This window comes from Lentimicrobium sp. S6, assembly GCF_013166635.1.
In the GTDB taxonomy this organism is placed as follows: domain Bacteria; phylum Bacteroidota; class Bacteroidia; order Bacteroidales; family UBA12170; genus UBA12170.
The window spans coordinates 1-57671 of the sequence record NZ_JABKBZ010000017.1 but is presented as its reverse complement, the minus strand read 5'-3'; the positions used below and the strand labels follow the sequence as shown (position 1 = coordinate 57671).

Sequence of the window (57671 nt, the reverse complement as noted above, 5' to 3'; positions counted from 1 at the left end):
GCCTGAAATGAATGGCCACGAAGCCACACAGGAAATCAGAAAATTCAATAAAGAGGTCATCATTATTGCTCAAACGGCTTATGGTTTGGCTGGTGATAAGGAAAAAGCATTGGAGGCGGGTTGCAACGAATATCTTGCCAAACCTATTGATAATATTGAGCTGTATTCTCTTATTAAAAAGTATTTTGGAGCTAGTTAGCTTCCGCTTTGATGTTTATTGAGTTTAGCTGGAATAAGCCTAATAACTCTTTCCTATAAAACGGAATTTAGAAAATAAGAAAAAGCAGAGCAAATACATCATAATTACTTGGTAGTTCTTTGTGAATTCCTTTGTACCTCTCAGTGTTACAGCTATTACACAAAGTTCCTCAAAGAAAACTCAAAGATTCACAAAGAAATGTTTCATTGTTTAATTACATATCCATATTTAGAAGTTCTTTTTAAATACTAAAAACCAAAAGTTTCCATTCTAAGATCTAAATAATAATTCCAAGGATGGCAATGAATCTCTTTTTTTATTACTCTTTGCCCATCAAATATGGCTATTTTAAAAGGAGCATTTGTCATCCAGTGACAACGAGCCTTATAATTTATAACTTCAGAAATTAATATATTATAATCTTCCTTTGAAACTCTTTGTGATTTTCCTTCATACTTTTGATAATCTGGCAATTCCGAAGATATCTTTATATTTACCCAGCATTTAACTTCCCCTGCAGAATAGGTAGCCATGTATCCGCTATCGCCTTTCATTATTCTTATTTCTTCTTTATGGCCACCAAATTCACCACAATCTCTTATAAAAGCTACAAATATTATGGTATCTGAATCTTTATTAAACGATTTCAAAAATGGCAGCTCTAACTCTTCTCTTAAATCTTGCGCTCTTGCTAATTCAAAATATGAATATCTAAAACCTAAATCAATGGCTTTCCATAAGTTATATTCTCCGTATTTTATTATTCTTTCCTTGTCAGAAGCAGTTAAAGAACTTAACCCAATAGAATCATTATCATCAATATAATCTAGATAATTTATACCAATACCCGCATATGATTGCCCAAGCTCATATTGTGCCTTAATACATTTTCTAAGATAGTAACTTTGACTTGTATCAGCACCATTCCATCTCAAACAATTTAAAGCATAGAACCAATTTATTTCAGGGTTTGAAGGAAACTTTCCCAACAAACATTCTGTATATTTAAATAATGCATCACGATCAATATCAAGTTCATATATACTATCTAAAGATTGTAGAATATTCGAATTACTGCCAATCTTAAATGATACCCCATCATATTTGCAATCTGAATTATGTTCTTGGCCAAATAGACTTAAAACGAATAATATATTTAGAATTATAAAGTTGAATTTCTTCATCGAGTTTGGGATTTTGTCAGTTAATTATTTTACAATCAAGTATAATTAAATTACTCCAAAATCAACTCATCCACAAATAACCAACAATCATTGCCTGCATTAGGATGAGAGGAGGGTAATTTTTTATAATTCTCTATATGGACTTTCAAAGCCACTAATTGTATTCCTTCGAAATCAACTATCACATTCGAACTGTTATGGTCAGAAATGTTTAATAAATTCTTCAAATCGCCATCATAAAGGAGCTTATAGCTCTCCCCTTCTTGTCTACCATAAACTTGTACAGCCTTTGGAGGCATAATCCATGCTCTTTGGCTCTGGATATAGCCAAAGGAGAGTTTTTTCAAATCAGTCGGTGTCTTGAATTCCAATTCAGCCACTAAATCTTTGCCTTGAAATCCGCACCATTTTCCATCACCATGATTATCGCTCCCTAATATACCATCTACTAGGCTTGCATTGGTTTCTCCACCATATCGCCAATTGGGCTTTCTTAAAAGTTTAATATCACATCCTAAACCTAAATGTTTTGCATAATGAATTTCTGTAGTTGTTCTTACTAATTTACCATCCTCAAAAATTCCTGCTATAATCACTCCTGATCCTTTAGGAGAAAAGGCTTTCTTAAACACTTCTCCAGAATCTAGAATCATATTTACATCCTGTGTATATCTGATTTCGGGCTCGTATTGCTCTGAGATGAAGCTCAGCATATTCTCATTAGTAGATGTATCAAACTTTGTTTCTACTGAGATTTTATAAGAACCATTTGAGAAATTGTATCCAAGTTTGGTGAGCAGCTTCTTATGAGTTTGTAAGCGCTCCTTAAAATCGTCAAAGTCTTTATTTCTTTCTCTAGACCATAATGCTTCTGATAAAGCCAGCATTCTTGGCAATAACATATATTCCACATATTCTTCTGTTTCCATATACTCCGTCCAAACATTGCCTTGTCCACCTAAGATAAAAGCTTGCTGCTCCTCGTTTAATTCTTTTGGAAGTGGATTAAAGGCATATACTTTAGATAATGGAAGATAACCTCCAATAGCTTTGGGTTCAAAATCACGATCTGCCTGATAATAATCAAAATAGCAATAATCCGTTGGGGTCATGATTACATCGTGTTCTTGCTTAGCCGCATCTATTCCACCTTGCATTCCACGCCATGACATCACGGTGGCATCTGGTGCTAAACCACCTTCTAAAATCTCGTCCCAGCCAATTAACTTTTTGCCATTTTTATTCAGATATTTTTCCATTCGGCGGATGAAATAACTTTGCAACTCATGCTCATTATTTAAACCCTCCTCTTTTATTCTCTTTTGACATTTTGGACATTCCTCCCAACGTGTTTTCGGGCATTCGTCGGCTCCCACGTGAATATATTCGGCAGGAAATATTTCCATCACTTCATCCAATACTTTTTCATAGAAAACGAAAGTTTCTTCATTACCAGCACAGAAGACATCCTCAAAAACACCCCAAGTTATTGGCACTTCGAGTTTCTCACCAGTACAAGAAAGCTCTGGATACGCTGCTAAAGCAGCCCTACTGTGTCCTGGCATTTCTATTTCTGGAATCACTGTAATATTGAGGTTTTTAGCATATTCCACAATTTCTTTAGCTTGTTCTTGAGTATAAAACCCTCCATATCTTTCTCCATTGGCTTCGGTTCTCCAAGCTCCAATTTCTGTTAATGCTGGATAGGCTTTTATTTCTATTCTCCATCCTTGGTCTTCAGTTAAATGCCAATGGAAATAATTCATTTTATAAAGCGCCATCACATCTAAATACTTCTTAATAAAAGATACTGAGAAGTGATGACGCCCCACATCTAAATGCATTCCACGATATTCGAAACGAGGCTCATCCCATACTTGGATATTTGGCACCTCCACAAGCCCATCTTCTTCATTTATTTGATCCAATAAAATGATTTGAGAAAGTGTCATCACCCCATTAAAAACGCCATTAAAGTCTTTGCCTTGAATAACAACTTTATCTTTATCCACTTCTAAATGATAGCCACTATTTCCAGTTCTAGTCATGTCATTTTTAAAAGAGAGGAGGATGACATTTCTCAGGCCTTCTGCTTCAGCAACATCTTGAACATTGATGTCAAATCCACAAGTAGAGTCTATTTGGCTTTTAAGTTTTTGGGCCAAACGAGTCATCTGAGCATCATTAGAGCCTAGTAAAATAATGGTTTTTTCGGTAATATTAAAGGAGGAAGGCATAGGATACATTCCATTAGCCCTAGGTATTACTGGACTTTCTAAATGACTATTATTCTCAAATTTACATGCAGAGAATAATAATGCTAGAATGATAAATAGACTCCAATTTTTCATAATGTTGATGTTTTATTATTTGTTGACTGATGCCGGATGACCGATGACCGATGACGGATGACGGATGACCTATGTCCAGTATTTATCCTTTGCATAATCAATTCTCCATTAAATAAGGGGCATCTAATAAATCTGTTTTCCCATTTGTTGTTAATGCATATTGATAACCAGGAAGGATTGAATATCCAGCATAATCACCATTAATTCCAATGACCACTAAACCAACTTGAAATTTCAATTCTGGGTTTGGATCCAAGAACTTCGTCTTGATTCTTTCCAAGGCTATTTTACAGGCTTGTTCTGCTGTTTTACCCTGTCGCATTAATTCTAAAACCAAAAAACTGGTTTGAGACTTCAATACATATTCACCTAATCCAGTTGCTGAGCAGGCGCCCACTTCTTCATCAGCAAATAATCCAGCTCCCAAAATAGGACTATCTCCCACTCTTCCTCGCATTTTAAAAGCCAATCCACTCGTTGTACAAGCTGCAGCGACTTCTCCTTTGTGCAAGCCCACGAGCCCAATGGTATCATGATTCTCCACATTCACCTCAGGACTATATTTCGCTTCTTTTCTCCATTCCTCCCAAGCTTTCTTAGTTTCGGGAGTCAATAATTCTATTTCTTTAAACCCCTGAGAACGGGCGAACTGTGCTGCACCTTCACCCGCAAGAAGCACATGAGGAGTCTCCTCCATCACTTTTCGTGCAATATTAATCGGATTTTCAAATCCTTCGAGGAAGCAGACACACCCAGCATTCCCTTTTCCATCCATCATAGCTGCATCCAAAGTTACATGACCATCTCTATCAGGCATTCCACCTAAACCAACTGAGGTATTCTTTGGATTTGATTCACTGATATTGGCCCCTTTTTCCAAAGCATCGATTAATGAACCTCCAGCCTCAATGACTTCCGTAGCCTTCTTATTGGCAGGAACACCATGATTCCAAGTACTCAAGAAAATAGTCTCTTTGCTTTTTGAAGGTAAATTAGGGATTATCATTTCCGATTTTACTAATGGACTGATTAATAAACCTCCTCCAAAAAGAGCTGATTTCTTCAGAAAATTTCTTCTATTACTCATGGCTATTGATTATAGGTTTGGTTTGTCATTCTTTGATATTCGTTGGACGAGATTTCGTCGCCATGATTACAGATGGGACATAAATAGTAGTATTTTGTTTTCACCGGAAAGAGGGGCAGAAAAAACAAAGAGAAAGAAGTTTGATGTTTGGCATAATGCCATTTAGTAGTATTATTACAATGATGGCAATGATTGGTAAAAGTACTCACCGTAATTTCTGGCTTGGCATCATCTAGACCGAATATAACGAACATTTATTTTTTTGCTGCTAAGCTATAAAAAAATGAAGCTAATCTGAAGTTTCGATTGTAGTTTTTACGATGATGGCTTATTCCTCTTTTATTTCTTGACAATAGCCTTTCAGCCATTCTGAACAATCTTCTATAGTGTCAAAAAGGTATTTCTCAGGAAGTATATTGGGAATCAATCTGTTTTTCTTCAACAAATAAAGAGGCTGAGCTTGTATCATGGTCAAAACCACTACAATACCCATCTTCTGCATCTCCTTAATCACCTCCTCCAAAGCATATAAACCTGACTGATCGATAAAAGGTACTTTCTTCATCCTGAATATCACCACTTTGGCATTAGTGGGAATTTTATTGATGCGTTCCATCATTTTTGCTGCCACACCAAAAAACATAGGCCCATCAAAGCGCTTGATATAAACAGTATCTCGACTTAATGAGAGATTTACTTCATCGCTCCAAGCCATTTCTCTATCATACTGGTCCACTTGAGTTAAAGAAGTATTATCTTCCACCATTTCGCTGGCTTTTCGCATAAATATAATGGATGAAATCACCATTCCGATTCCTACAGCTTGCAATAAATCCACAAAAACAGTCAAAATTAAAACTACGATCAACACAAAAGCATCGGCTTTTGGGATATTCAATAAATTCTTTAATCCTCTAATATCGATAATGCTAATTCCCACAGTGATTAACACCCCAGCCAAAGATGCTAGTGGAATAAAGGCCACATACTTACCTAATCCTAATATGATAAATAACAATAATAAAGCATGAACCACACCCGAAATACGGCTATGGCCTCCCGATTTGATATTCACAACAGTTCGCATGGTCGCACCTGCTCCTGGGATTCCTCCAATTAGTGAAGCAGCCATATTACCAATTCCTTGTCCGATAAGCTCTTTATTGCTATTATGTTTGGTTCGAGTTACATTATCCGCAACCACGGAAGTTAATAAGGAATCTATAGTGCCCAATCCCGCCAATGTAATAGCAGGTATTAAAGCCATATTAATGTCACTAATGTGTATATCAAGTAAAGATGAAATCTGTAGCTCTGGCAACCCCTGAGGCATTTCACCTATTAATGGCAAGTCGAGCTTGAAAAAATAGGCCGCAAACGAACTGGCTAATAGAGCTACCAATGTGCTAGGAATAGCTTTGGTTACTTTAGGAAATAAATAAATAATTAAAATTGTTGAAATAGCTATTGATACAGAGATGAAATTGCTTAGGGGAATGGCACTAGGAATTTGCAATATTACTTGTATCATTTTATTGGGAGAATTTAAACCCAGAACTGGAAAAAATTGATAAAAAATAATGATAACACCAATTCCACTCATAAAACCTGATAAAACAGGATAAGGAATAAACTTCACATATTTACCTATTTTTAAAAGCCCAAAAACAATTTGAAACAAGCCCGCCATTAAAAAAGTAAGGATAATGACTCCTAAAGCATTATCTAAATTTCCATAGGATGCTATTCCCATGGCTATAATGGTTGCAGAAACAACAGTCATAGGACCAGTTGGGCCAGAAATCTGAGTGGGAGTTCCGCCAAATATAGCGGCTAAAAAACCTAAAACCATGGCCCCATATAATCCAGCACTAGCTCCCATTCCCGATTGTACTCCAAACGCCAAAGCTAAAGGAAGTGCAACAATTCCAGCAGTTAATCCTCCGAAAATATCTCCTTTTAAATTTTTCACTTTCATACTATCGGTGTTTTTTCAATGCCCTAAATCGTGTTTCCGCGAAATTAGAAATTGTAAATGGATATACTTCAGGATATTCATAATTTATAGCCTGTAAAAATAACCCCATTTATAATCTGGGCTTAGATAAACATCACTATACAAACTACGTATAACACTGATTAATAAGCCATTTCAATTAAACAACCTCATTAGTATTATTAATGGAGAGTGAAGCCACAAATTAGAACTGTTATAAATTTCACAATAGCTTATTTTTCGGGAAGGAATCAGCGCTTTTTCTCCATAATAAATAATACTTTTGCAGCCATTTTTAATACAAAAACCATTTAATATGTTGAAGAATATCAATATTGTTTCTGCCGAAGAAGCAGTGAAAGTAATTAAGTCAAACGACAGAATCCATATGCACAGTGTTTCTTGTGCTCCTCAAAAGCTCATTCAAGCCATGTGCGAAAGAGGAAGAAGAAAAGAGTTTTATAATGTCAGAATTCAGCATCTTCACATTGAAGGTCCTGCTCCCTATTCAAATCCAGAATTTGAAGGTATTTTTCAATTGGAATCATTTTTTGTAGGACATAATGTTCGTAAGGATACACAAGCTGGTTATGCCGATTATATTCCTGTTTTCTTACAAGAAACTCAGCGTTTAATTCGTGAAGGATACACACCTGTTGACGTGGTTATGATTCAAGTTTCTCCTATCGACAAGCATGGATATGTATCATTAGGAACTTCTGTGGATGCTACTCTTGCAGCTGTTCAGACTGCAAAAACCGTAATTGCTGTTATCAATAAGAATATGCCTAGAGCCTTTGGCGATGCCATGATAAGTGCCAATATGATTGATATCTTCTGCGAAGATGATACTCCGCTTATCGAAGCTGCTTTTGGTGCTCCAAATGATGTAGAAATTGCTATTGGTAAAAATGTAGCTGAATTAATTGAGGATGGTGCAACATTACAAATGGGTATTGGGGCCATTCCTAATGCGGTTTTAGCTCAATTGGGAAATCACAAAAACTTAGGGGTTCATACTGAAATGTTTGCCGATGGTATTCTTCCTTTGGTAGAAAGCGGAGTAGTAAATGGTGCTAAAAAAGGAATTGATGTTGGGAAAATGGTTTCTACTTTCCTAATGGGTAGTAAAACACTATACGATTTCGTAGATGATAACCCAGGTGTAGTCATGAAAGATGTAAGCTATACTAATGATATCAACATGATTTGCCGTAACCCTAAAGTTACTGCCATCAATTCTGCTATTCAGGTTGACATTACTGGTCAGGTTTGTTCTGATAGTATTGGAACTAAATTCTACTCTGGTGTAGGTGGACAAATAGACTTTATTCGTGGAGCTAGTATGAGCCCAGGTGGAAAGCCAATCATCGCTATGCCGTCAGTAACTGGAAGAGGGGTGAGTAAAATTGCTCCCGTTTTAAATCTTGGTGCTGGCGTAGTAACAACACGTTCGAATATGCATTGGATGGTGACTGAATATGGTGCTGTTAATCTTTATGGTAGAACTTTACAAGATAGAGCAAAACTATTGATTAGTATTGCACACCCAGAGCATAGAGAAGAACTAGACAGAGCTGCTTTTGAACGCTTTGGTCCTCACTTCCATTTTGTTCCTGATTCACAAAAATAGGATACAAGCATTTTATATATTGAAGCCCCTTTCCTTTTTGGATTGGGGTTTTGTTTTTTTTTAGTCATATTCTAAAATGTTATCATTTTATTAATTAGCACTTTCACTTCCAATTAATTAAGTAATTTCTTTAGCTTTACCTTTCAAAATCATCGGATCACATCTTATGATTTGAAATTAACAATTAAAAGCTAATGAAAAGAAAAACATTATTCCTATTATTACTGCTAATAGCTTTTAATATAAAAGGCCAACATCATTTAGATTCATTATGGGCGGTTTGGAAAAACCCAAGTATTGAAGATACAATGCGAGCCCTGGCTTTAATGGATTATATATGGAAAGGACCTTTAAATAATCAACCTGACTCTGCAATTCTCTTAAACCAGGAATTATATGAATTTAGTCATCAAATTGGCTTTCTAAGAGGCAAAGTAGATGCTATGGAACAAAATGGCTATATGTATTTCAGATTGGGGAAATATCCTCAAGCCTTAGAATCTTATAATCATGCATTAAGGCTATCAGATAGCATCGATTACCAACTCAGATCTGCTGATATCCTATTAAAAACAGGTTATCTTTATCATGAAAATGAAGACATTATTAAAGCATTATACTTTTATGAAAAGTGCTTAAAGATTTACCAAGAACTAGATGACAACTTCGGAATCAGTGCTGTTTATAATGAATACGGAAGTATTTATAAAGCTAAAGGTGAATATCAAAAGTCTTTGGAATACTATTTTAAAAGCATTGCTGTCAATAATGAATACAATGACGAATCAGGTAATGCCTCCATGTATAACAATATTGGCGACCTTTATTTCATTCAGGAAAAACATACCCAATCCATAACCTACTTTCAAAAGGCACTGGCTTTATCCGAGCAAGCAAATGATTTAATGGGGGTTTCTGCTGCACTAACTGGCATTGCTAATGTTTATGCACAGAGAGGTGAATATGATTATGCTTTAGAACAATTGAAGAAATGTCAATTGATTAATGAGCAAATAGGATATACTCTTGGCATCTCAAATATCCTTATCGATATGGGAGATATTTATATGGAACAAAAAAGATTTACGAAAGCAATTTCCAGTTATGAAGAAGGATTTAGATTGGCAAAAGATTTGGGTGATATCGGCAATCAAGAATCCTCAAGTGATGGTTTATTTAAAGCTTACAGAGCCATTGGAAACCAGAAAGAAGCATTAAACTATTTAGAGAATAAAATATATTTTAATGACAGTCTAAAATCAGAAGAAACAGCCATTCGATTGCAACAACTAGAGTTTAAGCGACAAGTTCAGGCGGATAGTTTAATACAGATAGAAAAAGACCTAAAGGTAGAAATGTATCATCAAGCTGTGATGAGGACAAAAGACCGAAATAGGAATTTGGCTATAGGCTTTGGTATCTTCTTTTTGTTTGTTTCTGGGGGACTTTATAGCCGATGGTCTTATATTAAAAAGTCAAAAGCCATTTTACAAAAAGAAAAAGACCGATCGGAAAACTTATTATTGAATATCCTACCCGAAGAAATTGCAGAAGAACTTAAAGAAAAAGGAGAAGCAGAAGCTCGAGATTTTGAGTTGGTTTCTATTCTCTTTACCGATTTTAAAGGATTTACCCAGAAATCGGAGCATTTAACGGCCAAAGAGCTGATAGAAGAAATAAACGAATGCTTTATAGCCTTTGACCATATCTGTGGAAAATATGGCATAGAAAAGATTAAAACCATAGGTGATGCCTATATGGCAGCCGGAGGAGTCCCCGTTTATTCAAAATCGTCTACTAAAAATACTATCCTCGCTGCAATTGAAATGCAGGATTTTGTAAGTGAGAGAATAAAAGTAAAACAAGCTCAAAATAAGTTGGCCTTCGAAATGCGTTTGGGAATCCATACCGGTCCAGTGGTAGCAGGAATTGTGGGAGTGAAAAAATTCCAATACGATATTTGGGGAGATACTGTAAACACAGCAGCCCGAATGGAAAGCAGCGGTGAAATTGGAATGGTAAATATCTCACAGTATACCTATGAGCTCATCAAAGATGATCCACAATTCCAATTCACTTCAAGAGGTAAAATACAAGCCAAAGGAAAAGGTGAAATGGAAATGTGGTTTGTGAAAAAAGCTTAAATCCTCATCATTTTAGTGTAAGATTTTCTAAAGCTTATCGACCAAAAGAGAAAACACCTTATGAAAACACAAAAAATAACTCAAATTACTCTGTTACTATTTTTACTCCTAGCCACTAATCCTATATTTTCTCAAGGTTGCTCGGATGCTGGAGTTTGCTCTGCTACTCAACAATTTGACGCCCCAAGCTCTAAGAAATTAGCTCATCACTTTAGCTTAACCCCTTCAATAGGCCTAGGTGATCAACAATCTTGGATATTGGGTTCTGTAATAAGCTATCAAATTCAAAACCAAAAAGGTTGGTCTTTTGGACTTGCGCTTCCCTACTCCACTACTTTTGGTAATATTGCAACCACTTCTGGAATTGGGGATATTATATTAAGCTTAAATGCGCCCTTATTTAAGAATGCAGATCATCAAGTTTCTTGGCTTATAGCAGGTAAAATTGCCACAGGGGATGCCAATAAATTAGACCAAGGCTTGGCTTTACCCATGATTTACCAACAAAGCTCCGGAACCAATGACCTTATTACTTCGCTACAATGGAATTTTAAAACTTGGCTTTTTGCAGCAGGTTATCAACATGCTTTTAACACAACCGAGAATACCTTTTTATCCAGTGACTTCCTTTTAGATAGTGATGCAGCCAAATATCATTCTTCAGCCTATTTAAAAAGAGGCGATGATGTGATGGTTCGATTTGAAAAAAGATTTCAGGGGAAGAAAAAGTCAAGCTTTAAAGCTGGAGTATTACCTATTTTCAGAATTCAAGCAGATGAAATTAAAGTAGATGACGAATACCAGGAAATAGCCAATAGCACTGGACTTACTTTGAATCTCTATACCGCATGGCGATATCAGTTTTCGGAGCAGTTCTATACTGAATTACAACTAGCTGCACCTCCAATCACAAGAGAAGTACGTGCAGATGGAACTACTCGATCTTTTTTGCTTAATCTTCGTATGGCCTTTAGTTTGTAATATTGATGGTTGTTGGTTGATTTAGCAGTAGCACAGTTCTCCCGAGCTGCAAGTTTTGGATAAATGTGTTTTTCTTGGGATGTACAATCTAGTCATACTGTATTCTTGATAGTTTATGGAGCGATTAACAATATTGCTCAAATTGTTCAGCTAAACTGAAACATCGTAAAATGTATTTACTTCAACACTTTTTCAAAAAAGTATTACAAAAACCTCCGCTATATATCAAAGTCTACTCCACAAATGCCTTTCCGGAAAAACAATAAACTCCTCCTTTTAGTGACATCCTAGGGATTGTCACTAACGAGCGTCAAACAGTATTGTTTTTTATTCCTTCAAGCCATTTGCTCCGTTTAACGCCTTTGCAATAAGGCGGCTTAGACATTCCTACGGAAGTCTTTATAAACTTTGCAGAGCTTCAGGTGTGTTTGTGTTAGATTTGCTCTTTTGTGTAGTATAAATTTCTACATTAACTATTTGTAATATTTCGGAGACCGTGGGAAGGCCTCTCCCAAACAGAACGCGGCTCTAGAAGTGAATTTCAGAATATTAGATTTAACAGCAAAGGGCTTTAGCTTTTAAATAATGACATAATAAAAGCAAGGAATAAAAAACAAGGCTTTTAAACCTGGTAAACATCCGTAATTCATAGGTTATTATTTTCTACTTTGCTAGTTAAATCAATAATCTGGAAGAGGAGGGCTGGCTATTGTTTGGGATGGCTTTTTGCTTACTTTTTTCCACAAAAAAGTATAAAGACATATTAAATAGTGTCTTTCAAAACATCATGATACTTACTGCACAAACAGTCTGAACGGTGATAATTATTGATGAATGTAAAATCAATTCACCAAGAATTCAGAATAGAACCTATTTTTGCTTTACCCCCCCAGAAATAAAACTTGCCCCCAAGTTTTTTTCATTCCATTGAATTTTCAACCACTGTTAAAGAGAATCATCTCACTCCTATAAACAAAAAAACCACAAATACACTGAATGCATTTGTGGTTTCAAATATGGTTTAGAAGATTATTTACACATTAAATCTAATATTAATAATATCACCATCCTCTACTATATAATTCTTTCCTTCAATGAGAAGTTTTCCTTTATCACGGCATGCTGCTTCAGAACCCAATTCAGCGAAATCTTCATAGTGCATCACTTCAGCGCGGATAAAACCACGTTCTAAATCACTATGAATAACACCTGCTGCTTGCGGTGCTTTAGTACCTTTTCTGATGGTCCAAGCATGAATTTCTTTAGGTCCGGCAGTAAAGAAAGATTGAAGGTTTAATAAATGATAGGCTCCTCTTACAAATTTACCAACTCCAGGCTCAGTTAAACCAGCATCACTTAAAAATTCTTTTTGATCTTCTTCGTCTAACTCCGCAATCTCTGCTTCTAAGGATCCCGCGATAATCAAAACCTCACCATCATTACCAACTGCTTCTTTTACACTATTTACATAGTCATTACCATCAACAGCGGAAGCATCATCCACATTACAAACATAAAGAGTAGGCTTGTCGGTCAATAGATACATATCTAAGATAAAATCTTTATGATCTTGTTCATTAACATCAAAATCTCTCACATTACCAAAATCCTCTAAAAAGGCTTTGAGGTTGGTCAAAATTTCAACTCCGCGTTTGGCGACCTTGTCACCTACTTTTACCAATTTACCTAAACGCTCTATTTTACGCTCCACTAAATCTAAATCGCGAACTTGAAGCTCAAAATCCACAATTTCTTTATCTCGAACAGGGTCTATTCCACCTTCAATATGAGGAAGGTTTTCATCGTCGAAACATCTTAAAACGTGAATCAAAGCATTGGTTTGCTGAATATCGGCAAGAAATTTATTACCAACACCTTCCCCTTCGCTAGAACCTTTTGTTAAACCAGGAATATCAACCAACTCCACAGTAGCAGGAATAATTTTGCCAGAGTTCATAATATCATAAAGAACCTTTAAACGAGGGTCTATCACGTTTACCATTCCAATATTTGACTTATTTGTGGAGAAAGCAAAATTGCTAGTCTCCGCTTTTGTATTCGATACACAATTAAAAATAGTTGTCTTACCAATGTTTGACAAACCAATAATACCGCATTTTAATGCCATAATGCTATTTCTTTGAATTTTCTAAAATGATTCTTTATTAAACTTTTCTGGATGAGCGGCAGAAACCTCAAGGTATACTTGCCTGATGGTTTCAAAATCTGCTTTTTCATCTCCTGTTAAATGAATGGTAGTCTTGGTTCCTAGGGTTTTCTTTTCATAATCGATAAAACCTAAGACAACAGGAACCTGAGCATCTTTAGCGATAAAGTAAAATCCTCGCATCCACTTTCGTACTCTCTTACGTGTTCCTTCGGGCGTAATGGTCAATAAAAACTCATCACGTTTGTGAAACTCATCCACCATCATCTTTACTAAACCCACTCTACGTCCAGCTTTCACCGGAATAGCTCCTAAGGATTTCAACCATATTCCTAAAGGAAAAAAGAAGAACTTTTCGTTTATTATAAACTTCACCGACTTGCTGATAGTATTATAATAAAGTCTTCCTAAAACAAAATCCCAGCCACTGGTATGAGGAGCTGCAATAATCACAAACTTTTTACCTTCAGGGAAATCGCCTTCGACTTTCCAGCCAAAAAGTTTTAATGCTGCTTTACTTAGAAATCTTACCATTTTCATTTATTAACGGGCGCAAAGATAATTGAATTGATTGATTTATTTAAAATATTGAGAATAGATTTATTAGCTATAAATAAATGAAGGAAAAAGGAGTTTCATTTGAGGCTATTCATGGGGAATTAAATGCATCTCCCAGCTTTAAAGCACTTAAACCTAATCAAAGCGAATAGACTTAGCAGGCTCAATTCGGGAAGTGACCATTGCAGGGAGCACCATAAAAAGCAGAACCAATAGCAAAGTAGCTGCATTGAGGATAAGGATAGACAGCCCATCGATATTAATAGGAACAACAGACATATAATAGGTTTCTGCATCGAGTTTTACTAAACCATAAGTCTTTTGTAGCCAGCCTAAGCCAATTCCGAATAGATTACCAAAGAATAAGCCTATGATGATGATATAGGCTGCTTGACTTAGAAACACCCGCCTAATTAAAGAATTACGTGCTCCCATGGATTTTAATACACCTATCATTTGAGTTCGTTCTAAAATCAGGACCAATAGCGTAGAGATCATACTCACCGTGGCCACTAATATGATTAATACCAAAATCACAATCACATTAATATCTTGTAGTTCCAGCCAATCGAAAATTTGAGGATATCTATTTTTTACATTTTCTGTGGTTAAATCGTAGGGGATTTCTTCATATACCTGTTCCTCCACTTTTTGTAGTTCATCAAAATTATCCACATATAGCTCTATCCCACTTACCATATCATCGCCCCAATTATTAAGCTTCTGAAGGTGTCGAATATCCGCCAGCACAAATCGCTCATCAAACTCTTCCACTCCGGTATGATAAATCCCAATCACATCTAATCTTCTTCCTCTAAGTTGTCCGGTCTCATTATTTACAAAATAGACGCGGAGTTTATCATGAAGTTGAATATTTAGCAGTTGGGATAATTTTTGGGAAATCAGTATCTCATTCGTTTTCTGTTCACCGAAAAAATCAGGTACTTTTCCTAGGGTGAGATTATTGGAGAAGAATGTGGTATCAAAATCATTACCCACCCCTTTGACCATAATCCCTTGCATTTCCGCATCGGTACGAATAATAGCAGCTTTAGAAATAAATACTTGAGCATGCTTAACACCTTCTATATTTTCTAGATTGGAAAAATTGAGGCTGTCAATATCTAAAGGAGGAAGTTCTAAAGAATTATTAGAATTATATTTTACAATATGAATATGACCGGTGAAACCACTGAGCTTTTCGCCTATTTCCTTTTTAAATCCTGTTAACACCATTAAAGAAATCAACATGACCGACAAGCCTAAAACCAAGCTAATGATAGAAATCAATATGATAGGCCCAGAAAAACTTCCTTTAGCAGGTTTAATGACTCTTGCTGCTAAAAAAAATTCTAATATTTTCGGATTTTTCCAGATTTGCATACTTCTTGTTGAGGTTTCTAATGATAAAATGGACTCTTAATGAAAGATTCCTATTTTTGTGTAAAAATAGAAAAAACAAGTTGTGAAAAATCATATCGTCATAATCATTTTTATTGCCCTCTTCCAAACGGCTTGTGGGCAGGTCCTACCTGGAGCTTATCAAACTCAAGAATATCTAAGTCTTTTAGATGGAAAAAGAGCAGGCATAGTGGCTAATCCGAGTAGTCTCATTAACAATACACACCTGGTTGACAGTCTTTTAAAACACAACATTAATATCAGAAAAGTATTCGCCCCGGAACATGGTTTTAGAGGAAAAGCAGAAGCTGGTGCCCATGTAAAAGATGGAAAGGATCCCTTAACCGGTCTCTCAGTTTTGAGCCTATATGGAAAGAACAAGAAACCGAATAGCCAGCAATTGGCTGGTATCGACATCATGATATTTGATTTACAAGGCGTGGGCGCTCGATTTTATACCTATATTTCTACCTTAAAATATATGATGGAAGCCTGTGCAGAGAATGATATTCCGCTCATTGTACTCGACCGACCCAATCCCAACTCCCATTATGTGGATGGGCCTATTATGGAAAAAGAGAATGAGAGCTTTGTGGGTTTAATGCCGATTCCTATAGTTTACGGTATGACCGATGGAGAATTGGCTCTCATGATTAATGGTGAAAATTGGAATAGCAAAAAATGCGACTTGACCATTATTGAATTAAAAAACTATGATCACCAAAAAAGCTATAATCTTCAAGTGAAGCCCTCCCCTAATCTTCCTAATTTTGCTTCTATTTATTTGTATCCTTCGCTTTGCTTATTCGAAGGAACAAAGATGAGCATCGGTCGTGGAACTGATTTTCCTTTTCAAGTCATTGGCTTTCCTGATTATCCTGAGAAAAGTTTTCAATTCACCCCCAAAAGCATAGCCGGCGTCAGCGCAAATCCAAAGTTTAAAGATCAAGTTTGCTATGGTTTAGATTTAAGAAAGCTCTATCCCAATATTGAAGAAAAACCCAATCAATTGAATTTAAAATGGTTGATTGATTTCTACAACAGCTATACCGATAAAGATGCGTTTTTCATCCCATTCTTTGAAAAACTATCCGGGACATCAAAACTACGCCAACAAATAATAGCAGGCGAATCGGAGGAGTCTATTAGAGAGAGCTGGCAAGCAGATTTGGATGAATTCAAATTAAAACGGGAGAATTATTTGTTGTATTAGTGAAAGAGAAACTGAGTTAGCCATATAAAAAAACAAACTCTATTTTTTTGGTTCAGGTTGCTCTTCCTTAATTTCCTAAACTCTTGTTGAAAACAGAAAAATTGGACAACGCGTTTTTCTGGGTTTATTCGATCCTTCAGTTAGACCATGTGTGGAAGCCCATATCTTAAGCCTAGCCATACCTTTGTCACGCTTTAAAAAGATGTATTACAGCTTTGAAAAATCATGTTTGATGGACTCTCATGCCTGGAAAAAAGTAAGAGAAAGAATTATTGAAAACCAAGCCCCCTGTTAATCAATCTATCGCCAATAGCGTTCTAAGAATTATTAAAGCTCCCTCACTACACATAGGGATGACCAGTATTCTGGAAACAGAACAGGAATTTAGGATTTTGATTGCTCAAGTATTTCTTCAAAAACAATACCTCCTTTATACATGGCTTTGAGGACAGGATGAATTTCAAACCCTAGTTCAGTCAAACTATATTCTACCTTAGGAGGAACTTCGGGGAAAACCGTTCTTGTAATCAATCCATCCTCCTCTAATTCTTTTAGCTGCTTTGTCAGCATTCTTTCACTAATATCGGTTAAAAGTTTTACCAATTCTCCATACCTTTTATTTCCTTGATAAAGGTGTAAAACAATAGTAGCTTTTCGCTTTCCCTTCACTACATTTATAAATGTATCAATCGGACAGTAACTTTTTTTCATTTTTTTATTTCCTAAAACTTTGAAAATGAACAATTCAGAAATAAATGTTCGTTAGCCTACCTTTTGTTTGTTATTGCTAAGTCACTTTTTCATCTAGATATTTGCTAAAATTACACAAAATAAATCGACTAAAGATGAATAATGACCCTATAAAATTTAAAGCCTTTCGAGTAGAAAGTGATGAAAATGGAATCTACAATGGCTCCATAAAGGACACGCAATTTAGCCTTATTGAGAATAACGAAATTTTAGTTAGAGTTCATTATAGCTCTCTGAATTATAAAGATGCTTTGTCTGCATCTGGAAACAAAGGTGTGACCAAAAACTATCCTCACACTCCTGGGATTGATGCCGTTGGTATCATCGAAAAATCAGGCACTGATTCTTTTAAAATTGGAGACAAAGTGATAGTGACCAGTTATGATTTAGGTATGAATACCGATGGTGGATTTGCCGAATATATAAAAGTCCCTAGTGATTGGGCCATTAAACTGCCCGAAAACATGACCATGAAAGAAGCCATGATATATGGTACTGCAGGCTTAACTGCAGGAATGTCTGTTTTACGTCTAACGGAATTAACAAAACCAGAGGATGGAAATATTGTAGTCTCAGGTGCTACAGGAGGCGTTGGTGCTTTAAGTATCTCTATCTTAAGTAAACTAGGATATTCGGTAGTTGCTATTACAGGTAAGGAAGCAGAAAGAGATTACTTAATAAATCTAGGAGCAAAAGAAGTATTATTGCGCAGCGAAATCGAAAATCTTGATAAAAAGCCATTATTAAAGCCCTTATTTGCTGGGGGAATCGACACCGTTGGTGGTGTAATTTTAGAAAATATCATCAAGGCTACCAAAGCCATGGGAACCGTGACTTGTTGTGGTAATGTAGCTTCTCCAAAACTCGATTTAACCGTTTTTCCTTTTATCCTACGTGGCATTTCTCTAATCGGAATTGACTCTCAGAACTATCCTATGAAATATAGAACTAAAGTTTGGAAGCAATTAGCCCAGGCATGGAAACCAGCTCAAATAGCAGATACTTGTACGGAAATAACAATAGATGAAGTACAGGAAAAAATTAAATTAATGCTTCAAGGTAAATTAAAAGGCCGAACTATTATTAAAATGCTAGATTAAACTCGTATAATTCTGTTTCCATAAAACTTCCATTCTGGGTTTTTATTAGCAAATGTGTATGATGAGGGATATAAAGGATAAAACAAGCCATATTCCTTAGGTATTTTTCCCAATTAATTACAAAATCAAGAAGTCGATGGATAGTTTTTTTATCTTTGTTTCTTATTAAAAAGCAAATACTATGGCACGCACAGCAACCGATATTTTAAAAGAAGCTATCTTATTAGAAAGAAGAGGAAAAGCTTTTTACAGCAATGTAGCAGAGAAGTCTGATTCAGAGTCTGCAAAGAAGATTTTCCAGATGATGGCTGAAGAAGAAGACGAGCATATCAAGTTTTTATCTGAGCAATTTAAAAGTTACGAGAAAACGAAAGCATTTATTTCTGTTGAAGGTTTTGAAGAACCAGCTGAAGATGAAGTAGCTCTTAAGGTTTTAACAGACCAAATGAAAAAAGAAATCGACGCTGCAAGTTTTGAAGCTGCTGCTATTTCTGCTGCTATCGATTTTGAAGATCGTGCAGTGAAAATTTACTCAAGCAGAGCTGAAGAAGCAGTTGATGTTAATGAAAAAGCGCTTTATACGATGTTGGCAAAATGGGAAATGGGTCATCAAAAGATGCTTCATGAACTCAATGAAGAATTAAAAGCTGATGTTTGGAATGACAATAATTTCTGGCCTTTCTAAACCTGATGAAAAAATATTAAAAACCCTTTCTATATCCTATGGAAAGGGTTTTTCATTTTTATGGGATTAATTTCCACCAAAATTCTGTACCCAATAAACTCCATATTCAGAATCTTCATTTTCATAGAAACCTACTCCTAGCAAAGTCATATCCTTGTTTAAGATATTCTTTTTATGACCAGGGCTTTTCATCCATGCTTTTAAAACCTCCTCGGGAGTTAATTGTCCAGCAGATATATTCTCAGCCAAATAATTATAATTGGCAAAGGCTCCTATCCTTTCAAATATATCACAGGATTTCCTAAGCCTATTTTTCTCTCTATCATAAGAATCATGTTCAAAATAGTTTTCCATAGCCATATCTTTGGCATGATACCTTGCCGCAAGAGCTAATTTCTCGTCATACTTCACAGGACTCAAGCTTCTCTTCTTCCTTTCTTTATTAGTCAATCTGAGGACCTCTTTTTCAAATGAAGAGTTAACGCTTTCGATGCGCTCCTCTCCTGTTGGGCAGTTTTGTGAAAAAATGATGGATGAAGAAAATAGTATGGTGAGTATGATTTGAATGCTTTTCATTTTATTGCTTTCATATAAAACGAAAAAACACTCTGGATATTCTTTTTATGTTTTTTTTAACGAGCTTTCCACTAATTACAGTTGTAATAATAATTGACTAACGAAATTAGCTTTAAGAACATTTCACATTACAATAGTTAATGCCGATAGGAAATGATGCATTTTTATTGATTTAAGACCAAAGCCATTTTATCATCGGTATAAAACTCATCTATCAAATACTTAAAAAAACCAACCGCTGTCTTTTTGGCAGACAGAAATGTTTTTACCTGCCATTATTACCGTTCATATAGTTGCTTTTAGCTTGGCTCAATAATTGACTAGGGAATAAAAACAAATAATAACAAAATAGGAGGAAAAATGAACTTAGATCAATTCACCATAAAATCACAAGAAGCCATACAAAAAGCTCAGGAATTAGCTATTCAAAATAATAATACTCAAATCGAAAACAGTCATTTATTAAAAGGAATACTTGAAACCGAGGAGAACTTAATTCCTGTAGTACTGGAGAAATTAAACGTCAATAAAAACATACTATCTAGTGCCTTAGATGCTATCAATACCAGACTACCTAAAACCAATGGTGGACAAGTATATCTTTCACAAGCAGGTAGCAAAACCTTATTACAAGCACAAGAAATACTAAAAGAATTTGGAGATAGTTTTGTTTCTGTTGAACACCTTTTACTTAGTCTTATTCAGCAAAAAGATCAAACTGCTGATTTATTAAAGGATAGCGGCATTAAATTAAAAGAATTAAAGAAAACCATATTGGAATTAAGGAAAGGCAATAAGGTTGAGTCTTCTTCCCAAGAATCCAACTTCAATGCCTTAAATCGTTATGCCCTTCATTTAAACGCTTTGGCTGCCAAAGGGAAATTAGACCCCGTAATAGGTAGAAACGATGAAATTAGAAGAGTATTACAAATTTTAAGCAGAAGAACCAAGAACAATCCTATTCTTATTGGAGAGCCAGGTGTTGGTAAAACGGCTATTGCTGAAGGTATTGCACACAGGATTGTAGATGGAGACGTTCCCGAAAACCTAAAGAATAAACAAATTTTCAGCCTAGATATGGGCGCTTTGGTTGCTGGTGCAAAATACAAAGGAGAATTTGAGGAAAGATTAAAAAGCGTGGTTAAAGAAGTGGTGGAATCAGATGGAGATATCGTACTCTTTATTGATGAGATACATACCCTGGTTGGTGCTGGAAAAGGTGAAGGCGCTATGGATGCCGCCAATATTTTAAAACCAGCATTAGCCCGAGGCGATTTAAGAGCTGTTGGAGCCACCACATTAAGTGAGTATCAGAAATATTTTGAAAAGGACAAAGCCCTGGAAAGAAGGTTTCAAAAAGTAATGGTTCAAGAACCCAATACGGCTGATGCTATTTCCATTCTAAGAGGCTTAAAAGAAAAGTACGAAACCCATCACCATGTAAGGATACTCGATGACGCGATTGTTTCTGCTGTTGAGCTTTCTCAAAGATATATCTCTGACAGGTTCTTACCAGATAAAGCGATTGATTTAATTGATGAAGCAGCAGCAAAACTTCGATTAGAAATCAATTCTGTTCCGGAAGAACTGGAGCAGTTGGAAAGAAGAATCATGCAATTGGAGATTGAAAAAGTCGCCATTAAACGAGAGAAGAATAAATTCAAACTTCACGAGATAGATAGCGAAATGGCCGATTTAAATGAAAAAGCTACTGCATTAAGAGCCCGCTGGAAATCGGAAAAAGAAAAGGTGGAATCCATACAAAAAGAAAAGGCTCATATTGAAGATTTAAAGCAAGAAGCTTTGCAAGCGGAACGAGCTGGAAACTTTGGTATTGTCGCAGAAATTAGATATGGAAAAATGGAACAAGCCCAACAAGATTTGGAAAAATATCGCACAGCCTTAAAAGAAATGCAAAGCGACAATCCAATGATTAATGAAGAGGTTGGCCACGAAGAAATTGCAGATATCGTTTCTCGTTGGACAGGTATTCCAGTTTCAAAAATGCTTCAAAGCGAAAAAGCCAAGCTGCTTCATTTAGAAGAGGAATTGCATAAGAGAGTAGTTGGACAAGAAGAAGGAATTACTGCCGTAGCGGATGCTATTAGAAGAAGTAGAGCTGGGTTACAGGACGAGAAGCGACCCATAGGATCATTTATATTCCTAGGAACTACTGGAGTTGGGAAAACCGAATTAGCAAAAGCTTTAGCTGAGTTTCTCTTCGATGATGAAAACAATATGGTAAGAATAGATATGTCAGAATATCAGGAAAGACATGCCGTTTCAAGGCTTATTGGAGCGCCTCCTGGCTATGTAGGCTATGATGAAAGTGGTCAGTTAACAGAAGCTGTACGCCGCAAACCCTATTCGGTTGTCTTGTTAGACGAGATTGAAAAAGCACATCCCGATGTGTTCAATATCCTCCTCCAAGTTCTTGACGATGGAAGACTAACAGACAACAAAGGACGTGTGGTAGATTTTAAGAACACCATCATCATTATGACTTCCAATATGGGCTCCTCTATTATTCAGGATCAATTGACTGAACTAAATAGTGAAAACAGGGTTGAGAAATTGGAGCAAATCAGTAAAGAGGTCATGGTGGCATTAAAGAAAAGCATCAGACCCGAATTTCTAAATCGCATTGATGAAGTAGTAATGTTTACCCCTCTTCAAGAAAATGAGATATTAGATATCATTAGAATTCAATTTGAGGATTTAAAAAAGACCTTGAGCAAAAATCAAGTTCAACTAGAAATCACAGAGGATGCCATCAGCTATATTGGAAAGATGAGCTACGATCCACAATTTGGTGCCAGACCCATCAAAAGGTTTATGCAAAGAAACATTCTTAATGAATTGAGCAAGTTAATTCTTGCTGGTAATATTCAAAAAGAAATACCCATAAATATTGACTATGATGGTCATTTACTGCAATTTAAAAATGAATAATTATTGTTTTCAATGATTGACATTCATAAAAAAAACCAAACTTGATAAGTTTGGTTTTTTCTATAATTATATAAGTGCATCTTGCTGGGCTTTGCAAACCTAAAACTCCTTCTTAGCAATAACAACACCTTCCTCATCATACACCAACCAGACTCCTATTTTTTTTCCCTCCTCATATGAGCCTTTCATATAGAGTTTTCCACTGGGATGATAAACCCATGATTTTCCACTGCGTTTTCCTTTGCTGAAATAGCCTTTTGACCATATGGTTCCGTCTGGATACCAACTCAACCACTCTCCTTCTCTCAAACCATCCTCATAAACTCCTTCTAACAAAACGGAACCATCGTCATGATACTGAACCTCATGCAAAGCAATACTATCAGCACCTTTTACCAAATAGTCGAAAACTATTTTTGGGCTGCCATCCTCATGAATCTGTTCTACTACCTGAATCTCTTTGGTTTGACAGGATGACATCACCAATAATATCCCGAATAAATAAAAAATTTTTCTTATCATTACCTATCAAAACTTAAGCGTTTACCTTTAACTGTATCGTTAAAATCTCCTTCATTATAAACCAAATGTCCACTTACAAAGGTTTTGCATACTTGTGAATTAAATACCTGTCCTTCCATAGGACTCCAACCACATAAGTATAGGATATTGTCTTTATTGACTTCCCATTGTTTAACAGGATCTATAATGGCTAAATCTGCAAAGAATCCCTCACGTATAAACCCTCTTTTCTCTATCTGATAAAGCTTTGCAGGATGATGACACATTTTCTCAACCACTTGCTCTACACTAAGCTTTCCTTGTTGGGCCATTTCTAACATCGCTACCAAAGAATGTTGAACCATAGGTGCACCGGAAGGAGCTTTAAGATATGGATTATCTTTTTCAACCAACTGATGAGGTGCATGATCTGTAGCAATTACATCTATCTTTCCTTCTAATAAGGCTTTCAGCAAACCATCGGCATCTGCTCTATCTTTTACTGCAGGATTCCATTTGATGAGTGTTCCTTTTTCATCATAGTCTCTTCTATCGAACCATAAATGATGAACACAGACCTCGGCAGTAATCTTCTTTTCTTCTAGAGGAAGTTCATTAGTGAATAATTCAGTCTCTTTGGCGGTTGAAAGGTGAAGAACGTGTAAACGAGTCCCGTATTTCTTAGCCATTTCCACAGCATAAGAGCTCGATTTATAACAAGCCTCATGAGAACGGATATCAGGGTGGACATTTATTGGAATATCGTTACCATATTTCCCAATAGCCGCATTCTGATTGGCCTGAATTGTTGGCTCGTCCTCACAATGTACTGCTATCAACATGGGAGCTTCAGCAAAAAGCTTTTCTAAAGTCGCTTGATTGTCAACCAACATATTACCCGTACTTGCTCCTAAAAATATCTTAATTCCACAAACAGACTTTGGGTCTGTCTTTAAAACCTCCTCAGCATTATCATTACTCACACCCATATAAAAGGAATAGTTAGCCAAGGAACGTGTAGAGGCATACTGATACTTTTCTTCTAGTATTTCTTGAGTTAGCACATTTGGAATAGTATTGGGCATGTCCATAAATGAGGTTACTCCTCCGGATACCGCTGCTCTTGATTCAGAAATCATATTGGCTTTCTTGGTTAAACCAGGATCCCGAAAATGCACCTGATCATCAATCACCCCGGGAAGTATCCATTTTCCTGTTAAATCCATCACCTCACAATTTTCTGGAAGCTCAGGTTGCTCATCAGCATTATAAATTTTTGAAATATATTGATCCTGGATCAGGATATTTACATATTGCTTTTGGTTCTCATTAATCACCAAAGCATTCTTTAAGAAAAAATTGCTCATCATTCAGATTTTTAGACCCATTGCCTATTCGCCTGAATCAGACAAATTTTAGGCCCTCTTGGGTTTGATTTTTTTAAAGCGCAACTGCATCACACCAAATATAGCTTCTGTAAAGATACTCTTATTCATCTTTGATGTACCTAGAGTTCTATCAGTAAAAATAATAGGAACTTCTTTCACATCAAATCCCAGTTTTACAGAAGTAAATTTCATTTCAATCTGGAAAGCATAACCAGTAAACCTCACCTTATCCAAATCTATTGTTTCTAATACTTTTCTACTATAACAAACAAAGCCTGCAGTGGTATCTCTAATGCTCAAACCTGTTGCCAAACGCACATAGGCAGAGGCATAATAAGACATCAAAACTCTTCCCATAGGCCAATTAACCACATTTACTCCTGTGATATAACGGCTTCCAATGGACATATCTGCTTTGTCCACATGGCAAGCATGATACAATTTTAATAAGTCATCAGGATTATGACTAAAATCGGCATCCATTTCAAATATATATTCATAGGAGCGGTTTAATGCCCATTTAAATCCATGAATATAGGCGGTACCCAATCCTAATTTACCTTTTCTTTCCTCAATAAATAACTGACCTGGAAATTCTTTCATTAAGGATTTCACTATGGCTGCAGTTCCGTCGGGGGAATTGTCTTCAATAACCAAAACATGAAATGGCTTTGATAAACTAAATACATAACGAATAATATTCTCGATATTCTCTTTCTCGTTATATGTAGGTATGATCACTATACTATCTGACACTTGCTTTATTTTGTGGCGAAAATAATAATTATTTGAAGAGCATAAGAGTTAAATTCTATTAATTTGCCTTTGGATTGTTCTTTTCTCTGATTTTTAGCAAAATTAGCTTGAATATTAATTTATCTTAGGATATAGCAAACTGTTGTAAAATTGATTTGCCACTATTGACATTCCAAATCAGTTCTGCCCTGGCCCTAAAGGGAGCCTGATTTGAAAGATTCTGGTAACATTGAAAATTGAGCTTTTAAAACGTAAATACTATTATGAGAGGAAAGTTACGATTTTTGGCTCCCCTCAGGGTTTGGGGCAAACAAAAAATCGATTAATAACACTCAAAGCATTGCAAAACTGACAACCTACTGCCTGTTTTGAACGATTTGACAGCATTTCTACTGACAGACTGACAAAATACTTTAAATCGCTTTAGTATCACCAATTGGCATTATTTATGTATATTTGCATTCTAGAAATTAAACAATAAAAAATATAATAAAATGACGTTACCAACAAATTTAAAGCACGTAGCTACAGGTTCTGAATTAACAGAATTAATTAACCAAGAAGAAAATGTAATGGTATGCTGTGGCCGTATGGGTCCAATGTGTATTCCAGTATACGGATCAATGAAAACATTAGAAGAAAGTGGAGATTATGATCACGTTGCATTCCGCGATATGATGTTCGACAGCCCGGAAGCTGCAATCATTAGAAACCTTCCTGAGTGTAGGAACTTTATGGGATTACCATTTGTGGTTTATTATAAAGGTGGAAAAGTGGCTAAAGCAGTGAGTAGTATTCAGAGTATGGATATGATTAAGTCTGTGATTGATGTAGAATTCGCTAAATAGAGTTTGTTTATAAAGTGTTACTTTTATGTTTCGCTTTACTGATAGAATAAAGAAATTTTCATGTTCGAAGCCCTTTGGGTTATATCATAACCCTTGGGCTTCATTTTTAAGATTAAAGAAATGCAAACAGATTTTGATGCTATTATTTTAGGAGGAGGACCTGCAGGATTAACTGCAGGTATATATATGGCACGCTCCAAAGCCAAAGTATTGATTATTGATAGCAGTATTCCCGGTGGGCAAACCATTTTAACACATGAAATAGCCAACTATCCTGGAATTGAAAGTACAAGTGGATATATGTTAGCCAGTACCATGCAAATGCAAGCCGAAAAATTTGGCTGCACCATCAAAAGCAATATACAAGTTAATGAATTAGAGTTAGATACTAAAATTAAAAGCTTAAGCTTGAGCAGTGGAGAGAAGTTCACAGCAAAAGCTATTATTTTAGCTACCGGAGGCCGTTCCAGAATGATTGGCGCTAAAGGAGAAGATGTATATAAAGGTCGTGGAATCAGCTATTGTGCAACCTGCGATGGTGATTTCTTTCAAGACAAAAATATAATTGTTGTAGGAGGTGGAAACTCGGCTTTAGAAGAAGCAGTTTCACTAACCAAATATGCTTCTAAAGTAACTATCGTTCATATTCTAGATCAGTGGCAAGCCTTTGATTATGCGGTGAGTGAAATGGAAGCCAATGAGAAAATAGATTACATATTGAGTTCTAAAGTATTAGAATTCAAGGGAGAGGATGCCCTCCAAGAAGCCATTATCGAAAATGTAAAAGATGGCAGCACGCATACCAAAAAGATAGATGGGGCCTTTGTTTTTATTGGTTATGAAGCCAATACCGATTTTCTCCATAATGGTCCTGTAAAATTAAACGAGAGAAAAGAAATCTTAGTAAACGAGGACATGCAAACCAACCTAGAAGGCGTTTATGCCGCAGGCGATGCCTTACAAAAAAAATACCGTCAGGTAACCACAGCTGTTTCTGATGGAACCATTGCTGCCTTGGCTGCTCTTGAATACATTCATAAGAATTAAATACAAACAATATCTATTTACTGCAGAGGCCATTATGATTTTCATTTTGGCCTCTTTTGTTGTTAAGAGTTAAGGGTAGATATTATTTACACGTAAAAAACCATTCTTTCACACTAAATCACCCCTAAACCAATCATCTCTCAATTGTTAAAGAAACTTAATATTCATGGGCTTTTGCAATGCTTTTAAATAGTAAACGTTATGACATTACTGGTTTTCTAGCAGGTGAGTGAATTCACTCAAATAAAGGAAGGACAAATAAGCAATTTTAGAGTGTCAATCACATAGCGATTTTCACTATTTTTGCAGTTAATTTTGGATTTAAACAAATAAATTGAAATATAATATTAAGCAAATGAAAGAGGGTAAATCAATGACTAGAATCATCAGCTTTCCTCAAGTGATGATCATTCTATTGGCTTTATTTATTGCCATAGGAGGAACTTCTTGTAAAAGTAAGAAAAAGATAGCCGAAGAAAAAGCAGCCATAGAACTGGCCAACCAGATAGCGCAAGCCAAAGCAAGCTTAAAGGATCTATTGCGCGATGACAATCCTAAAACATGGCAAGAAAAGAAAAACGAGTTCGACCGAATAGTAGCCATGCAATTACGCGATCCTGAAGTTGAGGATTTAATCAATCAGGTGGAAGCTAAACTGGAGAAAGAACGCCAAGAAATGCTAAAACGCCAAGAGGAAGAAGCTCGTTTACGGGCCGAACAAGAAGCCAAAAATCAGAAGCAAGGTCAATTAGATAATATCAACTCCCATTTCTATGCCGTCGCTTCTGCACCATCAGTTAACGAAGCTAACTCTCGCATTGAAAGAGCTTTATCACTATATGCGTCAAAAGATGTACCAGTACTGATTATTTTAAGTGTTTATGGTGATAATCAAAAAGACTACGATAGACCAACTTATATTGAGAAATATTTGAATTATTTGAAAGATGTCAAAAAATATGACAAAGAAATTGACAATTTGAAATATGATGATATGGGAAAAATTATTGAAATTGAACTCATTAAAAAATAATTAGCAAGATGAAGCAAGTAACGAAAATATTTATCCTGGCTCTTCTCTTTTTAGGAACAGCGCAGGTATGGGCTCAAGATGAAATTTCTCCTGAAAGAAAAGAAGCCATCGATAGCCTAGCAATGGAAAAGGTAAAAGATTTAAGCAGGTATATCAGCATCATTGGAAGTAAAGAAACTAGCTTTTCTGAAGCCAATCGTGTGATTGACAGAACATTAGAACTTTTTGCACCAAATAGTCAAATTGGTGTTTCTTCGTTATATAGAAAAGACATTAAATACTACACTGTACGTAAATATTTAAATAGATTAATGGCCTTAAATTATGACCAAGTAACTATCAGTTGGTATAACATACAATACATTAGCGATTTAGAGCCTCAACCTGATGGCACTTATGTGGGAGTAATTACCATTTACCAAAGGTTTGAAGGTAAAAAAGGCGATGACCTAACTTATGTGGATACAACTAAGAAAGACATCACCGTTTATGTAAAACGTAAAGAAACTCAAATTGGTGGTAGAACTATCGGTTTCTGGGACGTTTTATTAGGCGACATTAGAGTTGCTGAGACTTCAAAATAGATTAAATTTGAGCAGTCGGTTCTTAGGATCAGGCTGCTCTTTTTTTATTAACTCCATTGCCATTGAAAAATCTTCAAATCATTTTATTAGCATTTATAATGCTTTGCCTGAGTTCTCCTATCAAGACTCAAGTCGTGGGCAAATTCATGAATGATGAATCGAAACTGTATGCTGAGACCAAACAGGTGAATCAGTTTTTTCGTCGTTTTAATAATGAAGAAGGCCCCGATGGTATCCGATATAGTGTGAGAAGTAAAGAATATCGTAATCCAGATACTCGTGACACTTATTTAAACATTTTATTCGATCTGGAAAACCCAAGTCTCGATGAGCAACTCAGAAAACAATTTATCTCTATTGTGAATAACGATAGTGCTCCTCAGTTTTTAGATTTCCATGCCGATGGTTGGTTTGCTGAAGTAAAAACAAAATTTCTTTATAGAGGAAAACCTAGTTATGTGACTTTTTATTTAGAACTAGAGCAAGAGAATTTGGGTTATAAATGGGTTTTAACTAATGTATTTTTTGAAGAATACGCACAAATTTTAGAAGAAGATGGTTTAAACCAAAATAAATTTCTTCACCCTATGAGTCATGAACTCGATTTCATGAACTTCATCAAAGTATTCGATGACAAGTCTTCTATTGAAGAATACACCAGCCATGGATTTTCTGCCGATTATCTTAGTGTATTTATCTATGAATTTAAACAAGGACTGTTCGAATATCAAACAGTCATGAACTTAAAATTTCATTTCTTCCAAATTCCAGGTTGGTATTTTGAACTGGAAAAATTCAATCGATCCGGTTATAATACAGGATGGTTAATTTCTCGGCTCACACCTATCACCGAAGATGAAAAAGCAGTACTCATGAAATACATTTACCATGATTAGAAAAATATACATACTGTTATTGAGCTTCCTTTTCATAAGCACTTTATCAGCCCAAAAATTAAATCCTGAGGAGGTTAAACAATTTAGTGAGGAGTGTAAAGATTTAGTAAACTATCTTCAATTTACGCTTAATGCAATTGGTGATAACGAGCTTAGCCCCAAAGAAAAAGACATTATCATCAGCGAATCTTTTGCCAAGCTTTTTAGAGATGGGAAAGTACAGATTGAAGATGATTTGGTTCCTGATAGAGAAGCTGTAACCAACAAAGAAGTACAAGCTTATTTAAAAGATGTAGATTTCTTTTTTGAGCAAGCCATCTTCTCCTATAAAGTACTTTCTGTAAATCTATTGCAAGATGAAAACGACAAAGCATATTTCAAGATACATGCACTTAGAACCATAAGCGGAACAAATTTAAATCATGATAGCATCTATAATGAACAAGCCCGATTTGTTGAAGTTGCTGTAAATCCAGATTTACGTGAACTTAAAATTGTGAGTATTTATACTACAAAAATTAATGAGCTAGAGGAAAATATTAAATGGTGGAACGACCTGCCTATTAGCTGGAAAGAAATATTAGGCAACCAACAAAAGTTTATTAAGGATATTGAGTTTTCAAGAGTTTTAAATATACAAAAAGATTTTGTAATTCTCGATCCTCCAAAAGATACCCTAACTTGGGACGAAATAGAACTTGAACCAAGTGATAGCTTAAGAATGGAGTTCCCCATGGCAACTATAGACACCTTCTATTTCGCCACAGATAGTGCAAAAGCCATCTACAAGAAAAGACTCTCCCATTCTTTAAACAAGATTTTAGCCATTAAAGAACTAGATGTTTCAGGCAGGTTAGACATCACTCATTTGGAGCCTGTGAGCAAACTATCAGACATCAGAAGTTTAAACATAAGTGGAACTCTGGTAAACGATCTCTACCCTATTCGTAATTTGATTGATTTGGAGGATTTAAATATTTCAAATACACAGGTAAATAACTTAGATGCTCTGGTTTATAGTATGGCTATTCACAATTTGAATATATCCAACACTAAAGTTTATTCATTGAAACCTCTGGTTAATTTAGGCAATGTGAATATCCTTGATATTTCCAGCACTGGAATTGATGATTTAGAGCCCATTAGTGAATATAGAAACCTTAAAGATTTGCAAATGGAAAAAACCATGGTAGGTGAATTAGACGCCATTTCCAAATTGAAATCCTTGATATATCTAAACATCGATAGCAGTCCTATTTCAAATTTATCTAGCCTTGAAGAATTACTAGAACTTCGTATTTTATCATGTAATAATACACTTATTCAAAGCATTGATCCTCTAAAGAATATGGATCAGCTTAATATTTTATATGTAGACAATACTGAAATTACAAGTATAAAAGCCCTTGATGGAAAAGAAAAGCTAACTAAGATATACTGTGACAATACATTGCTCGGTAAACAAAAAGCACTATTATTTATGAGTGAGAACCCTCAGGTTTTAGTGGTTTATGAAAGTAGAAAACTTCAAAAATGGTTTAAAAACTTGCCTGAATTTTGGGTAGAGATATTCGATTACTACGTAGATATAAATATTAAAAACCCAAGCAAAGAAGAACTTCATCAAGTTGCAGGAATTTTAGAAATAGATTTAAGTGGGCAAGAAAATGTGGTCTCTATTGAGCCTTTATCGCAAATTCAGAACTTAAAGAAACTAAACCTTTCTAAAACTTCAATAGAATCTCTAGAACCTTTATATGAACTTCGTGATTTGAATTGGTTAGACATCAGCTACAGTAAAGTAAACTCTTTAGCCCCTTTAGAAAACAACCATTCCTTGCAATATCTGAATATTTCGAATACCAAGATTACAAATATTGTAGCATTAAAGGAGACCAGTAGCTTGAATAAACTCTACATGAATAATACTCCCATTGCTAATATCAACCCTATTATGGGACTGTCTGGCTTAAGAGAACTGCAAGCGGATGAAACCAGTATCGCAAAGCCCGATTTTGAGAGCTTCATCACAAGTAATCCCCGTTGTTTATGTGTTTATCAAAGTAAAAACTTAAATAGCTGGTGGGATGGACTCTCCCCTATTTGGAAAGAGGTTTTTATGAAAACCCAAAAATGGGATAACACTCCAAATACTAAGGAATTACATCAATTGATTAAACAAACTGAGCTCAATATAGAAAATAATAGAAACATCACAAGTATAAAAGAATTGGAAAATTTCGTTTTCTTGAAAAACCTTAGAATTTCTGGAACTCAAGTGAGTGATGTAAATAGTTTATCCAAACTAAGTCGAATCCAAACCCTCGATTTATCCCAGACTCCTATTTTAAACTTAGATGTATTGGCCGAACTTCCACTTTTAGAATCTGTAAATATCTCAAATACACAAATTAACTACTTGGATTGGGTTGAACAACTGACCAAGCTGCAATTACTGGATATCAGCGGAACTCAAGTGAAGAGCTTGAAATCTTTAAGCACACTTTATATGCTCGAAACACTAATAGCCTATAATACTCGTATTGCTAATTTAAAGCCTTTAAGCGAGTTGGTGAGTCTTAGAAAACTGAAAATTTATAATACTAAAGTCTCCTCAAAAAAAGTAGACCAATTCAAATATGCCAACCCTTCTTGTGTAGTGGATTATTTTTAGTTTATTATTAAAAAATTCTATTTTACTGCCAGTTATACAACAGATCGTATTATTTCCTATTTTTGAATCATGAATGAAAAGATTAAAATAGAATTGTCCAATGAACAATTTACTGCCCTCACCCATTGTATGCTTTCCTACGAAGCCACCGAAGAAGAGGATTATGACAAAATCCTAATGGCTCGTTATATCCTCGGGAAAGTACTAAAGAAGATGATCAATCGCTATCAAGACCTGAAGAAGAAAAACAAGATGAGCCTTAATATTGCAGAAGCAGCAGCTTTTCGTACCCTGATGAGTAGCCAAATTGACCGTTGTGGCATTTATGAGCAGACTATTATTCGTGAGATATTGATGCAGATTGGTAGTAAGCTTTAAAGATTTATGAGTGGTAATTATGATTTATGAGTGGTAATTATGATTTATGAGTGGAGGATAGAAGAAGAAATATAATATCAAACTTTTAAAAATCTACAATATGAATGCATCAAATACAAGTAAACGAGAATTACTGGAGGATAGGTTAATTGATTTTGCAATTAGTACAAATGAAATAATTGAAAGTTTTCCTAATACCTATTTAGGTAAAAACATATCGAATCAAATATCACGCTCTAGCATATCACCAGCTCTAAATTATGGAGAAGCGCAGGAAGCCGAATCAACAAAGGACTTCATTCACAAAATGGGAATCTGCCTCAAAGAATTAAGAGAGACTTTTGCAGGATTGAAAATATTTGACCGCTCCCAAAAACTATCTAATGATAAAAACGAAATAAATAGGCTAAAAACAGAAGTAAACGAACTAATTTCTATTTTTGTAGCTAGTATCAAAACAGCAAAAAAACGGTTATAGCTTGGCTAAAATCATCATTCATAATTCTGAAATCTTTTAATTCATTAATCAGGTTTCATCATTCAAATATTTAATAAATGAAAGCATTTAAAGCATATGACATCCGCGGAGTATATAATTCCGACTTTAATAAAGAAGACGTTTATAAAGTGGGATTTTTCCTTCCACAATTATTAAATACCAAGAAAATATTAGTTGGACGAGATGCCCGAGTATCTTCTCCTGAAATATACGAATACTTGTGCAAAGGAATCAACGATGCAGGAGCCGATGTATGGGATGCAGGCCTCACAACTACTCCTATGATTTATTGGGGAAGTGGAAAGTTTGAGTTCGAAGCCTCCGTTATGATTACAGCCTCTCATAATCCAGCTCGTTATAATGGGCTTAAAATCTCTGGCAAACACGTAAAGCCTATTGGCTATGATACAGGTCTTTCCGATTTAGAGAAAATGATGAATACATTAGAAGTCAATCCTATTGGTCCTGAAGGAATTATTAAAGCATTCGATTTTAAAGAGGAATACCTGAAGTTTCAACTCAGTTATTTAAAAGATATTTCGAATCTTAATATAGCATTAGATGTAAGCAATGGTATGGCAGGTATGTTTATCAAAGACATTCTCGGAAATCAACCTCATTATATCTTTGATGATATTGACTGCACCTTCCCCCACCACGAAGCCAATCCCCTAGAACCCGAAAATATAGTCGACCTTCAGAAATTGGTAAAAGAAACCAAAGCCGATGTTGGAGTTATTTTTGATGGTGATGCTGATAGAGTGATGTTTGTGGATGAAAATTCTAGATTCATCTCTCCCGATTTAATTATTGCACTTCTAGGACATCACTTTTTGGAGGATGCTAAACCTGGTACTCGCGTTTTACAAGATATTAGAACAAGTAAAGCAGTGGGTGAGTATTTGAGCCAGTATAAAGTGGAGATGCACATGTGGCGAGTTGGACGAGCTTTTGCGGCACTCAAACTGAAAGAAATTGATGGCTTATTCGGTGGTGAATTGGCTGGGCATTATTATTTCAAAGATTTCTATTATTCTGATTCTGGCCTTTTAGCTGCTATTCTAGTACTCAACATTGTATCGGAAATGAAGAAAAAAGGACTAAGCCTTTCTCAGCTTATCTCTAGAATTGAGACTTACCAAAACTCAGGTGAAATCAACTTCAAGATCGAAAGAAAAGCTGAAGCCATGGAAGCGGTTAAGAATTACTATTTTGAACAAGCAGAACCTGATGCTTTCTTCGATTTTGATGGATATAGATTAGAATATCCTGATTGGTGGCTCAATATCAGACCTTCGAATACGGAGCCTTACCTCAGGTTTTTAGCAGAAGCCAAAACCAAAGAACAACTAGATGAAGTAGTGAATAAATGTAAAGAAATCATTCAAAGCTTTGCTTAAAAAACTCCTCATATTACTATTTTCCTTTTCTATTTTGGGCGTTTCTTTTGGACAAGACCAACAAGATACTACTCAGATTAGAAAAGGTAGATTAATAGGTGTTAGTGCTTTGGCTGGGACTGCTTATATCGGAGGCATAACTGGGCTATATTATTTGTGGTATAAAGATTATGATCAATCTAAATTTCATCTCATCAACGATAATAAAGCTTGGCTTCAGGTAGATAAAGTAGGCCACAGCTTTTCTGCTTATCAAATGGGACGAGTAGCATTTACCGGTTTTCGTTGGGCTGGTCTAGACGAAAAGAAGTCCTTGTGGATTGGTGGAACCTATGGTTTTGTATTTCTGACCACTGTAGAAGTTTTTGATGGACTATCAACCAACTGGGGCTTTAGCTGGGGCGATGTAATAGCAAACGCCGCGGGAACTGGATTATTCATCGGACAGCAATTGGGTTGGAAAGAACAAAGAATTCAAGTCAAATTCTCCTACTCCCCCTCAAAATATGCTCAATACAACCCAGACTTATTGGGAAGTAAACACACTGAAAGATTTCTCAAAGATTATAATGCTCAGACTTATTGGTTATCCATAAATCCACAATCATTCTCCTCCTCCAGAAAAATCTTTCCAAAATGGTTAAATTTCGCAGTGGGATATGGCGCTAAAGGAATGACTGGGACCTATTATAATCCGGAGGAAATAGATGGAGAGACTATTCCTTGCTTTAATAGAACCCGACAGTTCTATCTCTCCTTAGACCTTGATTTAACCAAGATAAAAACACGTTCAGAGTTCTTAAGGTTGGTATTAGAAGTAGCCAATATGGTGAAAATTCCTTTTCCAACTTTGGAGTATAATTCTGAGGATGGTGTAGAGTTTCATGCTATTTATTTTTAGGTTTACTGATGTTTAAGCTCTTGAACTTTACGTATGTCGAGCTTAGGACAGGGCAAACGCGTACTTTTATTTTTCTAATTGTTTTTAACAAAGCTAACGCGGATTTGGTGTGATTTAAATACATTCCTTAATATTAATATTTTCGCACGGAAAACATTTCCGCGCTAGCATTATACCTATAGATTAAACTATTTTTTTCTAAATATAGCTTTTTAACAAAGTATGCGTTTGCCCTGGAGCTTAGGGAACTTCATTGCTTTTTGGGTGGTTTTTTTTAAAATTTAATGCGTTTTTATATCCTAACTGATGAAGTTTTTTTGAATCTTTTTGTAAGGATTAAAATAACTCGTCGACTATTAGTTCAAATAAATAACATGAACGCCCTTAAGGCACAAAAACAAAAATGATGAACAAAAGAAACATTGGAATCCTATCGATAGCTTTTATGCTTGTAGCAAGCGCTGCATTTATGTTGAATGGAACAGCAAAAACAGACTTAACTAATCCTCAAGAGCAATTGGCATTTGCAAACCCTGATGCAGAATTTGATGGAAAATGCGGTGATGGCAAATGTGGAGACGGTAAAACTACAGTTGATAAAACTGCATCTAAAGATAAAACAACTACAAAAAGTGCCACATTAGAATCAGATATAAGCAAGTGTGGTGATGGAAAATGTGGAGATGGTAAAGCAAAGAAAGATACTAAAGCAAGCCTAGAAGACAAATCAAAAACCAAAAAAGAAAAATGCGGTAGCGGCAAATGTGGCGACGGCAAATAAGACAAAACAATAAATTAAGGCCGCTCTTATTCGTTCTGATAATTCAGATTTCAAATGGGAACGGCCATTTTTATGCTCTGGCATTAAAAGATATAATTGAATTAAAAAAATGAAAATGACTTCATGCGTTAGCATTTATTAAATACTAAATAAAATGTAGATTAATTGGAGTTTGCAGCTCTTTATCAAATGCACTAGAATTTTTAAAAGATAATCTATAATAAATCATCAGGATTACTTTGGCTTATGGATTTTACAAACTAGCCCTGAATAAATGGAACGATATAGACAGCGTAACAAGCTGGTTTGCCAGTATGACTTATCCACTCCCGAAGCTCTATGCCCACATGGCTTCCGGAACTAAACTACTGGTATCGTATTACTTGCCCTTGGTTTTAGATCTCGACTTATTTCTATTCCTTTAATTTTTGTTAGGATGGTTGCCATTCTTACGGTCCACCTTGGTAATGGTTGGGAAGCTGGAAACAGTGGTTTTGAAATACCCTTCTACTATTTAGTAATGTTAATAGTGATTTTTGTTTATGGCCCAGGAAAATATAGTCTTGATGATATTATTAAAAAGATGCAAGCATAGAGGATGGTTCTTGAATAACAATAGAAACCTTGATAAAGTTCTTCTCTCTAAATAAAGAGTGTCGTACTTTATTGAGGTTTTTATAGGTAAGGCTTGATTTATTTGATGACTATTCCACTACCTTCCTGAATAATCTCACCAATAATAGTCACATCTTTCATACCCAAATTCTTTAATTCATTTACATATAATTCTGCATGAGCTGGAGGTAGACAAACCAACAAACCACCCGAAGTTTGGGCATCACAAATCAATAATTGAGAAGTACGAGAAAGTTTTCCAAAGTCAACTACATGCTCTACATAATCACGGTTATTATAAGTTCCGCCAGGAATAATATTGGCAGCAGCTAAATCCTTTACTGTATCAATAAAAGGAATGGCATCAAAACTAATTTCAGCAGTTACATCAGAAGATTCTACCATTTCTTTCAAATGCCCCATTAATCCAAACCCTGTTACATCTGTACATGAAGAAACGTCATATTTAGACATGATTTCAGCTGGTATTTTATTTAAGGAACTCATCAACTCAATGGCTTGTTTTGCTATTTTCTCATTTACTAAACCACGTTTTATTCCGGTAGAGATAATTCCTGTTCCTATGGGCTTAGTTAAAACCAAGACCTCCCCTATTTTTGCGCCTTTATTTTTAATCATTTGGTCAGGATGAACCAAACCACTAACCACCATTCCGTATTTAGGTTCGGGATCTTCAATGGTATGTCCTCCCAAAATAGGGATACCAGCTTCCTCAGCCTTGCTTTGGGCACCTTTAAGAATCAATTCCAATACTTCCATAGGAAGTGCCTCCTCAGGGAATCCAACTATGTTTAAAGCAAAGATAGGCCTAGCACCCATGGCATAAACATCGCTCAATGCATTGGCCGCAGCAATAGCTCCAAACTGAAACGGGTCATCCACTATTGGTGTAAAGAAATCCAGAGTTTGAACCAAAGCCAATTCATCAGTCAATCGATACACAGCTGCATCGTCTGAAGTATCTGTCCCCACCAATACATTTACATCATGAACTTGAGGCAAAGATTTCAAAACCTGCTGTAATTTCTGAGGTTCTATTTTGCAAGCACAGCCTAAGCCATGGGTATACTGAGTAAGTTTAATTTTAGAAATATCTCGATTTTCAGGCAAATGAATTGTAGAACCATCCGCTTTTGGCATTAATATTTTCACATTTGATACCACTTCTTTAACTGCGGCATCTATGTTTTCTTTGGATGTTGTACGACCAGTTGAAAACCGAATTGTTCCCATAGCAAATTCTAAAGGTATATTCATGGCTTCCAAAACTACAGATACATCAATGCTTTCGGAATGACAAGCCGCACCAGCGGATGCAGCAACATTTTCTAATCTTGCAATTAAAGTATTGGCTTCAATTTTAGGAAAGGAAACACTTAAGGTATTTGCCAAACATTTTTCAGCATGACCATTTCTCTTGATATGAGGTAATTCTTTCTTTAATGAATCCCATAGCATATCACGCATATTTGCATAATGAAGCTGATAATCCTTGAGTTTCTCTGTCACCATTTCAGCCGCTTTTCCCAAGCCAACTATCTCCAAAACATTCTCTGTTCCAGCTCTCATATTTTGCTCATGATCTGCACCATGCATCAGCTTTTCTAATACAACTCCCTCTTTTATATAAATCGCACCAATTCCTTTGGGCGCATAAAGCTTATGGCCAGCAATACTCATCAAATCCAATCCCATTTCCTTCACATCCACAGCAACCTTTCCAATGGACTGCGCTGCATCACTATGAAGCAATATACCTCTTTCTTGGGCTATTTTACCAATTTTAGAAATGGGCTGGATACTACCTACTTCATTATTGGCATGCATCACAGAAATTAGGATGGTTTCTTTTTTAATGGCCTCCTCTAAATCTTTAAGATGGATAATTCCAAATTCGTCAACAGGTAAGTATGTCACTTCAAAACCATTTCTTTCTAAATACTTACATACTTCGAAAATAGCGGGATGCTCAATACTTGAAGTGATAATATGATTCCCTTTATGCTTATTGGCAAAGGCCGCTCCTTTTAAAGCATAATTATTCGATTCCGTTCCTCCACTTGTGAAAATAATTTCGGAGGATTCTGCTCCTATCAAATCAGCCACTTGTTTACGAGCCTTCTCTATGGCCTTTTTAGTTTCGGCACCCAGTTGATGTGAGCTGGACGGGTTGCCAAAATACACCTCTAAATAAGGTCTCATAGCCTCCGCTACGATAGGGTCGATAGGTGTTGTGGCATTATAATCTAGGTATATCATGTTTTTTTATTTAAAGAGCAAATATAGGTAAAGCATTCTGATTATTGATTGTCGGCTGTTGGTTACTGGCTATTAGCTGTTGGCTGTTGGCCAAGAAAAACTAATCCAAGGAGGCTATCATCCATTAAACCCAACTAAGTGAGGCCCTGGTAAAGTGAATAAGAATCACAAATAGAAAGCTAACTGGTTAAAAAAAACTGCCTAGCAAATTATTACTAGGCAGTTTTTAGCTTCGTTGAGTTTCTTTCACTTAAGAATCATCTATTATTTTTATCCTTCGACAAGTTGATGGAGCAGTCTTCCAACTTCTGTCATCTGTCATCTGTCATCTGTCATCCATTCAAAACCTTTCTTACTCTTTATAGAATTTCGATTGAGAAACCCCATTTCCAATCACAACCTGAATCATGTAAATCCCAGTATTCAATTTAGAAACATTAATATCTGTTTGGTTTCCGTAGGTTTGATAGATAAGTTGTCCATTACTGGAGTATATCCTTAATTCGGAAATATCACTTTGCAATGATAAATGGATATAATCTCTACTTGGATTTGGATAAACTTCAAAAGAAGCAGTTTCTTTTTGAGGGGAAGTTTCAATTCCCACAAAAGCATTGGCTGCTTCATAATCAGGAATTCCATAACCATAAGTTTTATCTGGATTAGAAGCCTGAGAAGCTGACATTTCTAATAAATCCATTATTTGTTTATTATTAAATTCAGGATTTGCTTGCCATAAACATGCAGTCATACCTGCAATAGTAGGAGAAGAAAAAGAAGTACCATTAGCCGAGCTAATAAAATCACTGTAAGCATCTGCCACTGTTGTTCCAGAACCTACTGCACAGATATTTGGTTTAATTCGAGAATCCATAGGATAGCCTCTAGAGCTGAAAGAAGCAATATTCCCAGAATAATCAGTTGCTCCAATTGCAAAAACACTATCACCATCAGCTGGAAATCCAACATATTGCCATGAACTACTTCCATCATTTCCTGCACTATTTACAGGTAGAATACCTTTTTTAGCAGCTAAATCAGCTCCGATTGTAACAATGGCTGTATTTCCATTTATTTCATTCCAAGTATGATCGAAATTTGAATCATCGAATGTAGTATAACCCAAAGAAGAATTGATAATATCTGCTCCAACACTATCAGCGAATGCAGCTCCAACCAACCAGTTGTATTCTTCTATAATATTTTCGTAATCGGTATATTCCGTTCTTAATAACCAATAATCTGCCTTTGGAGCGGTACCTATCATTTGACCAGGCCAATTGGCTCCCATGGTAGATAAAACCTTAGTACCATGAGTACTTCCTGCAAATGGGTCATTTTCTTCAGAGCAAAAATCTCGTGCTCCTAAAATCTGTCCATTGGCATATAGAGAATCAAAAACAATTCTATCAGGAACGCCAATAAAACCACCATCTAAAACGGCAATCACCATTCCTTGTCCTTGATATCCCATATCATGCAATGGTATACCATTAATCAACTCAATTTGTTCAGTGGCCTGACCATAGTTTAATGTAGAAGTGGATTTTAGTCTTGATGCTTGAATATTATTTTGTTCTAGCTCCTCCTCTACTTCAAAGAAGTTTTTAGGTTTAATAGGAGGGTTAGCATTCACGTCGGCAATTTTTGTAGCACTCTCCACAAAAGACAAAGCAAGAATTTCTTCAATTAATGTCGGATTTGTAGTCTTAACTAATATGGTATTGATCCATTTTACTTGACGTTTCACTTCAACTCCTATTTCTGCAACCTGATTGACATACGAAGAAGTGATAGGTAAATCTGTTAGATCATAACTAATCCCCTGATTTACTCTTCTTTCCATACTTCTTGCAGATAAAAACGCTTCAGGATTATCAAGTGTATAGGTATTATTATCTTTATCAGTAAATTTAATTGCATAATAATTTGGTGCTACCTGAGCCATTAATGCAAAACTAAAGCTCAAGAGTAAAACAGTAAAAATATTCCTCATGATTGATTACAATTTGGTGATTTTTATTTGTGAGTTTCTATTTGCAGCATGTACCTCTACAAAATAGATTCCTCTTGTGTATGATTTGATGTCTATGTTTAACGGACTTCCATTCCAGTTCATTTTTCTTTCTTCTATTAATGCTCCTTGAATATTGAATATCCTCATGGTGAAACTAAAATATTCTTTGGTTTGAAGATCCAAAGAAAATGATTCAGAAACAGGATTAGGAGCCACAGTAATATTTTGGTTTTCTGATTGAAGATTTTCCATTCCTAAAATCCCCAAAGCATTTTCATAATCAGGCAAACCATAACCATAAAGGGTATCCGGTTCATTAAATCTATTGGCACTATATTGTATGGCTTGTTTTACCATCTTTGGACTTACTGTAGGATCGGCAGACCAAAGGCTAGCGGTCATTCCTGCAATAATTGGACCTGAAAATGATGTTCCATTAGAAGGTGCAACCACATCGCTAAACGCAGATGCCACATATGCCCCAGCTCCTCTTGCCACCACATTCGGCTTTATATCATCACTCCAAGGAAAGCCATGGCTACTAAAACTTGCAATATTCCCACTACCATCAACTGCTCCAATACTAAAAACTTGGTATCCATCTGCTGGTGCACCAACATATCTCCAAGAGCTATTTCCTGAGTTCCCTGCACTATTCACCACCAACATTCCCTTACGGAATGCCATATTCGAACCTCTAGTAATAATGGTTAAATCACCATTTAATTCTTCCCATGTGTGGTCAGTTCGTAGATCATCAAAAGTGGTATACCCTAAGGATGTATTTAAAACATCGGCACCAACACTATCAGCAAAAGCAGCACCTGCCACCCAATTATATTCTTCTATTAATGCTTCAGAAGCGCCATCTTCGGTCCTAATTAACCAATAATCGGCATCGGGTGCAGTTCCTACTAAATTCCCTTCCCAATAACCTCCCATGGTACTAAGCACAGCTGTTCCATGAGTATGAGTGGCAAACACAGTTTCTCCTGGAGCTACCATATTTTTCGTTCCCAGAATTTGGTCATTATCCCAAAGTGACTGAAATATTTGTCGCTCGTCAACTCCCACAAATCCTGCATCTAAAACTGCTATTACCATACCCTGACCTTTATATCCGAGCTCATGAAGTTTTTCACCTTTAAGTTGGTTGATTTGTACCCAGCCTCCTCCATAGAAAGCGGAATCGTAGGCTTGAGTAGATTTGTGAGGAGCATATATTTGTTCTTCTTTTAGATCAAAGGATAGTTTATCACTTTTCGAAGATTTAAAATTAGAATTATAAACTTGTACTACTTTTTCCACATCATCTAACAAATCCAAAATTTCCACATCTGTAGAATCTGGTGTTGAAATAATAATGGCATTTAACCATTTTACATGAATAATTAATTCAAAATTATCATTTAAACCCAGGATATTTTCAATTAACTCTGGATCTATAGGTAAATCCTCCTCAATAATTGGAATATTATATTTGGCACGACGATCAATAGCTCTTTGTGAGAGAAACTCCTCTGGTTGGTCCACACTATATGGTGTAAAATTCTTATGTGTAAAATGAACCGCATATTTATATTCCTGAGCTTCTGCAACTAAGAAAACAAATAAAAGTAATGCAAGGCTTAATAATTTCTTCATCTATCTAATTTTTCCCAAAAATAAACATATTAACGAAGTATAGACAGCCTTTATTTAAAAAGGGTTGACTCATTGGGAAAATTATAACAAAATTCAAATGCTACTCATAAGGGTTTCTTTTTAAACTCTCAATGATTTCCTTATCATTATTCTCTTCCATAGATTTACTATTTTGATAAATATATTGCCATTGCCTTTCTATTCTCTGAGAATACAAATCAAAATTATCAATATAATAAGACTGAATATAGTCTTGATAACCATTGAAAACATCATATTCATTTGCCAAGAAATAATCATATTCAAAACTATTAATATTTAATTCTGCAGGTAATTCTGCAATCACATTTTCAGGAATAGTCGGTGCTGAAAAATTTATTTCAGAATCCAAAGGAAAATTCACCCTATAGTCAAAAAATATTTCTTCGTCAGCACTATCATACTTCCAACGAAGAGTTCCCAAATCCGCGTTACCAGTTACCGTAGCTTTAACATCATTAATATTTGAATTACCAAGACTTAAATCAATGCCTAGTGTTTTTAATTGATTTGGAATGTTTCCTCGAGAAGTGAGTTGATAGTTATTAACATTTCCCATCCTAGCACGATAGTAACTATAATAACCTAGGAATACCTCTCCTGGATTGTAAGCTCTAATGGATGTTTCTCCACCATCAAAATAATTGTAATATACTATATTATAATCCCAATATTCACTACTATAATCATCCTCTGACTCAAGGTATACGAACATGCTTTCATTTTGGGGTAGGGTAACATCAACATAATCGTTCATTACCATTAAATCATTATTGTTTACGATAAACTGAGTATCTGAAACAATATTTGATGTTTTTTTAAAATTGGGTGCTTCATTTTCGTTCATGGCGAATATCCATAAATATTCCTTATCAATATATCTATTCAATTGATATTCATTCGAATTATAGATTGAATTTGCATATTCACAAGATGATTTCATTTCTGATATATGGAAATCTCGAAGTTCAAAACCTTGAAGCTCTACATCAAAAGTACCAATAGGTTCATTTTTTTTGCTTTCGCTTTTTGTAAACTTCCAAAGATCTGGCATAACATCCTCATATATTGCAAAAGACACTTTATCTTGCCAATTAAAAACTGTATCATTAATACCTCTTTGTTCTTCAAAAGTTATGATCTGCAAGCTCAAACCACTTTGAGGTAATTCTAAATCATTGAAGCTATACTCTTTTTCATTCTCCAATTCCAAATTAATGAGCAACTCATTTTCTTCAGAATACACCAATACCCAATTTCTAATTCTTTTATATTCATTATCAATATTATAATTGGGTCCAACGGTAAAATTAAAGTATTTAGTCTCTTCAATAATGGGTTGTGTACCATCAACATCAGACTTTTTTTTGCAAGAAATGGAAATAGCAAATAAGATAAATAGGTAAAAAAGCATTTTCTTCATAATAGATGATATTTAATTGGGAACAATATGTATCACAATAGTTATATCAGCAAATATAAAAAAATATTAAATAAAAAAATCCCCAAACCATTAATGATTTGAGGATTCTAATTAGATTCTAGCTATCTTTTTAATGAAGATTTCTTTATTAGACTCAATACTAATAAAATATACTCCTTTATCGAAATGAGAAAAATCTATAATTCGCAAATGGGATTTATTCGAGCAATGTCGATTATAAACCTCTCTCCCATTTATCTGAAAGATCTTTATGTTCTTAATATAATCACCAGAATCTTCCAAGCTTATATTAAGTTGATTTATAATTGGATTTGGAGAAATTTTAATAAAATCATTATTCCTTCCCATTGATTGAATATTTACTAATGGATTATTTATGATGGTATCTAAATAATGCTCATATTGATAATCTCCAATTAAGCACAAATAACCAATTGAGACATAAATTTCATTATAATCTGGAGCTACTAGACCTGTCGAAAAATTAAAATGACATGTACAATTATCCATGCAAGTATCAGCAGCGATTAAGAAAACACTGTCCTGCCTAACTTCTCTGAATAAATAATTATGATCCCAGCAATTCATTAATACTTCACCACCAATAAATAAGGAATCATTTTCGAAATAAAACTGAAAATTATTGACATAATCTTTTCCTAAGCAATCATCTCCTATATGAGAAACTGTATCATTTATCTGTGCAAATGTGGAGATTGAAATAAAATAGAATAATATAATTGAGATGATAATATTATAACAATTTTTCATAATCAATGCATTTATAGTTGGATACCAAAGGTAGCACCTAATTGTATAAATATCAAATACTTTTATTTCAAAACTATATGGACAAAAAAAAAGCCGCTACATAAAATGTAACGGCTCACTTTTCATTTGGTTATAGTCGCTTATTGCACTTCGACTATGCTTTTCATACCTTGTGTAATCGCATCTTGATTCAGAGGAATCAATTTGTGATAACGTTCTGGAAGAGATTTCTTAAGACCAAGGATTACATTTTCTAATTTAACAATAGGTCGAGCAGTTAGGTAACCACCTAATATTACCATATTGAAAATCTTAGAATTACCCATCTCAGCAGCTATTTTAGCTCCTTCAATCTTGTAAATCGTGATATCTTTTCTAGTTGGGTGTTTAAGGATACCATTAGGGTCATAAATTAATACACCACCTGGTTTAACAGTCTCCTCAAATTTATCCATTGATTGCTGGTTAAGAATAATAGCAGTATCATATTGAGTTAAGATAGGGCTACTTACTCTATCATCGCTGATGATTACAGTAACATTAGCAGTACCTCCTCGCATTTCAGGACCATAACTTGGCATCCAACTTACTTCCTGATCTTGCATGATTCCACTGTAGGCTAAAATTTTACCCATGGAAAGAACACCTTGTCCACCAAATCCAGCTATAATTAATTCTTCTGTCATAATTTCTAGTTTTTAGCTGATTATTATTTAACAAAATTTCCGTCCACCTTAATATCTCCCAATGGGAAATAAGGGAACATATTATCAACCATCCATTTATTAGAATCGATTGGAGTCATCTTCCATCCACTATTACAGTTAGATACGATTTCAACAAATGCTAATCCCTTTTTACCTTTCTGAACCTCGAAAGCCTTTTTAATGGCTTTTTTAGCTTTACGCACAGCAGCAGGAGTATGAACAGCCTGACGAGTTACAAAGTTAACTCCAGGAAGTTGAGCGATAAGCTCAGTCATTTTTAATGGACTTCCCATAGTTTCGATTTCACGACCATAAGGAGATGTTGAAGTCTTCATACCTTTTAAAGTAGTGGGAGCCATCTGACCACCTGTCATACCGTAAATACCGTTATTCACAAAGATGATAACAATATTCTCTCCTCTATTGCAAGCATGAAGTGTTTCATTACCACCAATAGCAGCTAAATCACCATCACCTTGATAGGTGAATACATATTTTTCAGGATATATTCTTTTGATACCAGTTGCAACAGCTGGAGCTCTACCATGAGCAGCTTGAGTCATATCGATATTCATGAATTCGTATGCCAAAACAGAACATCCAACAGGAGCAACACCAATAGTTTCTTCAGTAATACCCATTTCCTCAACTACTTCCATAGTAATCATATGAGCAGTACCATGACCACAACCTGGGCAATAGCTCAGCTCTTTGTCAGTCATGTTCTTAGTTTTTGTATGAACTAAGTTTTCGGGTTTCATTATTTCTTTAATATCCATGATTTATCCTCCAATAATTTGTGTCTCCAGAGCTTCTAAAATCTCTTCAGGAGAATGAATAATTCCACCATAGCGTCCAAAATGCTCAGCTTTAGCCTTGCCTTCAATAGCTAATTTAACATCCTCTATCATTTGGCCAGCACTCATTTCAACAGCTAAGAACCCTTTAACTTGATCAGCTAATTTATTCAATTCCTTCATAGGGAAAGGATAAAGGGTGATCAATCTAAAAATACCAGCTTTAATACCTTTAGCTCTTGCTTGTTCCATTGCTTTTTGAGCAATACGAGCGCTAGAACCATAAGCAACAAATACATATTCAGCATCTTCACAATTGATCATCTCATAGCGAACTTCATTTTCGCACATTTGTTGATATTTTGCTTGAAGCTTAATGTTATGTGCTTCTTGTTTGAAAGGATCTAATTCCAAAGAAGTAATTATATTTCTTTCTCTAGTCTCTGGCTTTCCAATAGTAGCCCAGTCACCATACTTATCCTTGATTTCCTCATCTGTCATTCTAGGAGTTTGTTCTGGCATGATTACTTTTTCCATCATCTGGCCAATTACACCATCAGAAAGAATCAAAATTGGATTACGATATTTAAAAGCTAATTCAAAAGCATCAGCAACAAAGTCAGCCATTTCCTGAACCGAAGCAGGAGCTAAAACTAACATTCTATAATCTCCATGTCCACCACCTTTAGTAGCTTGGAAATAATCAGCTTGAGAAGGCTGGATAGTACCTAAACCTGGTCCTCCTCTAACTACATTTACAATAACGGCTGGCAATTCGGCACCAGCGATATATGAAATTCCTTCGAGTTTAAGGCTAATCCCAGGGCTTGAAGATGATGTCATCACCTTTTTACCAGCACCTGCAGCACCATAAACCATATGGATGGCAGCAATTTCGCTTTCTGCCTGAAGACAAACCATTCCAGTTCTCTCTTCAGGACGTTCCATCATTAAATATTCTATCACTTCTGACTGAGGAGTGATGGGATATCCAAAATAGGCATCGCAACCAGCACGAATAGCGGCTTCAGCTACAGCCTCATTACCTTTCATTAATTTTACTTCAGCCATATATATATGTCTTTAATATTATTATTAACTTGCTATTTTAACCTTATAAACAGAGATAACTCCATCAGGACAAACAATAGCACAATTCGCACAACCAATACATGCTTCTGGATTTTCCATGTATGCATAGTTGTAACCCTTACCATTTACTTCTTTTGCTAACAGTATGACATCTGTTGGACAAGCAGGAACACAAACACCGCAGCCTTTGCATCTTTCTACATCCACATCAATTGCACCTTTTACTTTCGCCATTTTTATAGATTTTAATATTTCAATTCCTGCGAAATTAATCAATTTAGAGGAGAAATATTAGTCGGCAGAAGCCCTCACAAATGCTTAGACTTAATTTAGAAATATTATAAATTGATTTTCACAAGATGTGCGTTTACGAACAAAATAAAGTACTGTTAGACAAACAGTTGTGGTTTTACTAAAAAAATAGAGGAAAGACTATCAAGTAGATCGGTAAAATACTGAAATCTAAAATTATAATTTTATTGAGCTCTATTTTTATCTAGGAAGCGATAAAATGAAAGTGGAACCCAGCCCAGAATTTGAGGTAACACGAATATCGCCTCCCAATATTATGGCGAGCTTTTTTGATATAGAAAGTCCTAAACCTGCACCTCCAAATTTTCTATTATAGCCTGTTTCTCCTTGTTCAAATATTTCGAATATCTGTTCTAATTTATCCTTAGAAATACCTATTCCAGAATCCTTCACTTCAATTTCAATGGTATCTTCAAGCGCTTTGAAGGAAATATGTATAAAGCCTTTTTCAGTAAATTTAAGTGCATTCCTAACCAGATTCATAAGTATTTGTTTGAACCTAAAAACATCACTATCTATCAGAATCCCTTCGGCTTGTATATTTAATTTAAAGTCAATATCCATCTTATCTAACATGCTGATTTCCACAGGGAATATTTCGTATACTTCATTAATAGCTTTCACTACATCAAACTCCCCATTTAAGACTTGCATTTGTCCTGATTCAATTAATGAGATATCAAAAATATCTTCTATTAAATTAAGAAGTACATTAGAGTTATTATTGATGATTCTTGAATAATCTCTAATTTCGACAAGGTCTTCCTCATCGAAGATGAGATTAGCAAAACCAATAACGGCATTTAGAGGAGTCCTTAACTCATGAGACATAGTAGCCAAGAAAGCAGACTTCAATCTATCAGATTCTTCCGCTCGTAATTTTGCGCTAACGAGTTCTTTTTCTGCGAGTCTACGAGCAGTTACATCTCGACCTAAAACTATCAGATTTTTTCGGCTTCCATCCTCATTAAAAACAGGTATCTTAAAGACATCATAGATAGCTTCATCACCACTTGTTAATGGGATGATTTCATCACGTCTGGAAATTTTCTTTTGCTCCCAACACTCCTTATCTGTTTGCATACAAGTACTAAATGCACTTTTATACATTGGATGGGTTTCGTTTGCTAAATCAGCATCAGTTTTCCCAAAGTATTTAACCTTTTCAAGATGGAATAATTTCAAGTCTGCCTCATTAGCCAATAACCACTTCCCCTCTCCATCTTTGAAACATATAATATCTGGAGTTTGTTTAATGAGTTCTAAAAATAATTCATTATTCAAATTTGGAGCAACAGGAATTTCTTCATGCTTTTCAGTGATTAGTATTTCATCGAATAAAAGAGTAAAAAAACCTTCAGAGCTTTTCACTACTTTTAATTGGAAAGATACTAACCCACTTTCTTTATTCAGAACCTGAACTTGATTGCTGAAAAAGTTTGCAGCCAATGTTTCAATCCAGAATCCATCGTGAAACTCAGTCCCAATAATTGAAGTAGATAGCGTATTAATTGATTTACCAATCAATTCATCGGAAGATAAACTCAATCTAATTAACATTTTATCATTTACAGACACCACTTCATATGCTGTATCCAAAACGATGATTCCAAATATTCCATTTAAATCATCGAGTTTTAGGTATCCGTTTGCTTGATTAATCTCCGTTTTTTTCTTTTTTCCAAATAATCTCATAGTAAATTGCATTTCGATTCTTCAAAATAACGAAATTATTGAATACTAAAAAAGAATTTAGTATATTAGCACTAACCAACTTATAAACAATTTACCTATGCTACCCAATAGTTTTTACCTTGCCTTTGGCAACCTGCTTTACGCAATCGCCATCTCCGATTCTACCGTTCAAATGGAAGAAATAGAAGAGTTTCATAAAATTACCAGAAATGAACTTAAAAACATAGCTGATGTGCCAAATGACGAAGTTCTACATTTTAATGAATTACTCGCTGATAGCGGTTTTCTAAATAGCTATCATGCTGAAATACCTGCAGATATCGCACTGGATAAATTCCTTGCTTATTACCTAGAAAACAAGAAATTATTCCCTGATTGGATAAAGGATTTCTGCTTAAACTCCGTTTTAAAAGTAGCCCAAGCCTATGGTGGTATTGTGACTGAGGAGAAACAGGTGATTATCAAATTAAAAGAGGCCTTTGAGTGAGAAAGGTTCTTACGGGTTTGTGAATTGTGAATGCCTATATAAGCTGGCTCTTTGATTTATCTTTAGTTTCTGTTTCTTAGAAGCTTTTTTTCAACCTTACCCTATATTTTGTTTAGAACCTAAATTTCCCTTTCTATATAAAGAATTAACAGTCCCTAAAACACATCAGCAACAATCGATATTAAACCCACTTATATTTATTTTTTGATAGGGCAATATTATACAAATGAAAACGAAAAAAACATATATTTGAGCCTAAATTTAAATAAGCCAATTAGAAGGGAACTTGAACAGTGTATTCATCAACTGGATAAATTAAATTATCATTCTGAACACATACATTAGGACTAGGATAGAACATAGAATTGGACCATTATCATTAAAACACAGTAGACATATTATGAGAACTAAAATTTTCTTATTCGGTATTCTTGGTTTATTCTTGCTGGGCTGTTCCAACAATAATCCGCTGATAAATAAGGTAGATCCATTTATTGGAACTGGAGGCCATGGCCACACCTACCCAGGTGCTACTACTCCTTTTGGTATGGTGCAATTGAGCCCCGATACCCGAATTGATGATTGGGATGGCTGCTCTGGCTATCACTATTCTGATTCTCAAATACTAGGATTCTCTCATACCCACTTGAGCGGAACTGGTGTTGGTGATTATGGCGATATCAGATTGATGCCTACAGTTGGTGATTTAAAACTACGCCCTGGAACTAAAGAAAATACGGAGGAGGGTTATATTTCTAAATTCTCTCATGATAATGAAAAAGCAGCGCCCGCATTTTATCAGGTCTTGCTCGATGATTATCAGATAGACGTGCAACTCACCGCCACTCGTCGTGCTGGTTTCCACCAATACACCTTTCCAAAATCAGAATCCTCTCATGTTATTTTAGATTTAAAAGAAGCTGTTAGAACGGAAAAGATTCACGAACTCATTATTAATATAGAAGACAATCATACCATTTCTGGATTAAGAAGATCGGCTTCATGGGCCAATGATCAGTATTGTTATTTTGTGATTGAATTCGATAAAGACTTTAAAGATTTTGGCATTCAGCTAGAAGGAGAAATCAATAAAGGATTAAAAAAAGCCCAAGGAAAAGACATTCAAGCGTGGTTCGACTTTGATACGGAGGATGGCGAAATAATCTTGGCTAAAGTAGCCTTATCTGCTGTTAGTGTAGAAGGAGCCAAAAAGAATCTAGCAGCCGAAATTCCTCATTGGGACTTCAATAAAACCTTGAAGGAATCTCAAAAAGAATGGGAAAAAGAACTGGCCAGAATTGAAGTAAAAGGGGAAGAAAAAGACGAAACTATCTTTTATACGGCACTTTATCATGCCTTAATAGCTCCCAATACTTGGTCGGATGTGGATGGCCAATATAGAGGTCACGATTTAAAGGTACACACAGCAGATCACACTGTTTACACTGTATTTTCTCTTTGGGATACTTTCCGTGGCGAACATCCCCTATTAACGCTTTTGCATCCTGAAAGAGTTAACGACATGATTAAGAGCATGCTCTTGATGTATGAAGCGGATGGCTTGCTTCCTGTCTGGGAATTAGCTGCTTGCGAAACCAATTGTATGATTGGCTATCATGCTGTTCCGGTGATCTATGATGCTTATGCCAAAGGAATTGGTGATTTTGATGCCAATCAGGCTCTTGATGCCATGATAAAAGGGGCTAGGGAAAATATATTTGGATTGGATTCTTATCAAGAATATGGATACATCAAAGCGGACGAAGAAGGTGAATCGGTTTCTAAAACCCTAGAATACGCTTACGATGATTGGTGTATCGCCATGATGGCAAAGGATTTAGGAAGAAACGATATTTATGAGGAGTTTATAGTTAGAGCTCAATATTATAAGAACTTGTATGATGCTTCTACTGGTTTTATGCGCGCCAAAATAAACGGGCAATGGCAAAAGCCTTTTAGTCCAACAGAAGTAAACTTCCATTTTACCGAAGCCAATAGCTGGCAGTATAGTATGTTTGTTCCACAGGATGTGAATGGATTGATAGCCTTACATGGTGGAGAAAAGAATTTCAGTAAAAAACTGGACGAGTTATTCGAAACCGAAATGAAATTAAGTGGTCGTCACCAATCGGATATTACAGGTTTAATTGGTCAATATGCACACGGAAACGAACCCAGCCACCACATGGCATACTTATATAATTTTGTGGGAGAACCTTGGAAAGCACAAAAGGTATTATCACAAATCATGAACGAATTATATCACGATCAACCCGATGGTTTGAGTGGTAATGAAGATTGTGGTCAGATGTCGGCATGGTATGTTTTAAGCTCTATGGGCTTCTATCCTGTTACACCAGGAAGCAATGACTATATAATAGGTACACCTATTTTTGAATCGGTGAAATTAAGACTCGACAATGGGACTATGTTTGAAATAAAAGCGGAGAATTATGGTAAGCAAAATATTTATGTGCAATCTACCAATATGAACTCGTCTCCTCTCCTACGCAGCTATATCACTCATGAAGAAATAGCCAGTGGAGGAATCTTAAACTTCAATATGGGCGCAGCAGCCAATGAGACCTACGGGCAAGACGAGAGCAGCAGACCTCAAATGGAAATCACAGATTTATTGATATGCCCTCCTCCGACCATCATCAGCGAGACTCAGACTTTTAAAGACGACTTGAAAATAGAAATGGTGAATCCTGTTACGGATGCCAAAACCTATTATACCATAGATGGCAGTGAGCCAACAGCGCAATCTAAGCTCTATACCAAGCCACTCCTTATTAATAGGTCAACTTCCTTTAAAATAAAGTCTATCCATCCCAAATGGGGAGAAAGCGCCAGTATAGAAAGTAAATTCTATAAAATAGATGCCAGTAAGAGTTTAGAACTCACCTATGCCTATAGTCCATTATATGCAGCAGGAGGCGATTTGGCCCTAATAGACAATATCAGAGGAAATCATAATTTTAAAACCGGTACATGGCAAGGATTCTATAACACTCCTGTGGAGGCCATCGTGACCTTTGCCAAAAAGAAAAGACTCAGTGAGCTCACCATGACCTTTATTCAGGATCAAGGTTCTTGGATTTTCCTCCCAAAGAAGGTGAGTTTTTATATTTCTAATGATAAAGAGAACTGGAAATTGGTGGGTAGTTTAGATAATGATATCGATATGAAAAAGTCTCCTATCACTCATGATTTTAGGGTTAAGATGAAGTCGAAGCGCGTGAAATATGTAAAGATTGTGGCAGAGAATGCAGGTCCTTGTCCAGCATGGCATTTGGGTGCTGGTGGGGATACTTGGATGTTTGCTGATGAGATTGTATTGAAGTAATCTTAAGAGGAACGCTAATTTTCGCTGATTAATGGATTAGAATAAAGGGTCCGCGAATTTTCGCTGATGACACGGATGATTTAATCATGCTCAAAACCCTTAGTGGCACTTTGTAAAAACCTTTGATTTCCTTTGTGGTAAAGCTATTACACAGAGTTGCACAGAGAAGACTCAGAGGTTCTCAAAGAAGTAAATAGATAAGAGGCAAAAAAATAATTGGTCCGCGAATTTTCGCTGATGACACGGATGATAAATCATGCTCAAAACCCTTAGTGGCACTTTGTGAAAACCTTTGGGTTCCTTTGTGGTTAAGTTATTACACAGAGTTGCACAGAGAAGACTCAGAGGTTCTCAAAGAAGAAACTAGATAAGAAGCAAAAAAATAATTGGTCCACGAATTATAGCTAATTAGATTGTAAAAAGAGGAACGCTAATTTTCGCTGATTAATGAATTAGAAAAGGGCTCCACGGATTTACGCTGATGACACGGATGATAAATCATGTTCAAAAACCCTTAGTGGCACTTCGTGAACACCTTTGAGTTCCTTTGTAGTAAAGCTTTTATAAGCATTAGAATAATTACCAATTAAGAAATATTTAGTCCACTGTGGATCACGAATGACACAGATAAAAATTAGCGAAAATTAGCGTTCTCCATGGACTATTCATATCTTTTCAAGCGTACTTCACTCTCCCTAACTTTCCAATGTAGTGCCACAAATTGTCTATAATACCAGTAAATAATGAACTCTCCATACCCTCCTCTTATTTAGAACCACTATAATTTATCTAACCTATATCATACAAATCATATATTCACTATATTCGCCTTTGCAAATACTTTAAAGCATGAAACACTACTATTCCAGTTTATCCCTATTATTTAGATACTAAATTTCATGGTTTATTGATATTGCATATGATGAACTCAAAATACTTTGAGTGTGTATATTGTTTATATTCCTGATATTTGGGGGCATAAGAACACCTTTTTGTAAAATATAAAAGAGATATAGAAACAATAGACTATATGCAGACGTTACCCACAAGCTAAAAATAGTCACACATCAAGCACATCTATTTTTGCTCGTGCCTCTCATAAATAAAAGAGCTTGCTATAGCAAACGCAAAGAATGAAAAACATGAAAAATTCACATGACCCAATAAAGCAGATTAGATTTTTAAGTCAGACATTATCAAATGATAAGAAACCTCTATCATTCTTTCTTTCTGCTGGTTGTCCTTTAGGAGTTGAAATGCCTGAAGACAAATGGCCACTAATTCCTGCAATTAAGGAATTAAGTCAAAAGGTAAATGCCGAATTATTAAATGAGGATAAAGTACATCTACGATATGCGGAGTTTATAGAAGAAATTAAAAAAGATGGAAAAGATCATGAAAATATTGAATTGGTTTTAAGTTTTGCTAGGTCATTAACAGAAGTCTCGATTGGGGGAGCTGTGAGAGGTTTTTCACAAGAAGAATTAATTGAATTAGAAAAGCAAATTTGTTTAATAATCGCAAAATTAATAAATGTCGAGTTGCCAGATGAAATTACGCCCTATCATAAATTTGCTTCTTGGATAGCTTCAATTGATAGAGAAAAGGCCGTTGAGATATTTACAACTAATTATGATTTATTAATGGAGCAAGCATTGGAAGAAACCTCTGTTCCATACTTTGATGGTTTTGTAGGTGCAAGAAACACGTTCTTTGATCTAAGAGCAATTGAAGAAAATGCCATTCCGAATCACTGGACAAGATTATGGAAAATTCATGGTTCATTGAATTGGTATCAATCGGAAAATGCAGTTCATCGAAGCACTGGAAGCAATATTCAGAATCAAGAATCACATTTGATCTATCCTTCTCATCTAAAATATGACCAAAGTAGAAAAATGCCTTATTTGGCTTTAATTGACCGTTTAACAAGTTCGATCAAGAAAGAGCCTAGTGTTTTGATATCAACTGGCTATTCTTTCAATGATGAGCATATTAATGATTCAATATTAAATGCATTAAAAGCGAATCCTACTTCAATGGTAATTGCATTGTTATTTGGAAATCTATCTGATTATCCAAGAGCTGAAGAAATAGCCAAACGAAGACCAAATATTAGTCTTTGGGCTTTTGATAAGGCAATAATCGGAACTAAAAAAGGGGATTGGCAACCTGTCGATGATTTTGAAGCTGAAGATAATATTGGAAATGTTATAAAAAAAGAGGAGAAGGATGATCCTGAGAACCCTGAAAGTAAAATTATTTCTTGGAAATTAACTCTTGGAGATTTTTCAAGATTAGGAGATTTTTTACAAGAATTAGTTGGTAATGAAAATGAAGAAAACTAATGAAAAGTAAAGCTACATTTCTAGGAACAATCGAAGATGTTAATGGGGCAAGTGTCCGTATCTTATTATCAAATGAATCACTATCAGGTCTAGTTTATGTTGATGGGCAAGGTTATCGTATTGGCCAAATTGGAACTTTTATAAAAATCCCAATAGGGTTCACTCTACTTTATGGAATTATTTCACAAGTTGGAGCAAGTTCAGTGCCTGAAAATCGTATAGACCAGCAGCCATATGGGAATAGATGGATGACTGTTCAATTAGTTGGTGAAGGCTCGGCAAATGGTAATTTTCAACGTGGTATAAGTCAATATCCAACTATCGGAGATGAAGCTCATTTAGTTTCAGAAAGGGATTTAACAAAGATTTATGGCAAAGTAACGGATGTAAATTATATTAAAATCGGAAATATTGCTAGTTCTGAATCAATACCTGCTCTTTTAGATATTGATAAATTAATAACAAGACATTCTACAATTGTTGGTTCTACTGGTTCTGGTAAGTCTAATACCGTTACCGCTTTATTAAAAGCTATTAATTCCAATAATTATCCTAAAGCTAAGATCATATTAATTGATCCACACTCAGAATATCACACTGCATTAGAGGATTTTAGTAAAGTTTACTCTTTAGACGGTGTGAATAAATTAAAAATTCCATATTGGTGTTTATCCTACAATGAATTAGCACTAATACTATTTGATAAAAAACAATCAATTGATTCTCCTCAGGATTTAAGAATACAACAAGAAATTCTAAAACAGAAGATTACTATATCGCAAGATTTGAAATCTGGTAGTATTCCCGAGAATCAAATTACAGTCAATTCACCAATCCCATTTGACCTGAAGCAGATTTGGTATGATTTATATATTGAAACTTTTGCAACGGTTAACACTAAGGGGGATTTTGATACTATTGCTTATAAAAGGGATGGACAAGGTGTAGAGCTGAAAGGAAATAAAGAAACTCTTGAATTGCCAGAATTTATACCACCTGGCACAGGTGGTTCTTCTCCATTTATATTTACAACCAATAAGTTATTATCCTCATATTTAAATAAACTTAGAGGCAAACTTTTGGACAATAGGGTTGACTTTATTTTTGATCCCGAAGATTTTGATGGAGTTACAAAAGATTTAGATGACCTATTAAATGAATGGGTAAATCATGACAAGCCAATAACTATTTTGGACTTAGGTGGTGTTCCATTTGATACTATGGATTTAGCTGTTGGTTTAATTTCTAGGTTAACTTTTGAAACTATGTTTTGGGGGAGATTTCGGGTCAAGTTAATTTTTATGGGGACTACGAAAAAAGCTTTGATAATCTAAAGAGGAAAAACGATACATCCGTAACGCCTCTGAGGTTAGATCTAAAAAGCTTTATTTTAGCATTGAAAGATTCCGCA

At 35.4% G+C, this 57671-nt stretch carries 48 protein-coding genes and 2 pseudogenes (1 of these 50 running past the window's edge); 25 read left to right on the top strand and 25 right to left on the bottom strand.

What is annotated here, in order from left to right; genetic code table 11:
* Positions 1-199, top strand: partial view of an ATP-binding protein gene (locus HNS40_RS08085; protein WP_172279524.1) — the end only. Its footprint begins 2273 nt before the window's first position; 199 of the gene's 2472 nt are visible here — the last part of the coding sequence; the start codon falls outside the window, past its left edge; the stop codon is at positions 197-199.
* Positions 200-447: 248 nt separating this feature from the next.
* On the opposite strand, the gene HNS40_RS08080 is transcribed toward HNS40_RS08085, so the two are convergent.
* The 5 genes from HNS40_RS08080 to HNS40_RS08060 all read right to left on the bottom strand — a co-directional run bounded on the left by HNS40_RS08080 (position 448) and on the right by HNS40_RS08060 (position 6799).
* Positions 448-1383 carry a hypothetical protein gene (locus HNS40_RS08080; protein ID WP_172279522.1) on the bottom strand — a complete coding sequence of 312 codons (936 nt, stop codon included), beginning with the start codon at positions 1381-1383 and terminating at the stop codon, positions 448-450.
* Between the two features lie 50 nt (positions 1384-1433).
* Positions 1434-3734: a beta-N-acetylhexosaminidase gene (locus HNS40_RS08075; protein ID WP_172279520.1), complete on the bottom strand. Its 2301-nt coding sequence runs from the start codon at positions 3732-3734 to the stop codon at positions 1434-1436.
* A 97-nt stretch (positions 3735-3831) separates the two neighbouring features.
* Complete coding sequence (locus tag HNS40_RS08070; RefSeq protein WP_172279518.1) at positions 3832-4821, bottom strand: N(4)-(beta-N-acetylglucosaminyl)-L-asparaginase; 990 nt, start codon at positions 4819-4821, stop codon at positions 3832-3834.
* A 2-nt stretch (positions 4822-4823) separates the two neighbouring features.
* The gene (locus HNS40_RS08065) at positions 4824-5075 is read right to left on the bottom strand and encodes a zinc-ribbon domain-containing protein (protein WP_172279516.1); all 252 of its coding nucleotides are present in this window, start codon (positions 5073-5075) and stop codon (positions 4824-4826) included.
* 74 nt (positions 5076-5149) lie between these two features.
* On the bottom strand, positions 5150-6799 hold the full coding sequence (locus tag HNS40_RS08060; protein WP_172279514.1) for a SulP family inorganic anion transporter: 1650 nt from the start codon (positions 6797-6799) through the stop codon (positions 5150-5152).
* A gap of 334 nt (positions 6800-7133) precedes the next feature.
* On the opposite strand from HNS40_RS08060, the gene HNS40_RS08055 reads away from it, so the two are divergent.
* From HNS40_RS08055 to HNS40_RS08045, 3 genes are all read left to right on the top strand, one after another.
* A complete protein-coding gene (locus HNS40_RS08055; RefSeq protein WP_172279512.1) occupies positions 7134-8450 on the top strand; it encodes an acetyl-CoA hydrolase/transferase family protein in 1317 nt (438 codons plus the stop codon).
* Between the two features lie 194 nt (positions 8451-8644).
* Complete coding sequence (locus HNS40_RS08050; RefSeq protein WP_172279510.1) at positions 8645-10594, top strand: adenylate/guanylate cyclase domain-containing protein; 1950 nt, start codon at positions 8645-8647, stop codon at positions 10592-10594.
* A 60-nt stretch (positions 10595-10654) separates the two neighbouring features.
* On the top strand, positions 10655-11575 hold the full coding sequence (locus tag HNS40_RS08045; protein WP_172279493.1) for a hypothetical protein: 921 nt from the start codon (positions 10655-10657) through the stop codon (positions 11573-11575).
* 1033 nt (positions 11576-12608) lie between these two features.
* Here HNS40_RS08045 and ychF read toward each other — a convergent pair.
* From ychF to HNS40_RS08030, 3 genes are all read right to left on the bottom strand, one after another.
* Positions 12609-13703 (bottom strand): redox-regulated ATPase YchF, encoded by a 1095-nt coding sequence (gene ychF / locus HNS40_RS08040; protein WP_172279491.1) that lies wholly within the window; start codon positions 13701-13703, stop codon positions 12609-12611.
* Between the two features lie 21 nt (positions 13704-13724).
* Positions 13725-14276, bottom strand: a complete 552-nt coding sequence (locus tag HNS40_RS08035; RefSeq protein ID WP_172279489.1) for a 1-acyl-sn-glycerol-3-phosphate acyltransferase — start codon at positions 14274-14276, stop codon at positions 13725-13727.
* Between the two features lie 159 nt (positions 14277-14435).
* Positions 14436-15683 carry an ABC transporter permease gene (locus HNS40_RS08030; protein ID WP_172279487.1) on the bottom strand — a complete coding sequence of 416 codons (1248 nt, stop codon included), beginning with the start codon at positions 15681-15683 and terminating at the stop codon, positions 14436-14438.
* An 82-nt stretch (positions 15684-15765) separates the two neighbouring features.
* Between HNS40_RS08030 and HNS40_RS08025 the strand changes: the two genes are divergently transcribed.
* Complete coding sequence (locus tag HNS40_RS08025) at positions 15766-16914, top strand: DUF1343 domain-containing protein (RefSeq protein ID WP_172279485.1); 1149 nt, start codon at positions 15766-15768, stop codon at positions 16912-16914.
* Positions 16915-17298: 384 nt separating this feature from the next.
* Here the strand turns inward: HNS40_RS08025 and HNS40_RS08020 are convergent, their stop codons facing one another.
* Positions 17299-17625 carry a helix-turn-helix domain-containing protein gene (locus tag HNS40_RS08020; RefSeq protein WP_172279483.1) on the bottom strand — a complete coding sequence of 109 codons (327 nt, stop codon included), beginning with the start codon at positions 17623-17625 and terminating at the stop codon, positions 17299-17301.
* 134 nt (positions 17626-17759) lie between these two features.
* Between HNS40_RS08020 and HNS40_RS08015 the strand changes: the two genes are divergently transcribed.
* Complete coding sequence (locus tag HNS40_RS08015; RefSeq protein WP_172279481.1) at positions 17760-18764, top strand: YhdH/YhfP family quinone oxidoreductase; 1005 nt, start codon at positions 17760-17762, stop codon at positions 18762-18764.
* Positions 18765-18945: 181 nt separating this feature from the next.
* Positions 18946-19449: a ferritin family protein gene (locus tag HNS40_RS08010; RefSeq protein ID WP_172279479.1), complete on the top strand. Its 504-nt coding sequence runs from the start codon at positions 18946-18948 to the stop codon at positions 19447-19449.
* Between the two features lie 66 nt (positions 19450-19515).
* Here HNS40_RS08010 and HNS40_RS08005 read toward each other — a convergent pair whose 3' ends face one another.
* Positions 19516-20025 carry a CAP domain-containing protein gene (locus HNS40_RS08005; RefSeq protein ID WP_172279478.1) on the bottom strand — a complete coding sequence of 170 codons (510 nt, stop codon included), beginning with the start codon at positions 20023-20025 and terminating at the stop codon, positions 19516-19518.
* Positions 20026-20385: 360 nt separating this feature from the next.
* Between HNS40_RS08005 and clpB the strand changes: the two genes are divergently transcribed.
* Entirely contained in the window at positions 20386-22977 is a 2592-nt protein-coding gene (clpB, locus tag HNS40_RS08000) for an ATP-dependent chaperone ClpB (RefSeq protein ID WP_172279476.1), read from the top strand.
* Positions 22978-23076: 99 nt separating this feature from the next.
* Here the strand turns inward: clpB and HNS40_RS07995 are convergent, their stop codons facing one another.
* Genes HNS40_RS07995 through HNS40_RS07985 form a run of 3 tightly spaced genes read right to left on the bottom strand, consistent with a single transcriptional unit; the run spans position 23077 to position 25631 of the window.
* Positions 23077-23499: a toxin-antitoxin system YwqK family antitoxin gene (locus HNS40_RS07995; protein ID WP_172279474.1), complete on the bottom strand. Its 423-nt coding sequence runs from the start codon at positions 23497-23499 to the stop codon at positions 23077-23079.
* Positions 23499-24845, bottom strand: coding sequence for a dihydroorotase (locus HNS40_RS07990; protein WP_172279472.1), 1347 nt, complete (start codon positions 24843-24845; stop codon positions 23499-23501). Before HNS40_RS07990 ends, HNS40_RS07995 begins: the two co-directional genes overlap by 1 nt.
* Before the next feature lie 48 nt (positions 24846-24893).
* Complete coding sequence (locus HNS40_RS07985) at positions 24894-25631, bottom strand: polyprenol monophosphomannose synthase (protein ID WP_371742930.1); 738 nt, start codon at positions 25629-25631, stop codon at positions 24894-24896.
* 485 nt (positions 25632-26116) lie between these two features.
* Here HNS40_RS07985 and HNS40_RS07980 point away from each other — a divergent pair, with 485 nt between their 5' ends.
* From HNS40_RS07980 to HNS40_RS07925, 13 genes are all read left to right on the top strand, one after another.
* Positions 26117-26470: a thioredoxin gene (locus tag HNS40_RS07980; protein WP_172279468.1), complete on the top strand. Its 354-nt coding sequence runs from the start codon at positions 26117-26119 to the stop codon at positions 26468-26470.
* A gap of 120 nt (positions 26471-26590) precedes the next feature.
* Positions 26591-27517: an NAD(P)/FAD-dependent oxidoreductase gene (locus tag HNS40_RS07975; RefSeq protein ID WP_172279467.1), complete on the top strand. Its 927-nt coding sequence runs from the start codon at positions 26591-26593 to the stop codon at positions 27515-27517.
* 334 nt (positions 27518-27851) lie between these two features.
* Complete coding sequence (locus tag HNS40_RS07970) at positions 27852-28550, top strand: hypothetical protein (RefSeq protein WP_172279465.1); 699 nt, start codon at positions 27852-27854, stop codon at positions 28548-28550.
* A gap of 8 nt (positions 28551-28558) precedes the next feature.
* Positions 28559-29134, top strand: a complete 576-nt coding sequence (locus HNS40_RS07965; RefSeq protein ID WP_172279463.1) for a hypothetical protein — start codon at positions 28559-28561, stop codon at positions 29132-29134.
* Between the two features lie 134 nt (positions 29135-29268).
* Entirely contained in the window at positions 29269-30030 is a 762-nt protein-coding gene (locus HNS40_RS07960) for a hypothetical protein (RefSeq protein ID WP_216663633.1), read from the top strand.
* Complete coding sequence (locus HNS40_RS07955; RefSeq protein WP_172279461.1) at positions 30023-32704, top strand: leucine-rich repeat domain-containing protein; 2682 nt, start codon at positions 30023-30025, stop codon at positions 32702-32704. Before HNS40_RS07960 ends, HNS40_RS07955 begins: the two co-directional genes overlap by 8 nt.
* Before the next feature lie 69 nt (positions 32705-32773).
* Complete coding sequence (locus HNS40_RS07950; RefSeq protein WP_172279459.1) at positions 32774-33082, top strand: hypothetical protein; 309 nt, start codon at positions 32774-32776, stop codon at positions 33080-33082.
* Positions 33083-33182: 100 nt separating this feature from the next.
* A complete protein-coding gene (locus tag HNS40_RS07945; RefSeq protein ID WP_172279457.1) occupies positions 33183-33560 on the top strand; it encodes a four helix bundle protein in 378 nt (125 codons plus the stop codon).
* A gap of 77 nt (positions 33561-33637) precedes the next feature.
* Positions 33638-34981 (top strand): phosphomannomutase/phosphoglucomutase, encoded by a 1344-nt coding sequence (locus HNS40_RS07940; protein WP_172279455.1) that lies wholly within the window; start codon positions 33638-33640, stop codon positions 34979-34981.
* Complete coding sequence (locus HNS40_RS07935) at positions 34974-35882, top strand: DUF2279 domain-containing protein (RefSeq protein ID WP_172279453.1); 909 nt, start codon at positions 34974-34976, stop codon at positions 35880-35882. Before HNS40_RS07940 ends, HNS40_RS07935 begins: the two co-directional genes overlap by 8 nt.
* Before the next feature lie 406 nt (positions 35883-36288).
* Complete coding sequence (locus HNS40_RS07930) at positions 36289-36663, top strand: hypothetical protein (RefSeq protein ID WP_172279451.1); 375 nt, start codon at positions 36289-36291, stop codon at positions 36661-36663.
* A 224-nt stretch (positions 36664-36887) separates the two neighbouring features.
* Entirely contained in the window at positions 36888-37088 is a 201-nt protein-coding gene (locus HNS40_RS23700; protein ID WP_371742929.1) for a DoxX family membrane protein, read from the top strand.
* A gap of 11 nt (positions 37089-37099) precedes the next feature.
* Positions 37100-37258 carry a DoxX family protein gene (locus HNS40_RS07925; protein ID WP_172279449.1) on the top strand — a complete coding sequence of 53 codons (159 nt, stop codon included), beginning with the start codon at positions 37100-37102 and terminating at the stop codon, positions 37256-37258.
* Between the two features lie 98 nt (positions 37259-37356).
* Here HNS40_RS07925 and selD read toward each other — a convergent pair whose 3' ends face one another.
* The 11 genes and pseudogenes from selD to HNS40_RS07875 all read right to left on the bottom strand — a co-directional run bounded on the left by selD (position 37357) and on the right by HNS40_RS07875 (position 50076).
* A complete protein-coding gene (selD, locus tag HNS40_RS23695) occupies positions 37357-38391 on the bottom strand; it encodes a selenide, water dikinase SelD (RefSeq protein ID WP_371742928.1) in 1035 nt (344 codons plus the stop codon).
* Positions 38392-38475: 84 nt separating this feature from the next.
* Positions 38476-39558: pseudogene (locus HNS40_RS23690) on the bottom strand (cysteine desulfurase family protein); the annotation flags it as partial.
* A 352-nt stretch (positions 39559-39910) separates the two neighbouring features.
* On the bottom strand, positions 39911-41554 hold the full coding sequence (locus HNS40_RS07915; protein WP_172279445.1) for a S8/S53 family peptidase: 1644 nt from the start codon (positions 41552-41554) through the stop codon (positions 39911-39913).
* A 6-nt stretch (positions 41555-41560) separates the two neighbouring features.
* A complete protein-coding gene (locus HNS40_RS07910; RefSeq protein WP_172279443.1) occupies positions 41561-43219 on the bottom strand; it encodes a S8/S53 family peptidase in 1659 nt (552 codons plus the stop codon).
* A 100-nt stretch (positions 43220-43319) separates the two neighbouring features.
* Positions 43320-44681, bottom strand: coding sequence for a hypothetical protein (locus HNS40_RS07905; RefSeq protein WP_172279441.1), 1362 nt, complete (start codon positions 44679-44681; stop codon positions 43320-43322).
* A 111-nt stretch (positions 44682-44792) separates the two neighbouring features.
* Complete coding sequence (locus HNS40_RS07900) at positions 44793-45473, bottom strand: T9SS type A sorting domain-containing protein (protein ID WP_172279439.1); 681 nt, start codon at positions 45471-45473, stop codon at positions 44793-44795.
* Between the two features lie 140 nt (positions 45474-45613).
* On the bottom strand, positions 45614-46159 hold the full coding sequence (locus HNS40_RS07895; RefSeq protein ID WP_172279437.1) for a 2-oxoacid:acceptor oxidoreductase family protein: 546 nt from the start codon (positions 46157-46159) through the stop codon (positions 45614-45616).
* 23 nt (positions 46160-46182) lie between these two features.
* Complete coding sequence (locus HNS40_RS07890; RefSeq protein ID WP_172279436.1) at positions 46183-46959, bottom strand: thiamine pyrophosphate-dependent enzyme; 777 nt, start codon at positions 46957-46959, stop codon at positions 46183-46185.
* 3 nt (positions 46960-46962) lie between these two features.
* Complete coding sequence (locus HNS40_RS07885; RefSeq protein ID WP_172279434.1) at positions 46963-48048, bottom strand: 3-methyl-2-oxobutanoate dehydrogenase subunit VorB; 1086 nt, start codon at positions 48046-48048, stop codon at positions 46963-46965.
* Between the two features lie 24 nt (positions 48049-48072).
* Positions 48073-48303, bottom strand: coding sequence for a ferredoxin family protein (locus tag HNS40_RS07880; protein ID WP_172279432.1), 231 nt, complete (start codon positions 48301-48303; stop codon positions 48073-48075).
* A 258-nt stretch (positions 48304-48561) separates the two neighbouring features.
* Positions 48562-50076 (bottom strand): PAS domain-containing sensor histidine kinase, encoded by a 1515-nt coding sequence (locus HNS40_RS07875; RefSeq protein WP_172279430.1) that lies wholly within the window; start codon positions 50074-50076, stop codon positions 48562-48564.
* A gap of 97 nt (positions 50077-50173) precedes the next feature.
* Here HNS40_RS07875 and HNS40_RS07870 point away from each other — a divergent pair, with 97 nt between their 5' ends.
* From HNS40_RS07870 to HNS40_RS07855, 4 genes are all read left to right on the top strand, one after another.
* Positions 50174-50563: a hypothetical protein gene (locus HNS40_RS07870; RefSeq protein WP_172279428.1), complete on the top strand. Its 390-nt coding sequence runs from the start codon at positions 50174-50176 to the stop codon at positions 50561-50563.
* A 400-nt stretch (positions 50564-50963) separates the two neighbouring features.
* Positions 50964-53912, top strand: a complete 2949-nt coding sequence (locus tag HNS40_RS07865; RefSeq protein WP_172279426.1) for a GH92 family glycosyl hydrolase — start codon at positions 50964-50966, stop codon at positions 53910-53912.
* Positions 53913-55045: 1133 nt separating this feature from the next.
* Positions 55046-56260, top strand: a complete 1215-nt coding sequence (locus HNS40_RS07860) for an SIR2 family protein (protein ID WP_216664158.1) — start codon at positions 55046-55048, stop codon at positions 56258-56260.
* Positions 56260-57594, top strand: coding sequence for an ATP-binding protein (locus HNS40_RS07855; RefSeq protein ID WP_172279424.1), 1335 nt, complete (start codon positions 56260-56262; stop codon positions 57592-57594). The genes HNS40_RS07860 and HNS40_RS07855 overlap by 1 nt, the downstream gene beginning before the upstream one ends.
* On the opposite strand, the pseudogene HNS40_RS23115 reads toward HNS40_RS07855, so the two are convergent.
* A pseudogene (locus tag HNS40_RS23115) lies at positions 57569-57671 on the bottom strand (DDE transposase); the annotation flags it as partial. The gene HNS40_RS07855 and the pseudogene HNS40_RS23115 sit on opposite strands and share 26 nt — an antisense overlap.

Coding starts and splice junctions, on each gene's coding strand:
- HNS40_RS08080 (WP_172279522.1), bottom strand. CDS start 1,383: ATGAAGAAATTCAACTTTATAATTCTAAATATATTATTCGTTTTAAGT.
- HNS40_RS08075 (WP_172279520.1), bottom strand. CDS start 3,734: ATGAAAAATTGGAGTCTATTTATCATTCTAGCATTATTATTCTCTGCA.
- HNS40_RS08070 (WP_172279518.1), bottom strand. CDS start 4,821: ATGAGTAATAGAAGAAATTTTCTGAAGAAATCAGCTCTTTTTGGAGGA.
- HNS40_RS08065 (WP_172279516.1), bottom strand. CDS start 5,075: ATGTTCGTTATATTCGGTCTAGATGATGCCAAGCCAGAAATTACGGTG.
- HNS40_RS08060 (WP_172279514.1), bottom strand. CDS start 6,799: ATGAAAGTGAAAAATTTAAAAGGAGATATTTTCGGAGGATTAACTGCT.
- HNS40_RS08055 (WP_172279512.1), top strand. CDS start 7,134: ATGTTGAAGAATATCAATATTGTTTCTGCCGAAGAAGCAGTGAAAGTA.
- HNS40_RS08050 (WP_172279510.1), top strand. CDS start 8,645: ATGAAAAGAAAAACATTATTCCTATTATTACTGCTAATAGCTTTTAAT.
- HNS40_RS08045 (WP_172279493.1), top strand. CDS start 10,655: ATGAAAACACAAAAAATAACTCAAATTACTCTGTTACTATTTTTACTC.
- ychF (WP_172279491.1), bottom strand. CDS start 13,703: ATGGCATTAAAATGCGGTATTATTGGTTTGTCAAACATTGGTAAGACA.
- HNS40_RS08035 (WP_172279489.1), bottom strand. CDS start 14,276: ATGGTAAGATTTCTAAGTAAAGCAGCATTAAAACTTTTTGGCTGGAAA.
- HNS40_RS08030 (WP_172279487.1), bottom strand. CDS start 15,683: ATGCAAATCTGGAAAAATCCGAAAATATTAGAATTTTTTTTAGCAGCA.
- HNS40_RS08020 (WP_172279483.1), bottom strand. CDS start 17,625: ATGAAAAAAAGTTACTGTCCGATTGATACATTTATAAATGTAGTGAAG.
- HNS40_RS08015 (WP_172279481.1), top strand. CDS start 17,760: ATGAATAATGACCCTATAAAATTTAAAGCCTTTCGAGTAGAAAGTGAT.
- HNS40_RS08010 (WP_172279479.1), top strand. CDS start 18,946: ATGGCACGCACAGCAACCGATATTTTAAAAGAAGCTATCTTATTAGAA.
- HNS40_RS08005 (WP_172279478.1), bottom strand. CDS start 20,025: ATGAAAAGCATTCAAATCATACTCACCATACTATTTTCTTCATCCATC.
- clpB (WP_172279476.1), top strand. CDS start 20,386: ATGAACTTAGATCAATTCACCATAAAATCACAAGAAGCCATACAAAAA.
- HNS40_RS07995 (WP_172279474.1), bottom strand. CDS start 23,499: ATGATAAGAAAAATTTTTTATTTATTCGGGATATTATTGGTGATGTCA.
- HNS40_RS07990 (WP_172279472.1), bottom strand. CDS start 24,845: ATGAGCAATTTTTTCTTAAAGAATGCTTTGGTGATTAATGAGAACCAA.
- HNS40_RS07980 (WP_172279468.1), top strand. CDS start 26,117: ATGACGTTACCAACAAATTTAAAGCACGTAGCTACAGGTTCTGAATTA.
- HNS40_RS07975 (WP_172279467.1), top strand. CDS start 26,591: ATGCAAACAGATTTTGATGCTATTATTTTAGGAGGAGGACCTGCAGGA.
- HNS40_RS07965 (WP_172279463.1), top strand. CDS start 28,559: ATGAAGCAAGTAACGAAAATATTTATCCTGGCTCTTCTCTTTTTAGGA.
- HNS40_RS07955 (WP_172279461.1), top strand. CDS start 30,023: ATGATTAGAAAAATATACATACTGTTATTGAGCTTCCTTTTCATAAGC.
- HNS40_RS07950 (WP_172279459.1), top strand. CDS start 32,774: ATGAATGAAAAGATTAAAATAGAATTGTCCAATGAACAATTTACTGCC.
- HNS40_RS07945 (WP_172279457.1), top strand. CDS start 33,183: ATGAATGCATCAAATACAAGTAAACGAGAATTACTGGAGGATAGGTTA.
- HNS40_RS07940 (WP_172279455.1), top strand. CDS start 33,638: ATGAAAGCATTTAAAGCATATGACATCCGCGGAGTATATAATTCCGAC.
- HNS40_RS07930 (WP_172279451.1), top strand. CDS start 36,289: ATGAACAAAAGAAACATTGGAATCCTATCGATAGCTTTTATGCTTGTA.
- HNS40_RS07925 (WP_172279449.1), top strand. CDS start 37,100: ATGGTTGCCATTCTTACGGTCCACCTTGGTAATGGTTGGGAAGCTGGA.
- HNS40_RS07915 (WP_172279445.1), bottom strand. CDS start 41,554: ATGAGGAATATTTTTACTGTTTTACTCTTGAGCTTTAGTTTTGCATTA.
- HNS40_RS07910 (WP_172279443.1), bottom strand. CDS start 43,219: ATGAAGAAATTATTAAGCCTTGCATTACTTTTATTTGTTTTCTTAGTT.
- HNS40_RS07905 (WP_172279441.1), bottom strand. CDS start 44,681: ATGAAGAAAATGCTTTTTTACCTATTTATCTTATTTGCTATTTCCATT.
- HNS40_RS07900 (WP_172279439.1), bottom strand. CDS start 45,473: ATGAAAAATTGTTATAATATTATCATCTCAATTATATTATTCTATTTT.
- HNS40_RS07895 (WP_172279437.1), bottom strand. CDS start 46,159: ATGACAGAAGAATTAATTATAGCTGGATTTGGTGGACAAGGTGTTCTT.
- HNS40_RS07890 (WP_172279436.1), bottom strand. CDS start 46,959: ATGGATATTAAAGAAATAATGAAACCCGAAAACTTAGTTCATACAAAA.
- HNS40_RS07885 (WP_172279434.1), bottom strand. CDS start 48,048: ATGGCTGAAGTAAAATTAATGAAAGGTAATGAGGCTGTAGCTGAAGCC.
- HNS40_RS07880 (WP_172279432.1), bottom strand. CDS start 48,303: ATGGCGAAAGTAAAAGGTGCAATTGATGTGGATGTAGAAAGATGCAAA.
- HNS40_RS07875 (WP_172279430.1), bottom strand. CDS start 50,076: ATGAGATTATTTGGAAAAAAGAAAAAAACGGAGATTAATCAAGCAAAC.
- HNS40_RS07870 (WP_172279428.1), top strand. CDS start 50,174: ATGCTACCCAATAGTTTTTACCTTGCCTTTGGCAACCTGCTTTACGCA.
- HNS40_RS07865 (WP_172279426.1), top strand. CDS start 50,964: ATGAGAACTAAAATTTTCTTATTCGGTATTCTTGGTTTATTCTTGCTG.
- HNS40_RS07860 (WP_216664158.1), top strand. CDS start 55,046: ATGAAAAACATGAAAAATTCACATGACCCAATAAAGCAGATTAGATTT.
- HNS40_RS07855 (WP_172279424.1), top strand. CDS start 56,260: ATGAAAAGTAAAGCTACATTTCTAGGAACAATCGAAGATGTTAATGGG.